Source organism: Pseudomonas sp. BN417 (assembly GCF_029871205.1).
Lineage (GTDB): Bacteria > Pseudomonadota > Gammaproteobacteria > Pseudomonadales > Pseudomonadaceae > Metapseudomonas.
Window position 1 is genome coordinate 46,384 of record NZ_SSOJ01000139.1, and the last position, 55,958, is coordinate 102,341.

The 55,958-nt window shown below is 66.0% G+C and carries 53 protein-coding genes and 1 riboswitch (1 of these 54 running past the window's edge); of the genes, 29 read left to right on the plus strand and 24 right to left on the minus strand.

Translation table 11 applies throughout. From position 1 onward, the window contains the following. Nucleotides 1-116: 116 nt before the first annotated feature. The gene (locus E8F11_RS18370) at nt 117-2,255 is read right to left on the minus strand and encodes a methyl-accepting chemotaxis protein (protein WP_280290272.1); all 2,139 of its coding nucleotides are present in this window, start codon (nt 2,253-2,255) and stop codon (nt 117-119) included. Nucleotides 2,256-2,426: 171 nt separating this feature from the next. Between E8F11_RS18370 and E8F11_RS18375 the strand changes: the two genes are divergently transcribed. Continuing rightward, on the plus strand, nt 2,427-3,245 hold the full coding sequence (locus E8F11_RS18375; RefSeq protein WP_280290273.1) for a M48 family metallopeptidase: 819 nt from the start codon (nt 2,427-2,429) through the stop codon (nt 3,243-3,245). Nucleotides 3,246-3,353: 108 nt separating this feature from the next. Then, entirely contained in the window at nt 3,354-4,337 is a 984-nt protein-coding gene (locus E8F11_RS18380; RefSeq protein WP_280290275.1) for an NAD-dependent epimerase/dehydratase family protein, read from the plus strand. Here E8F11_RS18380 and E8F11_RS18385 read toward each other — a convergent pair whose 3' ends face one another. The 5 genes from E8F11_RS18385 to E8F11_RS18405 all read right to left on the minus strand — a co-directional run bounded on the left by E8F11_RS18385 (nt 4,338) and on the right by E8F11_RS18405 (nt 9,359). Next, nucleotides 4,338-4,781: a ketosteroid isomerase-related protein gene (locus E8F11_RS18385; RefSeq protein WP_280290276.1), complete on the minus strand. Its 444-nt coding sequence runs from the start codon at nt 4,779-4,781 to the stop codon at nt 4,338-4,340. A 159-nt stretch (nt 4,782-4,940) separates the two neighbouring features. After that, a complete protein-coding gene (locus tag E8F11_RS18390; protein ID WP_280290447.1) occupies nt 4,941-5,522 on the minus strand; it encodes a TMEM165/GDT1 family protein in 582 nt (193 codons plus the stop codon). Between the two features lie 94 nt (nt 5,523-5,616). After that, nucleotides 5,617-5,736: riboswitch (yybP-ykoY riboswitch) on the minus strand. Nucleotides 5,737-5,780: 44 nt separating this feature from the next. Beyond that, nucleotides 5,781-7,256, minus strand: a complete 1,476-nt coding sequence (locus E8F11_RS18395; protein ID WP_280290277.1) for an amino acid permease — start codon at nt 7,254-7,256, stop codon at nt 5,781-5,783. Between the two features lie 89 nt (nt 7,257-7,345). After that, complete coding sequence (locus E8F11_RS18400; protein ID WP_280290278.1) at nt 7,346-8,344, minus strand: class I SAM-dependent methyltransferase; 999 nt, start codon at nt 8,342-8,344, stop codon at nt 7,346-7,348. A 49-nt stretch (nt 8,345-8,393) separates the two neighbouring features. Continuing rightward, nucleotides 8,394-9,359, minus strand: coding sequence for a 2-hydroxyacid dehydrogenase (locus E8F11_RS18405; protein WP_280290279.1), 966 nt, complete (start codon nt 9,357-9,359; stop codon nt 8,394-8,396). A gap of 80 nt (nt 9,360-9,439) precedes the next feature. Here E8F11_RS18405 and E8F11_RS18410 point away from each other — a divergent pair, with 80 nt between their 5' ends. After that, on the plus strand, nt 9,440-10,069 hold the full coding sequence (locus tag E8F11_RS18410; RefSeq protein ID WP_280290280.1) for a LysE family transporter: 630 nt from the start codon (nt 9,440-9,442) through the stop codon (nt 10,067-10,069). Nucleotides 10,070-10,205: 136 nt separating this feature from the next. On the opposite strand, the gene E8F11_RS18415 is transcribed toward E8F11_RS18410, so the two are convergent. Next, nucleotides 10,206-11,381 carry an acetyl-CoA C-acyltransferase gene (locus E8F11_RS18415; RefSeq protein WP_280290281.1) on the minus strand — a complete coding sequence of 392 codons (1,176 nt, stop codon included), beginning with the start codon at nt 11,379-11,381 and terminating at the stop codon, nt 10,206-10,208. 179 nt (nt 11,382-11,560) lie between these two features. Here E8F11_RS18415 and E8F11_RS18420 point away from each other — a divergent pair, with 179 nt between their 5' ends. The 4 genes from E8F11_RS18420 (at nt 11,561) to E8F11_RS18435 (ending at nt 19,707) form a co-directional block, all read left to right on the plus strand. Continuing rightward, entirely contained in the window at nt 11,561-13,243 is a 1,683-nt protein-coding gene (locus E8F11_RS18420) for a fatty acid--CoA ligase (protein WP_280290282.1), read from the plus strand. 241 nt (nt 13,244-13,484) lie between these two features. Next, entirely contained in the window at nt 13,485-15,437 is a 1,953-nt protein-coding gene (locus tag E8F11_RS18425) for a DUF1302 domain-containing protein (RefSeq protein ID WP_280290283.1), read from the plus strand. A gap of 31 nt (nt 15,438-15,468) precedes the next feature. Next, a complete protein-coding gene (locus E8F11_RS18430; protein ID WP_280290284.1) occupies nt 15,469-16,836 on the plus strand; it encodes a DUF1329 domain-containing protein in 1,368 nt (455 codons plus the stop codon). Nucleotides 16,837-16,983: 147 nt separating this feature from the next. Then, a complete protein-coding gene (locus tag E8F11_RS18435) occupies nt 16,984-19,707 on the plus strand; it encodes a LuxR C-terminal-related transcriptional regulator (protein WP_280290285.1) in 2,724 nt (907 codons plus the stop codon). Here the strand turns inward: E8F11_RS18435 and E8F11_RS18440 are convergent. Further along, nucleotides 19,696-20,553, minus strand: a complete 858-nt coding sequence (locus E8F11_RS18440) for a hypothetical protein (RefSeq protein ID WP_280290286.1) — start codon at nt 20,551-20,553, stop codon at nt 19,696-19,698. The genes E8F11_RS18435 and E8F11_RS18440 overlap by 12 nt on opposite strands. Before the next feature lie 236 nt (nt 20,554-20,789). On the opposite strand from E8F11_RS18440, the gene E8F11_RS18445 reads away from it, so the two are divergent. Beyond that, nucleotides 20,790-21,731 (plus strand): alpha/beta hydrolase, encoded by a 942-nt coding sequence (locus tag E8F11_RS18445; protein WP_280290287.1) that lies wholly within the window; start codon nt 20,790-20,792, stop codon nt 21,729-21,731. A 131-nt stretch (nt 21,732-21,862) separates the two neighbouring features. Here E8F11_RS18445 and E8F11_RS18450 read toward each other — a convergent pair whose 3' ends face one another. Next, complete coding sequence (locus E8F11_RS18450) at nt 21,863-22,699, minus strand: metal-dependent hydrolase (RefSeq protein WP_280290288.1); 837 nt, start codon at nt 22,697-22,699, stop codon at nt 21,863-21,865. Between the two features lie 123 nt (nt 22,700-22,822). Here E8F11_RS18450 and E8F11_RS18455 point away from each other — a divergent pair, with 123 nt between their 5' ends. From E8F11_RS18455 to E8F11_RS18480, 6 genes are all read left to right on the plus strand, one after another. Then, nucleotides 22,823-23,842, plus strand: a complete 1,020-nt coding sequence (locus tag E8F11_RS18455) for an AraC family transcriptional regulator (protein ID WP_280290289.1) — start codon at nt 22,823-22,825, stop codon at nt 23,840-23,842. Between the two features lie 48 nt (nt 23,843-23,890). After that, nucleotides 23,891-24,532 carry an MBL fold metallo-hydrolase gene (locus tag E8F11_RS18460; protein WP_280290290.1) on the plus strand — a complete coding sequence of 214 codons (642 nt, stop codon included), beginning with the start codon at nt 23,891-23,893 and terminating at the stop codon, nt 24,530-24,532. An 80-nt stretch (nt 24,533-24,612) separates the two neighbouring features. Further along, a complete protein-coding gene (locus tag E8F11_RS18465; protein WP_280290291.1) occupies nt 24,613-25,311 on the plus strand; it encodes an OmpA family protein in 699 nt (232 codons plus the stop codon). 197 nt (nt 25,312-25,508) lie between these two features. After that, nucleotides 25,509-29,249: a CHASE domain-containing protein gene (locus E8F11_RS18470; protein ID WP_280290292.1), complete on the plus strand. Its 3,741-nt coding sequence runs from the start codon at nt 25,509-25,511 to the stop codon at nt 29,247-29,249. Next, a complete protein-coding gene (locus tag E8F11_RS18475) occupies nt 29,230-31,395 on the plus strand; it encodes an EAL domain-containing protein (RefSeq protein WP_280290293.1) in 2,166 nt (721 codons plus the stop codon). Before E8F11_RS18470 ends, E8F11_RS18475 begins: the two co-directional genes overlap by 20 nt. Before the next feature lie 291 nt (nt 31,396-31,686). Next, nucleotides 31,687-32,001, plus strand: a complete 315-nt coding sequence (locus E8F11_RS18480; protein WP_280290294.1) for an EthD family reductase — start codon at nt 31,687-31,689, stop codon at nt 31,999-32,001. 52 nt (nt 32,002-32,053) lie between these two features. Here the strand turns inward: E8F11_RS18480 and E8F11_RS18485 are convergent, their stop codons facing one another. From E8F11_RS18485 to E8F11_RS18500, 4 genes are all read right to left on the minus strand, one after another. Further along, the gene (locus tag E8F11_RS18485) at nt 32,054-32,959 is read right to left on the minus strand and encodes an acyltransferase (protein WP_280290295.1); all 906 of its coding nucleotides are present in this window, start codon (nt 32,957-32,959) and stop codon (nt 32,054-32,056) included. A gap of 385 nt (nt 32,960-33,344) precedes the next feature. Then, nucleotides 33,345-35,378: a phosphate acetyltransferase gene (gene pta / locus E8F11_RS18490; RefSeq protein ID WP_280290296.1), complete on the minus strand. Its 2,034-nt coding sequence runs from the start codon at nt 35,376-35,378 to the stop codon at nt 33,345-33,347. A 22-nt stretch (nt 35,379-35,400) separates the two neighbouring features. Further along, entirely contained in the window at nt 35,401-36,567 is a 1,167-nt protein-coding gene (locus tag E8F11_RS18495) for an acetate/propionate family kinase (protein WP_280290297.1), read from the minus strand. Then, nucleotides 36,567-36,893 carry a DUF3565 domain-containing protein gene (locus E8F11_RS18500; RefSeq protein ID WP_280290298.1) on the minus strand — a complete coding sequence of 109 codons (327 nt, stop codon included), beginning with the start codon at nt 36,891-36,893 and terminating at the stop codon, nt 36,567-36,569. Before E8F11_RS18500 ends, E8F11_RS18495 begins: the two co-directional genes overlap by 1 nt. On the opposite strand from E8F11_RS18500, the gene E8F11_RS18505 reads away from it, so the two are divergent. The 5 genes from E8F11_RS18505 to E8F11_RS18525 all read left to right on the plus strand — a co-directional run bounded on the left by E8F11_RS18505 (nt 36,862) and on the right by E8F11_RS18525 (nt 41,045). Further along, on the plus strand, nt 36,862-37,347 hold the full coding sequence (locus tag E8F11_RS18505) for a peptidylprolyl isomerase (RefSeq protein WP_280290299.1): 486 nt from the start codon (nt 36,862-36,864) through the stop codon (nt 37,345-37,347). The two genes, E8F11_RS18500 and E8F11_RS18505, sit on opposite strands and share 32 nt — an antisense overlap. A 126-nt stretch (nt 37,348-37,473) precedes the next feature. Continuing rightward, entirely contained in the window at nt 37,474-37,956 is a 483-nt protein-coding gene (locus E8F11_RS18510; protein WP_280290300.1) for a glutathione peroxidase, read from the plus strand. 188 nt (nt 37,957-38,144) lie between these two features. Further along, a complete protein-coding gene (locus E8F11_RS18515; protein ID WP_280290301.1) occupies nt 38,145-38,735 on the plus strand; it encodes a TetR/AcrR family transcriptional regulator in 591 nt (196 codons plus the stop codon). A 57-nt stretch (nt 38,736-38,792) separates the two neighbouring features. After that, complete coding sequence (locus E8F11_RS18520) at nt 38,793-39,902, plus strand: NADH:flavin oxidoreductase (RefSeq protein WP_280290302.1); 1,110 nt, start codon at nt 38,793-38,795, stop codon at nt 39,900-39,902. A 183-nt stretch (nt 39,903-40,085) separates the two neighbouring features. Next, on the plus strand, nt 40,086-41,045 hold the full coding sequence (locus E8F11_RS18525; protein WP_280290303.1) for a DegV family protein: 960 nt from the start codon (nt 40,086-40,088) through the stop codon (nt 41,043-41,045). Here the strand turns inward: E8F11_RS18525 and E8F11_RS18530 are convergent. Then, the gene (locus tag E8F11_RS18530; RefSeq protein WP_280290304.1) at nt 41,042-42,229 is read right to left on the minus strand and encodes a glycosyltransferase family 1 protein; all 1,188 of its coding nucleotides are present in this window, start codon (nt 42,227-42,229) and stop codon (nt 41,042-41,044) included. The two genes, E8F11_RS18525 and E8F11_RS18530, sit on opposite strands and share 4 nt — an antisense overlap. A 78-nt stretch (nt 42,230-42,307) precedes the next feature. Continuing rightward, complete coding sequence (gene cysZ / locus E8F11_RS18535) at nt 42,308-43,060, minus strand: sulfate transporter CysZ (protein ID WP_280290305.1); 753 nt, start codon at nt 43,058-43,060, stop codon at nt 42,308-42,310. A 287-nt stretch (nt 43,061-43,347) separates the two neighbouring features. Between cysZ and trxB the strand changes: the two genes are divergently transcribed. After that, complete coding sequence (gene trxB / locus E8F11_RS18540; protein WP_280290306.1) at nt 43,348-44,295, plus strand: thioredoxin-disulfide reductase; 948 nt, start codon at nt 43,348-43,350, stop codon at nt 44,293-44,295. A gap of 114 nt (nt 44,296-44,409) precedes the next feature. Here trxB and E8F11_RS18545 read toward each other — a convergent pair whose 3' ends face one another. The 7 genes from E8F11_RS18545 to E8F11_RS18575 form a co-directional block, all read right to left on the minus strand. Beyond that, nucleotides 44,410-44,997 (minus strand): putative glycolipid-binding domain-containing protein, encoded by a 588-nt coding sequence (locus tag E8F11_RS18545; protein WP_280290307.1) that lies wholly within the window; start codon nt 44,995-44,997, stop codon nt 44,410-44,412. A gap of 190 nt (nt 44,998-45,187) precedes the next feature. Next, complete coding sequence (locus E8F11_RS18550; RefSeq protein ID WP_280290308.1) at nt 45,188-45,529, minus strand: HopJ type III effector protein; 342 nt, start codon at nt 45,527-45,529, stop codon at nt 45,188-45,190. Next, nucleotides 45,526-45,819, minus strand: coding sequence for a DUF1244 domain-containing protein (locus E8F11_RS18555; protein ID WP_280290309.1), 294 nt, complete (start codon nt 45,817-45,819; stop codon nt 45,526-45,528). The genes E8F11_RS18550 and E8F11_RS18555 overlap by 4 nt, the downstream gene beginning before the upstream one ends. Before the next feature lie 74 nt (nt 45,820-45,893). Continuing rightward, entirely contained in the window at nt 45,894-46,265 is a 372-nt protein-coding gene (gene folX, locus E8F11_RS18560) for a dihydroneopterin triphosphate 2'-epimerase (protein ID WP_280290310.1), read from the minus strand. A gap of 3 nt (nt 46,266-46,268) precedes the next feature. Beyond that, nucleotides 46,269-46,829 carry a GTP cyclohydrolase I FolE gene (folE, locus tag E8F11_RS18565; RefSeq protein WP_280290311.1) on the minus strand — a complete coding sequence of 187 codons (561 nt, stop codon included), beginning with the start codon at nt 46,827-46,829 and terminating at the stop codon, nt 46,269-46,271. 22 nt (nt 46,830-46,851) lie between these two features. Then, nucleotides 46,852-47,562 carry a dihydromonapterin reductase gene (folM, locus tag E8F11_RS18570; RefSeq protein WP_280290312.1) on the minus strand — a complete coding sequence of 237 codons (711 nt, stop codon included), beginning with the start codon at nt 47,560-47,562 and terminating at the stop codon, nt 46,852-46,854. Between the two features lie 122 nt (nt 47,563-47,684). Then, complete coding sequence (locus tag E8F11_RS18575; RefSeq protein WP_280290313.1) at nt 47,685-48,254, minus strand: antibiotic biosynthesis monooxygenase; 570 nt, start codon at nt 48,252-48,254, stop codon at nt 47,685-47,687. Between the two features lie 224 nt (nt 48,255-48,478). Here E8F11_RS18575 and E8F11_RS18580 point away from each other — a divergent pair, with 224 nt between their 5' ends. Continuing rightward, nucleotides 48,479-49,426, plus strand: a complete 948-nt coding sequence (locus E8F11_RS18580; protein ID WP_280290314.1) for a MerR family transcriptional regulator — start codon at nt 48,479-48,481, stop codon at nt 49,424-49,426. 109 nt (nt 49,427-49,535) lie between these two features. On the opposite strand, the gene E8F11_RS18585 is transcribed toward E8F11_RS18580, so the two are convergent. After that, entirely contained in the window at nt 49,536-49,982 is a 447-nt protein-coding gene (locus E8F11_RS18585; protein ID WP_280290315.1) for a PAS domain-containing protein, read from the minus strand. 101 nt (nt 49,983-50,083) lie between these two features. Here E8F11_RS18585 and E8F11_RS18590 point away from each other — a divergent pair, with 101 nt between their 5' ends. Next, the gene (locus tag E8F11_RS18590) at nt 50,084-50,533 is read left to right on the plus strand and encodes a flavodoxin (protein WP_280290316.1); all 450 of its coding nucleotides are present in this window, start codon (nt 50,084-50,086) and stop codon (nt 50,531-50,533) included. Continuing rightward, nucleotides 50,533-50,991 carry a cupin domain-containing protein gene (locus tag E8F11_RS18595; RefSeq protein ID WP_280290317.1) on the plus strand — a complete coding sequence of 153 codons (459 nt, stop codon included), beginning with the start codon at nt 50,533-50,535 and terminating at the stop codon, nt 50,989-50,991. The genes E8F11_RS18590 and E8F11_RS18595 overlap by 1 nt, the downstream gene beginning before the upstream one ends. On the opposite strand, the gene E8F11_RS18600 is transcribed toward E8F11_RS18595, so the two are convergent. Further along, a complete protein-coding gene (locus E8F11_RS18600; RefSeq protein WP_280290318.1) occupies nt 50,976-51,917 on the minus strand; it encodes a LysR family transcriptional regulator in 942 nt (313 codons plus the stop codon). The two genes, E8F11_RS18595 and E8F11_RS18600, sit on opposite strands and share 16 nt — an antisense overlap. Nucleotides 51,918-52,013: 96 nt before the next feature. Here E8F11_RS18600 and E8F11_RS18605 point away from each other — a divergent pair, with 96 nt between their 5' ends. From E8F11_RS18605 to E8F11_RS18630, 6 genes are all read left to right on the plus strand, one after another. Beyond that, nucleotides 52,014-52,400 carry a CidA/LrgA family protein gene (locus E8F11_RS18605; protein ID WP_280290319.1) on the plus strand — a complete coding sequence of 129 codons (387 nt, stop codon included), beginning with the start codon at nt 52,014-52,016 and terminating at the stop codon, nt 52,398-52,400. Further along, nucleotides 52,390-53,076: an LrgB family protein gene (locus E8F11_RS18610; RefSeq protein ID WP_280290320.1), complete on the plus strand. Its 687-nt coding sequence runs from the start codon at nt 52,390-52,392 to the stop codon at nt 53,074-53,076. Before E8F11_RS18605 ends, E8F11_RS18610 begins: the two co-directional genes overlap by 11 nt. A gap of 94 nt (nt 53,077-53,170) precedes the next feature. Next, on the plus strand, nt 53,171-53,953 hold the full coding sequence (locus tag E8F11_RS18615; RefSeq protein ID WP_280290321.1) for a class II aldolase/adducin family protein: 783 nt from the start codon (nt 53,171-53,173) through the stop codon (nt 53,951-53,953). Then, nucleotides 53,953-54,828, plus strand: a complete 876-nt coding sequence (locus E8F11_RS18620) for an alpha/beta hydrolase (RefSeq protein ID WP_280290449.1) — start codon at nt 53,953-53,955, stop codon at nt 54,826-54,828. The genes E8F11_RS18615 and E8F11_RS18620 overlap by 1 nt, the downstream gene beginning before the upstream one ends. A gap of 120 nt (nt 54,829-54,948) precedes the next feature. Beyond that, the gene (locus E8F11_RS18625) at nt 54,949-55,200 is read left to right on the plus strand and encodes a hypothetical protein (protein ID WP_280290322.1); all 252 of its coding nucleotides are present in this window, start codon (nt 54,949-54,951) and stop codon (nt 55,198-55,200) included. A gap of 104 nt (nt 55,201-55,304) precedes the next feature. Continuing rightward, nucleotides 55,305-55,958: the 5' portion of an SDR family oxidoreductase gene (locus E8F11_RS18630; RefSeq protein ID WP_280290323.1), read on the plus strand. The gene runs 258 nt beyond the window's last position; only the first 654 of its 912 coding nucleotides appear in the window; its start codon is at nt 55,305-55,307; its stop codon lies beyond the right edge, outside the window.

Consider the following 55,958-nt stretch of genomic DNA (forward strand, 5'->3'; position numbering starts at 1 on the left):
GCAGCCCACTCGATAAGCAACTCGGCTCAGGACGTTCTAGCAACACTTAATGCAGACATAGCCATTGAAATCGCCCCTACAAGCAAGAAGGCCCTCTCCACAGAGGGGCTTTCGCTTTACACCTTGAACTGATTGATCAGCCGCCGCTGCTGCTCGGCCAGTTTGGTCAGCTCGGCGCTGGCCTGGGAGGCTTCGTCGGCGCCGCCGGCGACTTCGCTGGCCACCTGGCCGATGTTGATCACGTTGCGGTTGATGTCCTCTGCCACCGCGCTCTGCTCCTCGGCGGCGCTGGCGATCTGGGTGTTCATGTCGTTGATCACCGACACCGCCTGGGTGATGGATTCCAGCGCGTGGGCGGCCTCGTTGGCGTGCTGCACGCTGGTGTCGGTCTTCTCCTGGCTGTCCTGCATCACCTTGACCACTTCACGGGTGCCGTGCTGCAGCTGCTGGATCATGGTCTGGATTTCTTCGGTGGCCTGCTGGGTCTTCTGCGCCAGGTTGCGCACCTCGTCCGCCACCACGGCGAATCCGCGGCCCTGTTCGCCGGCCCGCGCGGCCTCGATGGCGGCGTTCAGCGCCAGCAGGTTGGTCTGCTCGGCGATGCCGCGGATGGCGACCAGGATGGCATTGATGTTCTCGCTGTCCTTGGCCAGGGCCTGCACCACACCCACGGCGTGACCGATTTCGCTGGCCAGGGCGCTGATGGCCTCGACCGTGCTGTGGACGATGCGTTTGCCGTGATTGGCCGCCTGGTCGGCGTGGCTGGCGGCTTCCGCCGCGTGGGTGGCGTTGCGCGCCACGTCCTGGGCGGTGGCGGTCATCTCGTTTACCGCGGTGGCCACCAGTTCGATCTCCGCGAGCTGCTTCTGCACGCCCTGGTTGGTGCGGATGGCGATGTCGGCGGTGTGCTCGGAGGAGTCGCTGACCTTCTGCACCGAGGTCACCACCTGGCTGATCATCGACTGCAGCTTGCCGAGGAAAGTATTGAATCCACCGGCGATGGCGCCCATCTCGTCGGCGCGGTTGTTGTGCAGGCGCTGGGTCAGGTCGCCGTCACCCTTGGCGATGTCGTCGAGCATGCCGACCATATGGCGCAGCGGACGGGCGATGCCGTAGCCGACGAACCAGATCACCAGCAGGCCGAGGCCGGCGATCAGCAGGCCCACCAGGGTCATGCCGAAGATATCGGCGTCGCGTTGGGCGTGCAGGTCGCTTTGCAGCTGGGTCAACTCCTTCATCACCGCCTGCATCGGCAGCTGGATCAGCAGCGTCCAGCGAGCGTCCGTGTCGCCGATGCCGAAGGGCACCATCAGCTCGATGCGCTGGCTGACCGGGTCGATGCGGTAGGTCGGCTGGTCGTCGCGCAGATCGCGCAGACGGTTCAGGGTGCTGGTGTCGAACACCTTGGCGGCTTCTTCGCCGAGCTTGGAGCTGTCCCGGGAATAGGCCACCAGGCGATTGTTGGTGGCGATCAGGGCCAGGTCGCCGGCGCCCTCATAGAGCTGCTGGTCAGCCTTGGTGAGCAGGTCCTGGATGAAGTTCAGGGAGAAGTCGGCGCCGCTGATGCCGCGGAACTCGCCCTTGACCAGGATCGGTGCGGTGAAGGAGGAGAGGATCATGATCTTGCCGCCCACGTCATAGGGCGCGGGGTCGATGGCGCAGGGTTTCTTGCGTTCCTTCGGGCAGAGGTAGTACTCGCCTTCGCGAACGCCAGTGTTGAGCATCTTCTCGCTTTCCATGAAGCCGATAGCGTCCTGGCCCAGGCTGCCGTCGGCGTTGCGGAACCACCAGGGCAGGAAGCGGCCGCTGCCGTCGTAGCCATTGCCCTTCTGACCGGCATGGCTGGCATCCAGGCCGTCGATGGCGTTGGGCTCCCAGCCGATGTAGCTGCCGTTGAGCTTGGGGTTGCGCTCGGTGGTCTGGCGCACCAGGTTGTTCAGTTGCTCGCGGCTGATGGTCAGCCTGGGGCTGCCGCTCTCATCCGTTTCGCCCAGCAGCCCGTTGAGGTTGGCCATGTTCCTGGCGATGCCCAGCGGCAGCTCCAGCTCGCGCTGGATCTGGCTGACCTGGGAACCTGCCAGGGCCACCAGGCGCTGGTTGATCACCTGCTCGAGCAGCGCCTGGGTGCGTTGCTGCACCAGTTCCTGGGTGCGCGCACCGGAAAATAGTGCATAGAGCACCAGGGCTGCGACCACCGCCAGCACGCTGGCTCCTGCCAAGGCTGCGATGGAGAATTGGATGGACCTGAACTGCATGTGGGCTCCGGAACAAGAGGAATACGCCTGGCCCCTGTATCGGCAGCGATGTGAAATTTCCTGAGTCGAGAGTGCAGACAAAGGCGTCACGCACTGGTCTACATGCGACGTGGTTGCCCGGGTTTCGGGCCAGCCGTAGCATTACCGACCTTGCAAAGATGGAGAGCCAACATGGCCAAGCTGTTTTACCTGTCCGGGCTGACTGCGGCCCTGCTCCTGGCAGGCTGCCAGGCCGTCAATACCACCAGCGGCGGGGCAGTGGGCGTCGAGCGCAAACAGTACATGTTCAGCATGCTGTCGACCTCCGAACTCAACCAGATGTACGCCCAGTCCTACCAGCAGACGCTGAGCGAGGCGTCGCAGAAGGGCGTGCTGGACAAGAACAGCGCCGATGCGCGTCGCGTCGACGCCATCGCCAAGCGCCTGATCGCCCAGACTTCGGCATTCCGTCCGGATGCCGCGCAGTGGGCCTGGGAAGCCAACGTGATTGACAGCGACGAGCTCAACGCCAACTGCGGCCCGGGCGGCAAGATCATCGTCTACAGCGGCCTGATCGATAAGCTCAAGCTCACCGACGACGAACTGGCGGCGGTCATGGGTCACGAGATCGCCCACGCCCTGCGCGAGCACAGCCGCGAGGCCATGTCCAAGGCCTATGGGGTGCAGATGGCCAGCCAGATCGGCTCGGCGCTGGGCGTCGGCCAGTTGGGCCTGGGTGTGGCCAACACCGGTGTCGAATATCTGATGACCCTGCCCAACAGCCGCTCCAACGAGAACGAGGCGGACCTGATCGGCCTGGAGCTGTCCGCACGCGCCGGCTACAACCCGAATGCCGCCATCACCCTCTGGCAGAAGATGGAAAGGGCGGGTGGCGGCGCACCGCCGGAGTTCATGAGCACCCACCCCTCGTCCAGCACGCGCATGTCTGCGCTGCAGGCGGCCATTCCGAAGGTGATGCCGCTGTACCAGCAGGCCAAAGGGCAGCGATAGGCCCTCCGTGGTTGTCATTCCTGGCATCCCGGCAACCCGCGTTCTAGACTGCTCGCCGCCGCCCCGTGCTTTCCGGGGTGGCGTTTCTCCAGCGGATGAGGAGTTGCAGTGAAAATCGCCGTACTAGGAGCAACCGGCCTGCTCGGCCATCACACGGCTCGAGCGGTGAAGGCCGCGGGGCACCAGCTGGTGCTGATCCACCGGCCGTCGTCACGGATCGAACGACTGGCTTACCTGGAGGCCGAGAGCCGGCCCGTCGAGCTGCTCGACCATGCTGGTCTCACCCGCGCCCTCGGCGGCCTGGATGGCGTGATCTTCTGCGCCGCCGGCTACCCGAAGCGGCCGCGCCGCTGGCAGGAGGAAGTGTCCAGCGCCCTCGACCAGACCAACCATTTCTACGCCGCCTGCCTGGCCGCCCATGTGCCGCGCATCCTCTACGTCGGTGCCGCCATCGCCCTGCCGCGCCATCCCGAAGGCCTGCCCGGCCACGAGGGGCTGTTCTACGAAGGCATGCCGCGCTGGAAGAATGCCTACCTGCTGAGCAAGTGGGCACTGGATGAGCAGGCCCGCGAGCAGGCCCGCAGTGGTCTGCCGGTGGTCATCGGGATTCCCGGCATGTGCCTGGGCGAGTTCGATGCCGGGCCCAGCACCGGGCGCCTGGTCACCGCCATCGCCGACGGCTGGATGACCCACTACGTGCCCGGGCAGCGCAATCTGCTGGACGCGGCCGATGCCGGGCGCGGGCTGCTGCTGGCGCTGGAGAAGGGGCGGGTGGGGGAGCGCTACCTGCTGACCGGGCATAACATCGAGATGGCCGAACTGACCGAGCGTATCGCCGGGCTGCTCGGCATGCCGCCGCCGCAGCCCATTCCGTTGGCAATGGCCAAGGGCATGGCGGCCCTGGGGCGGCTGCGTTACCGCCTGTCTGGCGAGATGCCGAAGCTGGACGATACGGCCATCGCGGTGATGGCGGGTGGTCAGTTCCTCGACGGCAGCAAGGCGCGCCGTGAACTGGGTTTCGTTGTGGAGACGCCGCTGGAGGTCACCCTGGCGCGCACCATCGGCTGGTTCAGGGCCAACGGGTATCTCTGATCAGGGCAGGGCCTTCTCGGCCAGGTGCTGGGTCGAAAGGCCCAACTGGGCGCGGAAGGTCTCCATGTCGAACATGGTGCAGATCTCCTGCACCTCGCCCAGGCTGTTGAAGGTCCAGAAGGCCATGGCCGAGATGCTGAGGATCTTGTCGCTGGGCGGATAGCCCAGGGCGGGCTTCTGGATGCTGCCGATGAGGGTGCTCCAGGTGACCACCTTGTTGCCTTCGGCGATGCATTCCTCCACCACCACTTCCAGGTCGGGCATGGCTTCGCGGATGTTCTGCACCATCTGGCAGTAGGTCGCGCTGTTGAAGGGGCGGCTGATGAACGAACTCTTGTAGAGGAAATCCTTGCTCTGCAGTTGTTCCGCCAGGGCCAGCCGGCCCTTGTTCCAAGACAGGTCTATGTGCTGGCGAACCAGCCGTTTCATATCGTCCAGTGACATGATGCGCTCCCGTGCGCCTTGATCCAGCGTGCCACTTTAGCAGTACGAGCGTTCCAGCCATTGGCCGAAGCGCCGCTGGCCGGGGAATTGCTGCCAGACAGAGCCTGTGGATGGGGCGGGCGGCGCTCCAGCGGAACGCCGCCCGCCCCATCCTACGGTTCAGAGCAGGCCGCTGAGTTGCAGCGCCTGGTACACGGCATAGGCGGCCAGGGCGGCGAAGGCGGCAGCGGCCAGGCGACGGATGAGCGTCAGCGGCAGGCGGTCGGCGGCGAAGTTGCCGGCCAGCACCACGGGCACGTTGGCGATCAGTATGCCGAGGGTGGTGCCCATCACCACCAGCACGAAGTGCGGGTACTGGGCGGCCAGCATCACGGTGGCGACCTGGGTCTTGTCGCCCATCTCGGCGAGGAAGAACGCGATCAGGGTGGTGACGAAGGGGCCGTATTTCTTCAGCCCGGATTCTTCGTCGTCGTCCAGCTTGTCCGGCACCAGGGTCCAGAGGGCCACGGCGGCGAAGGAGGCGGCGAGGATCCAGCTCAGGGTGGCGGCGGAGAAGAAACTGGCGACCCAGGAGCCCACGGCGCCGGCGGCGAAATGATTGGCCAGGGTGGCGGCGACTATGCCCCAGATGATCGGCCAGGGCTTACGGAAGCGGGCCGCCAGCAGCAGGGCGAGCAGCTGCGTCTTGTCGCCAATTTCGGCGAGGGCGACGATCAGGGTCGGGACGAAGAGGGATTCCAGCATCAGGGTTCCTACGGGGGCGGGTCGACTAAGCACCATGACACGTACAGCCTGCCCGCCCCGGGTCAGGTTGTTCGTGTCATAGGTCTTGTCAAACCGCTGGCCTGTCTGTACAGGCTCGGGGTCGCATGCGCCATGGTCTGCGGACCAAGTGTGTTGACGCATGCCGGGCGAGCAGGGCGCTCGCGGGAGACTACTCCCCTAGGACGGGGCGCATTGTGCACAAGCCGGGTTGCCCCGGCAAGCCCGAATTGGCGGTCAGCTGTCGACGGCGCGCACGTCCATTTCCGAATAGCGCACCAGACGGCTGCCTTTCTTGAATCGATAACCAAGCCAGATGGCAAGGAACAGCGGCAGGCTGATGTAGGTGGCGGCCAGCCCGGCCCAGTCGATGCGCTCGCCGAAGAAGGCCTGGTAGTTCTGCCCCAGGGTGATCAGCAGGCAGAGGCAGAAGGCGAACAGCGGGCCGAAGGGGAACAGCTTGGCGCGGTAGGGCAGGTCCTCGAGGCGTCCGCCCTGGGCCAGATAGCCCTTGCGGAAGCGGTAGTGGGAGATGGCGATGCCCAGCCAGGCGATGAAGCCGCACATGCCCGACGTGTTCAGCAGCCAGGTGTAGAGGGTCGAATCACCGACGATCGAGGTGAAGAAGCACAGCGCACCTACCAGGGTGGTGGCGTACAGGGCGTTGCGCGGCACGCCGCTGGCGGACAGGCGTGCGAAGAGTTTCGGCGCCTTGCCCGCAAGCGCCAGGTTGTAAAGCATGCGGGTGGAGGCGTACATGCCCGAGTTGCCGGCGGAGAGGATGGCAGTGAGGATCACCGCGTTCATCACGCCGGCCGCGGCGGCAAAGCCAGCGCGTTCGAAGAGCAGGGTAAAGGGCGAGACGCTGATGTCACTGGCGTCGTTCTTCATCAGGTTCGGATCGGTGTAGGGAATCAGCATGCCGATCACGAAGATGGCCAGGACGTAGAACATCAGGATGCGCCAGAACACCTGGCGGATGGCGATGGGGATGTTCTTCTTCGGATTCTCCGACTCGCCGGCGGCGATGCCGATCAGCTCGGTGCCCTGGAAGGAGAAACCGGCGATCATCGCCACCCCGACCATGGTCTGCAGGCCGCCGACGAAGGGGGCGTCACCCTGGGTGAAGTTGCTGAAGCCGGGGGCTTCGATGCCACCCATGATGCCGAAGATGGTGGCCAGGCCGATGGCGATGAACACTACTACGGCTATCACCTTGATCAGGGCGAACCAGAACTCGCTCTCGCCAAAGCCCTTCACCGAAATCACGTTGAGCAGGAACATCAGGCCGAGGAACAGACCGCTCCAGTAGATGCCCGGTACCTCCGGCAGCCAGAAGCTCATGATCAGCTGGGCCGCCACCAGCTCGGCGGCGATGGTCACCGCCCAGTTGTACCAGTAGTTCCAGCCCAGGGCGAAGCCGAAGCCATCGTCGACGAAGCGGCTGCCATAGGTGCTGAATGAGCCGGAAACCGGAATGTGCGCGGCCATTTCGCCGAGGCTGGTCATGAGGAAGTAGACCATCAGCCCGATCAGCGCGTAGGCCAGCAGGGCGCCACCCGGGCCGGCGGTGGCCACTGTGGCGCCGGAGGCGACGAAGAGGCCGGTGCCGATGGAGCCGCCGATGGCGATCATGTTCAGGTGGCGGGGCTTCAGCGAGCGGTGCAGGCCGTCGCTGGCGGCCCGGGTGTTGGCAGTGTTGAGGTCAGTCAAGAAAAACTCCAGGTTGCCCGGCCTCTACCGGGCATGCTGCGGCTTCTGGTGTGCCGCTTGAGTATGGATGGGGCGCGGGCGCCCGCCGGTCATTTGCGGCGGGCGCTGTAGATGCGGAAGCCGTCGCCTTCGGCGAGGGTACGGCAACCGCCCAGGTGCTGTTCGATCAGGGGCTGGTATTTGAGGAAGCTGTTGGCCACCAGGCGCAGCTCGCCGCCCACCAGCAGGTGCCGGCCGGCTTCGCGCAGCAGCGTCTCGCTGGCCTGGTAGTCAGTGTGCACACCCTGGTGGAACGGCGGGTTGCTGACGATGGCCGAGAGCAGTTTCGGCGCGGCGTGGATGCCATCGCCAGCGATCACCGTTGCCTCCAGGCCATTGGCGGCCAGGGTCAGGCGGCTGCTGGCGACGGCGAAGGCGTCGACGTCAAGCAGGGTCAGCCGGCTCTGCGGATAGCGGCGCTTGAGGGCGGCGCCGAGCACGCCGGCGCCGCAGCCGAAGTCCAGCACTTCGCCGGTTGGCAGCTTCGCCAGGTTGTCCAGCAGCAGGGCGCTGCCGCGATCCAGGCGGCCATGGCTGAACACGCCGGGCAGGCTGATCACCTGCAGCGGGCCGTCTTCGAGGTCAAGGCTGTAGCGCTGGGCGAGTCGTTCGAGGTCGGGCACCGCAGGCGTCTGCTCGACATCGATCTTCCACAGCTGGCAATGGCGGGCGCTGTCGAGCTTGCGCGGCGTGCCGAAGGGGACGAGTTGCTTGGCGGCTCGTTCGATACCGGCGCGTTTCTCGCCGACCAGGTACAGCGCCTTGCCGGGCAGGCGCGCGGCGAGGGCGGCCAGCAGGTAGTCGGTCAGTTCGCGGGATTTCGGCAGGAACACCACTGCGCTGTCGAAGGGCGTTTCGGGCGGCGTCACGTCGAACCGGGTACGTCCGGAGAAGCGGGCTTCCAGGGCCGCATGCTCGCCGGCATGCCAGCTCCAGCCGCTGGCCAGGGGCAGTTGGCCCAGCAGGTCGTCAGCGGGGAGGCCGGCCAGAAGCAGCGCGCCCTGGAACAGTTCGGCCTGTCGAAGCACTACTTCGCTGCGCGGGTCCATGGGGTAGATCCTGATAAAAGCCGCGAATTTTATCAGAATCTTGTAGGACCTAACTGACCATGCGGCGAGGCATTTCCTTCAACCAGGCTTCGGCGTTCTCGGTCATCTGCAACACGATGCGCTGCCGCGCCTCGCGGCTGCCCCAGGCGTTGTGCGGGGTGACGATCAGTCGGGGGATGTCGGAGGCCAGCAGCGGGTTGCCGTCCTTCGGCGGCTCCTGGGTCAGCACGTCGGTGGCGGCACCGCCGAGGTGGCCACGGCGCAGGGCATCGGCCAGGGCGCGCTCATTGACCAGGCCGCCACGGGCGGTGTTGATCAGGAAGGCGCCGGGCTTCATCAGCGCCAGCTCCTCGGCGTCGATCAGGTTGCGGGTGTGCTCGTTGAGCGGGCAGTGCAGGGACAGGGCATCGACCCGCGGCAGCAATTCGGCCAGGGGCAGGCGGTCATCCCGCTGCGGCCGGCCGGGCAGGGCGCCGAGCAGCACCTGCATGCCGAAGGCTTCGGCCAGGCGGCCCACCGCGCTGCCCAGTTCGCCGTGGCCGAGCAGGCCGAGGGTCTTGCCCTGCAGTTCGACTATGGGGAAGTCCAGCAGGCAGAACTGGCTCGCCTTCTGCCAGCGGTCATGGCGTACGGCATCGCGGTAGTCGGCGAAGCGGGTGGCCAGGTTGAGCAGCAGCATCAGGGTGTGCTGGGCCACGGCCGGGGTACCGTAGCCCTGGCAGTTGCACACGGTCACGCCATGGGCGCGGGCGGCTGCGAGGTCGACGTTGTTGGTGCCGGTGGCGCTGACCAGGATCAGCTTCAGCTCCGGCAGGGCTTTGAGGGCAGCGGCGTCGATCAGCACCTTGTTGGTGATGGCCACCTGCGCGCCCCGGAGGCGCTCCACCACATCCCGGTGGCTGGTCTGGTCGTGCAGTTCAAGTTCGCCGAAGACCTGGCGCAGTGGATCCAGGTCGAGGTCCCCGAGGTCGAGGGAGGCATGGTCGAGGAAGACGGCGCGGATGCAGTTCGTCATCAGCTGTACCTTTTTTCCGAATCGATTGAAGGCGTAAGGTTGTCAGCCTAACAGAGCCCGTCACATCCATCGGAGGTCCAATGTACTGGACGGAATTCCTCACCGTTGCCCTGATCCACCTGCTGGCCGTGGCCAGCCCCGGGCCGGACTTCGCCATCGTGGTGCGCGAGAGTGTGGCCCACGGCCGACACGCCGGCACCTGGACAGCCTTGGGCGTGGGCGCCGGAATCTTCGTGCATGTGGCCTACTCGCTGCTGGGCATCGGCCTGATCGTTTCCCAGTCGATCATGCTGTTCAACGCGCTGAAATGGGCGGCGGCCGCCTACCTGCTGTACATCGGCATCAAGGCCTTGCGCGCCAAGCCGGCCGATCCGGTGGCCGCCGAAGCGGCGCTGATGGCCGGCGAACGCAGCCCACGCGGGGCCTTCGTCACCGGCTTCGTCACCAATGGCCTGAACCCCAAGGCAACGCTGTTCTTCCTGTCGCTGTTCACCGTGGTCATCGATCCGCACACGCCGCTGACGGTGCAGGCCGGTTATGGCGTCTACCTGGCCTGCGCCACCGCCGCCTGGTTCAGCCTGGTGGCCCTGCTGTTCAGCCAGCGACGCGTGCGCGCCGGCTTTGCCCGCATGGGCCACTGGTTCGACCGGTTGATGGGCACCGTGCTGGTGGGCTTGGGGATCAAGCTGGCTTTCACCGAGCTCAAGTAGGCACCTGGCAGCGATCTGTAGGGTTGTTAGCGCTCTTCTATCCACCACCCTACAGGTTGTGATTGGTGTTCGGCGTTGAAACCCACCAATGAAAAAGGCGCGGTATCGACCGCGCCTTTGGCATTGCCGTGAAGCCTTACAGCAGCTCGATCGCCACCGCAGTCGCTTCACCGCCACCAATGCATAGCGAAGCCACGCCGCGCTTGCCGCCCTTGTTACGCAGGGCGTTGATCAGGGTGATGATGATCCGCGAACCGGTGGAGCCCACCGGGTGGCCCTGGGCGCAGGCGCCGCCGTAGACGTTGACCTTGGCGTGGTCCAGGCCGTGTTCGCGCATGGCCAGCATGGTCACCATGGCGAAGGCTTCGTTGATCTCGAACAGGTCCACGTCGTCCTTGTTCCAGCCGGTCTTCTTGAACAGGTTGGTCATGGCGCCGATGGGGGCCAGGGTGAACTCGCTCGGGTCCTGGCTCTGGGTGGCGTGGCCGACGATCTTCGCCAGGGGCTTGAGGCCGCGGCGGGCGGCTTCTTCGGCGGTCATCAGGACCAGCGCGCTGGCGCCGTCGGAGATGGAGCTGGCGTTGGCGGCGGTGATGGTGCCGTCCTTGCGGAACGCCGGCTTGAGGCCGGGGATCTTGTCCAGGTTGGCGGTCAGGGGCTGCTCGTCGTCCTTGACCAGGACTTCACCCTTACGGGTGACCACGTTGACCGGGACGATCTCGGCGGCCAGGGAGCCATCGGCGATGGCGGCCTGGGCGCGTTTCAGGGATTCGATGGCGTAGGCATCCATCGCTTCGCGAGTGACGCCGTACTTGTCAGCGGTTTCCTGGGCGAAGGAGCCCATCAGGCGGCCGGTGCGGGCATCTTCCAGGCCGTCGAGGAACATGTGGTCCTTGATCTCGCCGTGGCCCATGCGCAGGCCGGTGCGGGCCTTTTCCAGCACGTAGGGCGCGTTGGACATGCTTTCCATGCCGCCCGCCACCATCACCGAATTGCTGCCGGCCTTGAGCAGGTCGTGGGCCAGCATCACGGCCTTCATGCCGGAGCCGCAGAGCTTGTTGATGGTGGTGCAGCCGGTGGCGGCGGGCAGGCCGGCGTTCAGCGCCGCCTGGCGGGCCGGGCCCTGCTTGAGGCCGGCGGGCAGCACGTTGCCCATGATCACTTCCTGCACGTCGGCCGGAGCAATGCCGGCGCGGCTGACGGCTTCGCGTATGGCCAGTGCGCCCAGGTCCACGGCGGACACGCCGGACAGGCTGCCCTGGAAGCCGCCCATGGGAGTACGGGCGCCACTGACGATAACGATTTCGGACATCTCGAACCTACCTTTGTGGATGACGGGCCGCGACCGGCCGGAGCCGGCGATTCTATCTCGTGACCGAAAAGAGCCAAAGGGTCACCGGTCAAATCACTCTTTTGACTGATTTGCCCCGGGGCGAAGCGTCCTAAAGTCTGGAGCAACAATAAAGTTCCCTACCTCACCAGGTGTGCCCCATGCTCCAGACCCGCATCATCAAGCCCGCCGACAACGCCTACGTCTATCCCTTGCTGGTAAAGCGCCTGCTGATGTCCGGCAGCCGCTACGAGAAGACCCGCGAGATCGTCTACCGCGACCGTATCCGCTACAGCTACGCCACCTTCAACGAACGCGTGGCGCGCCTGGCCAACGTCCTTACCCAGGCCGGGGTCAAGGCCGGCGACACCGTGGCGGTGATGGATTGGGACAGCCACCGCTACCTGGAGTGCATGTTCGCCATCCCGATGATCGGCGCGGTGCTGCACACCATCAACATCCGTCTTTCGCCGGACCAGATCCTCTACACCATGAACCACGCCGAGGACCGCTTCGTGCTGGTCAACAGCGAGTTCCTGCCGATCTACCAGGCCATCGGCAACCAGCTGACCACCGTGGAGAAGACCCTGCTGCTCACCGACGGCACGGACCACAGCGTCGACCTGCCGAACCTGGTGGGCGAGTACGAGACCCTGCTGGCGGCGGCCAGCCCGACCTACGACTTCCCCGATTTCGACGAGAACTCGGTGGCCACCACCTTCTATACGACCGGCACCACCGGCAATCCCAAGGGCGTCTACTTCACCCACCGCCAGCTGGTGCTGCACACCCTGTCCATGGCCTCCACCATCGGCGCCCTGGACAGCATCCGCCTGATGGGCACCGACGACGTCTACATGCCCATCACCCCCATGTTCCACGTGCATGCCTGGGGTGTGCCCTACGTGGCCACCATGCTCGGGGTCAAGCAGGTCTACCCGGGCCGCTATGAGCCGGACATGCTCTGCCGGCTGATACGTGAAGAGAAGGTCACCTTCTCCCACTGCGTACCCACTATCTTGCAGATGGTGATGAACGCGCCCACCGCCCAGGGCCACGATTTCGGCGGCCTGAAGATGATCATCGGCGGCAGCGCCCTGAACCGCGCCCTCTATGAAACGGCCAAGGCCCGTGGCATCCAGCTCACGGCCGCCTACGGCATGTCCGAGACCTGCCCGCTGATCTCGGTGGCGCACCTCAACGAGGAGCTGCTGGCCGGCAGCGAGGACGAGCGCACCACCTACCGCATCAAGGCCGGCGTTCCGGTGCCGCTGGTAGAGGCGGCCATCATGGATGCCGCCGGCCAGTTCCAGCCGGTGGACGGGGAATCCCAGGGCGAGCTGGTGCTGCGCGCGCCCTGGCTGACCCTCGGCTACTTCAACGAAGCGCAGAAGAGCGAGGAACTCTGGGAACACGGCTGGCTGCATACCGGCGATGTGGCCACCCTGGATGGCATGGGCTTCATCGATATCCGCGACCGCATCAAGGACGTGATCAAGACCGGCGGCGAGTGGATTTCCTCCCTGGAGCTGGAAGACCTGATCAGCCGTCACCCGGCCGTGAAGGAAGTGGCGGTGGTGGGGGTGCCCGATCCGCAGTGGGGCGAGCGTCCCTTCGCCCTGGTGGTGGTTCGTGACAATCAGGCCCTGGATGCCAAGGCCCTGAAGGAACACCTCAAGCCCTTCGTCGAGCAAGGTCACATCAATAAGTGGGCCATTCCCAGCCAGATCGCGCTTGTTACTGAAATTCCCAAGACCAGTGTCGGCAAGCTGGACAAGAAACGCATTCGTGTCGACATCGCCCAATGGCAAGCCGCCGGCAGCACTTTCCTCTCCGCGCTCTGAGCAATACGGGCCGCGCCTTTGGGGGGCGCGGCCCGGCAACCAAGCAAACGCTTGGCTTGTTATTTGCTGCTTTCTGCCAATAACTGGCTATCTTTCCTACCGAAGGATCGGACTAGTCCGTCGGAAGGTGCGAGCCAGAGTGCCTGGGGGTTCCAAATCACACTTTCGAGGGATCAAGCGCTAATACCTGCTGGCTATAGTCCGCAAGCATCAATAACAAAAAACACATGGAGTAGCGTCGATGACAACAACCACAACGTTCTGGCGCCTGGCAAAACTGCCACTGGCCGTCAGCCTCGCTTCCACGCTCGCCGCTCCGGCATTCGGCGTGAACTTCAACATCGGTGAGATCGAGGGGCAGTTCGATTCCTCGCTGTCCGTGGGGGCCAGCTGGTCCATGCGCGGGGCCGACAAGGACCTGATCGGTTTCAACAACGGTGGTGACGGGTTGTCCCAGACCTCCGACGACTCCCACCTGAACTTCAAGAAGGGCGAAACCTTCTCGAAGATCTTCAAGGGCATCCATGACCTCGAACTCAAGTACGGCGACACCGGCGTCTTCGTCCGTGGCAAGTACTGGTACGACTTCGAGCTGAAGGACGAGAGCCGCCTGTTCAAGGACATCGACGACAGCGGTCGCAAGGAAGGCGCCAAGTCCTCCGGCGCCGAGCTGCTCGACGCCTTCGTCTATCACAACTACAACATCGCCGACCTGCCGGGCAGCGTGCGCCTGGGCAAGCAGGTGGTGAGCTGGGGTGAAAGCACTTTCATCGGCAACAGCATCAACTCGATCAACCCGATCGACGTGTCCGCCTTCCGCCGCCCTGGCGCCGAGATCAAGGAAGGCCTGATCCCGGTCAACATGTTCTATGTGTCGCAGAGCCTGACCGACAACCTCTCCGCCGAAGCCTTCTACCAGCTGGAGTGGGACCAGACCGTCGTCGACAACTGCGGCACCTTCTTCGCCCAGCCCGACGTGATCGCCGATGGCTGCGACCAGAACCTGGCCGTCCTGCGCACCCAGTCCCAACTGGCCAATTCGCTGGGGCGTGTCTCGCCCGTCGTGCAGGGCGTGCTGCGCAATAACGGCGTCACCTGGGGCAATCCGGACGAGGGCGTGATCGTCCGTCGCGGTGCCGACCGTGACGCCGATGACGATGGCCAGTACGGCATGGCGTTCCGCTATTTCGCCGAGGAACTGGACACGGAGTTCGGCGCCTATTACCTGAACTACCACAGCCGTACTCCGATCTTCAGCGGAGCGGCTGCGCCCGCCAGCACCTTCGGCCTCTTCGCTCCGGGCAATCCGCGTGGCTTCGGCCCGCAACTGGCCCAGGCCCTGGCCCAGGCCGGAGTACCCGGCGCGGCCGCGATTGCCGGGCAGCTGACCCCACAGCTGGCGCCCCTGGTCGTAGCGGGCAATTCCCAGTACTTCGTCGAGTACCCGGAAGACATCCACCTCTTTGGCCTGAGCTTCTCCACCACCCTGCCCACCGGCACGGCCTGGAGCGGTGAGGTCAGCTACCGGCCCAATGCGCCGGTGCAGCTCAATACCACCGATATCCTGTTCGCTGGCCTGACCCCGCTGAACCCCAGCGTGTCGGTGCTGCGCGGCGCCCCGGGCACTGATCTGCACGGCTACCGCCGCAAGGAGATCAGCCAGTTCCAGACCACCTTCACCCACTTCTTCGATCAGGTCATGGGCGCCAGCCGCCTGACCCTGGTGGGCGAGATCGGTGTGGTCCACACCGGCGGCCTGGAAAGCACCAGCGAGGCGCGTTACGGCCGTGACCCGGTCTTCGGCCCCGGCCCGCTGCCGAACAACCAGTGCGTGGTGCTCAACACCGGCACCCTGGGCGGCAATGCCAATGCCGAGAACGTCAGCAAGTACTGCGAAGACGACGGCTTCGTCACCAGCACCGCCTGGGGCTATCGCATGCGCGCGGTGTGGGACTACAACGACGTGTTCGCCGGCATCAACCTGAAGCCGAGCGTGGCCTGGTCTCATGACGTCGACGGCTACGGCCCGAACGGCCTCTTCACCGAAGACGCCAAGGCCGTGAGCCTGGGTCTGGATGCCGAGTACCAGAACACCTACACCGCGAACGTGTCCTACACCGATTTCTTCGGCGGCAAGTACAACACCCTGATCGATCGCGATTTCCTCGCCCTCAGCTTCGGCGTGAACTTCTAAGCGGACTGCAATCTTGAGGAAGACAATGCAAATGAAAACAACAAAGAGTCTGCTGCAAACCGGCGTCCTGGCGCTGTCCCTGCTGGCCACTGGCGTGATGGCCGCGGTTTCCGCCGATGAAGCCGCCAAGCTCGGCGCAAGCCTGACCCCGCTGGGTGCCGAGAAGGGCGCCAATGCCGATGGCAGCATCCCCGAGTGGACCGGCGGCCTGCCGCAGAACGCCGGCACCGCCGATTCCAAGGGTTTCCTGTCGGACCCCTTCGCCAGCGAGCAGCCGCTGTTCACCATCACCGCGCAGAACGTCGACCAGTACAAGGACAAGCTGACCCCCGGCCAGCTGGCGATGTTCAAGCGTTACCCCGACACCTACAAGATGCCGGTGTACAAGACCCACCGCTCGGCCTCCGTTCCGGCCAAGGTGATCGAAGCAACCAAGAACAACGCCACCAATACCAAGCTGGTGGAGGGCGGCAACGGCCTGGAGAACTTCCGCACCGCCAACCCCTTCCCGATTCCGCAGAACGGTCTGGAAGCCATCTGGAACCACATCACCCGCTATCGCGGCGGCAGCGTGCGTCGCCTGGTGACCCAGGCAACCCCGCAGCCGAACGGCTCCTACAGCCTGGTGTACTTCCAGGACGAGTTCACCTTCCGCGACCAGTTGAAGGACTACGACCCGAACAAGCCGAGCAACATACTGTTCTACTTCAAGCAGCGAGTGACCGCGCCTTCGCGTCTGGCCGGTAACGTGCTGTTGGTGCACGAAACCCTCAACCAGGTGAAGGAACCGCGCCTGGCGTGGCTCTACAACGCCGGCCAGCGCCGCGTGCGCCGCGCCCCGCAGGTGTCCTACGACGGTCCGGGCACCGCCGCCGACGGCCTGCGTACTTCCGACAACTTCGACATGTACAACGGTGCGCCGGACCGTTACGACTGGAAGCTGGAAGGCAAGAAAGAGATCTACATCCCCTACAACAGCTACAAGCTGGATGATCCGAAGCTGAAATACAGCGACATCATCAAGGCCGGCCACATCAACCAGGACCTGACCCGCTACGAGTTGCACCGCGTATGGCACGTGGTGGCAACCCTGAAGCCGGGCGAGCGCCACATCTACGCCAAGCGTGACTTCTACATCGACGAAGACACCTGGCAGGCCGCAGCCATCGACCACTACGACGGTCGCGGCACCCTGTGGCGCGTGGCCGAGGCCCATGCCCAGTACTACTACAACCACCAGGTGCCCTGGTACACCCTGGAAAGCCTCTACGACCTGCTGTCCGGACGCTACCTGGCCCTGGGCATGAAGAACGAGGAGAAGCAGTCCTACGACTACAACTACACCGCTGGCGAGAGCGACTACACCCCGGCGGCCCTGCGCCAGGCGGGCGTTCGCTAAGGTCTTGCAACACCTTGTATGGAAGCCGGCCTTCGGGCCGGCTTTTTTCTTGCCGGTACTTTTCGCTTGGGGCTTCTATTGGGTCACCTGAACGGCTAGGCTCGTCCAGGTTCGCGCCCCTGCAAGCACATTCCTAGAAGCTGGGTAATGACCGTCCTGACCAGTTCGCGATCCATGACAACGGCCGCCGCGCAGATGGCGGACGCGCGCTTTTTCCGCCCACCGCAGCCCGCCGGGCATGTCCCGCGTCCGCGCCTGTGCGAACGGCTCGCCGCCGGCCTCGACGGCCGCCTGCTGATGCTCAGTGCGCCGGCCGGCTTCGGCAAGAGCTCGCTGGCCATCGAGTTCTGCGAAAGCCTGCCGCCCGGCTGGCAGAGCCTCTGGCTCAGCCTCAGCGTGCGCGACAGCGACCCCGGGCGCTTCCTCGAGCGGCTGCTGGATGGCCTTCGGCAGTTCTACCCGGGTCTTGGCGATGAGGCCATGGGCCACCTGAAGATGCGCCAGCGCCACCAGCCCTTCGCCTTCGAGCAGTGGCTGGACGGCCTGCTCGATGAAGTCGCCGAACGCCACGAATCCGGCCAGCCCCTGCTGCTGGTGCTGGACGACTATCACCTGGCGCAGAACGCAGTGCTCGACCGCTGCCTGCAATTCCTCCTCAACCACCTGCCCGATGGCTGGGTGCTGCTGGTCACAAGCCGCCAGCGCCCGGACTGGCACCTGGCACGACTGCGCCTGTCGCGGCACCTGCTGGAGCTGAACGAGCAGGACCTGCGCCTCACCGAAGAAGAATGCGTGGCGCTGCTGCAGAGCCAGGGTGCCAGGCTCGACGGCGAAAACCTGGAAGGCCTGCTGCAGCGCAGCGAAGGCTGGGTGGCTGGGCTGCGCCTGTGGCTGCTGGCCGGCCAGGACACGCCGGCCAGCGGTGAGCCCGAGCAGGCCGCCCATGGCGACGAGAGCCTGATCCGTGAATACCTGCTGGAGGAAGTGATCGAGCGCCAGGGGCCCGACGTCCAGGCCTTCCTCTATGAAACCGCCCGGTTCGAGCGCTTCTGCGCCGAGCTCTGCGACGCTGTCCGCGAGAGCCACGACAGCGCCGCCATCCTCCGTCATCTGCAAGCCCACCAGGTGTTCCTGGTGCCCCTGGACGAGCAAGGCCGCTGGTTCCGCTATCACCACCTGTTTTCCGACCTGCTGCGCGCCCGCGCAACCACCAGCCTGGCGCCGTCCGGCATGCACCTGCGTGCCTGCCGCTGGTTCAGCGCCCAGGGATTGCTGGACGAGGCCGTGGAGCAGGCCTTGCGCGCCGGCCAGCCGGATATGGCGGCCTCGCTGGTGCAGAACCTGTCCGAAGAACAGCTGTTGGCCAATCAGAACATCGCCATGCTGCTGCGCTGGAAGATGGACCTGCCCGACAGCCTGCTGTCCAGCACGCCACGGCTGATCGTGCTCTACAGCCTGGCCCTGGGTCTGGCCTGCCAGCTGGACGCAGCGGAAGAGCTGGCCGCCAACCTCGCGCGCTTCCTGCCGGCACCGGATGCCCCGCAGCAGCGCAACCTGCTGGTGCAGTGGCAGGCCATAAGCGCCCTGATCGCCCGGGGCCGTGGCGATATCCAGCGCGCCGAGCATTTCTGCAGCGAAGCCCTGGCCACCCTGCCGGTGGAGAACTATGGCCTCCGTCATCTCTGCCTGTCCCTGCTGGGCAACATCGCCCTGGTACGCGGCGACCTCTGGCGCGCCCGCGGCTTCAATCGCGAAGCCCTGGAAATGGCCCAGCGCGGCGCCAACCCGCTGTTCGAATCGCTGGTCCACTACGACCGCGCCCGGGTATTGCAGGCGCGTGGCGAGATCCTGCGTTCCCAGTGCGAAGTGCAACAAGGCCTGGAGCGCCTGCGTGGCGCTGCAACGCCGCGGGCCTTCGTCGCCCGGGCGCGATTGATGCTCTACCAGGGCTACCTGCTCTGCGTGCGCATGCAGCCCCAGGCGGCGCGGGTCAGCCTGCAGGCGGGCATCGCCGAAGCCCGCGCCTGCCGCGATATCAGCCTGCTGATCGGCCACTGCGCCCTGGCCGGGCTGGAAGGGCGCGAAGGGCGCTTCGCCGCTGCCTTCGCGCAGCTGGCCGAGGCCGAGCGCCTGATGCATATCTGGGACGTGCCGCCTATCTATTACCTGGCGATGATCACCCTGTCCAAGTGCGAGCTCTGGCTGGCCCAGGGACAGGTGGAGCTGGCCGAGGCCTGGTTGCCGCGCCTGGCGGAAACCTACGCCGGCGAAACCGCCGCAGCCGCCCCCGAGTTCCATCCCCAGTTGCCGCTCTACATCGAACTGCAACTGGCCGCCCTGGACCGTGCCCAGGACAAGCCGGCGGAGGCCGAAAGCCGCCTGCGCGGGCTGCTGCAGAAAGCCGAAGGCCAGGGCGCCCACCATGTGGCGCTGATGGCCCGGCTGCAACTGGTGCAGCTGCTGCGCAGCGGCCGCGAGCGTGATGCGGTGGCCATGCTCGATCACGCCCTGGAATCCCTGCCAGGCGGTGCCCTGCTGCCTTATCGACAACTGCTGGAGCAGCATCCCCAGTGGTTGCGCGAGCAGCTGTCGCCCCGCCCGCCGGAAGCCGTGCGGGAACTCTTCGACTTGCTGCCAGGGGCGGAGGCCGTGTTGCCGGCGGACGCTGGGCCCGCGGAGGCGCTCAGTTCGCGGGAGCTGGCGGTGCTGCAGTTGATCGCCCAGGGCTGCTCCAACCAGGAAATCAGCGAGCGCCTGTTCATCTCCCTGCACACGGTGAAAAGCCACGCCCGCCACATCAACAGCAAGCTGGGCGTGGAGCGTCGCACCCAGGCGGTGGCCCGGGCCAAGGCGCTCGGCCTACTGCGCTGAAGCCGGCGGCACCGAGAGATCCAGCTTCGCGGCGGCCGGCCTGGTCGGTGCGGGCCTGGCCAGCTGGGCATCCACATCCTGCTGGATGCCGGCCAGCACCGGCAGCAGGTCGGCCATGTTGCCGCGCACTTCGCCGTAGGGATGCTTCTCCGCCAGGTCGGCGACTCGCGCCAGCAACTGCCCGCGCACATCGCCTTGCAGGTGCACGAAAAGCTCGGGCAATTGCTTGGCCAGTTCGGCGCTGTAGAGCACCAGGTCCTCGCGATTGAACTGGCGGGTCAGTCCCAGGTAGTCCAGGGCGCTGGAGGTCAGCATGGCCGCGGCCGCCTTGGTTTCCTGCAGGCCCTGCAGGCGGATCGGGCTGCCCTGTTCCTTTGCCGAGAGGGTCATCCAGAACTCCACCGTCAGGGTGAAGAGGATGGCCTGCTCGTGCAGGGAATAGGTCATCAGGCCCAGGGCTTCGGCACCATAGGGCTGCTGCGCGGCCTTGAAATCGAAGTACAGGCGCATCAGTTCCTTGAGCTGGAAGAGCACCTCGCGCGCCTCGTTCTGGCGCAGCTCCAGGGGCGCATAGATGTTCAGCTGCGGCTTGAAGTTCTCCTCGCTGACCATACGCGTGTAGATGGGGCCGGTGAACTCGCCGCTGCGCCGTGGCAGGGCATTCACCTGGGTGGTGTCGATCTTCTCCAGGGCCTGGATCAGCTGGTGGTAGTCGACGCTGTTCCAAGGGCGCTGGATGTCGGGGATCTTCTGCCCCAGGTAAAAGAGTTCGGCGGCCGGTGCGCGCAGGGCGAAAACCAGCAAAAGGATGGCCAGCGGCCAGAGCAGGGGGCGTGTTAGCGTCATCGACCAGGACAATCCTGCGGGGGAGGGCCGGCCAAGAGTAGCGAGGCCGGGATGCGCCGTCACCCGCGCCTTGGTTGGGAGCGCGAGCCTCTGAACTACCGTGCGCCGCTCTCGGCCATGGCAGCGGCGTCCCTCGACTCTCGGCGCTCTGTCGACGCTCAACCTAGGTTGGGCGCGGCTGCCCTGGCCGCGTGCTCTGATAGGCCCTCGACAACAACAATCACGAGGTGCCCCGCATGTCCGCATCCAGCTTGCCGCTGTCGCCGCCGCTCGCCGCCGGCTTCGCCCGTCTGGGCTTCGGCTCCCTGCCGCTCGACCGCCTCAAGGCGCGCTACGCCAGCGCCGACAGCGGTTCGCGCTTCATCGAGCTGGATGGCTTCAATGTCCACTACCGCGACGAGGGCAGCCGTGACAAGCCGGCGCTGGTGATGATCCATGGCGTGGTCGCCTCCTTGCACACCTGGGACGACTGGGTCGAGGCCTTCGCCCCGCATTACCGGATCATCCGTTTCGACGTGCCCGGATTCGGACTCACAGGGCCCAAGCGCAGCGGCGATTACTCCGCCGAACGGATGATCGGCATCCTCGGCCTGCTGCTGGATTACCTGGGCGTGACCCGTGCATCCATCGCCGGCAACTCCCTGGGCGGCTATATCGCCTGGAACTTCGCCCTGATCCAGCCGCATCGTGTGGACAAGCTGGTGCTGATCGACCCGGCCGGCTACCCGATGCGCAAGGTGCCCTGGATGATCGCCTCCGCCGCGTTGCCGGGTGCCACCCTGGCCATGCCCCTGTGGATGCCGCGGGCACTGCTCGCCCAGGGCATCAAGGAAGTCTATGGCGAGCCGGGGCGGATCAAGCCCGGCGTGGTGGACCGTTATTACGACTTGAGTCGTCGGCCGGGCAACCGCCGGGCGATGATGGATATCTTCCGCGTGTTGCTGAAGGTCAACAGCACGGAGCTGGAGACCAGCGGCCAGCGGGTGGCACAGATCAAGGCGCCGACCCTGCTGCTGTGGGGTGAGAAGGACCGCTGGATATCACCCAAGCACGTGCCGCTGTGGCAGCGCGACCTGCCGGGGATTCAGGTGAAAACTTACCCGGGGGTGGGGCATATCCCGATGGAGGAGATTCCGCAGCAGAGCGCGGCGGATGCGATGCGGTTCTTATTGGGCTGACTGCTCGGACTTCACTGTAGGGTGCGCTGCGCGCACCGAAACGCCTGTGCGCAACATCCGGTGCGCACAGCGCACCCTACGAAAGTGAAAGAAAACGGCCCCGAAGGGCCGTTTTCTCATCCGGGAAACCCTCAAGCCGCACTCGCCTGCGGCACATCGAACTCTTCCCGCGTCTTGTACAGCAGGTCGAGGTTGTCGTGCTGCCAGGGGTGGAAGCCCTTCCTGAAGAAGTCCAGGTAGGTCCGGATCAGCGGCCGGAAGATGCCGTTGCGGCCCCACATCCAGCTCAGGCCGTCGCGCCAGACGCGCCAGTTCCACAAGAGGCCGTCGCGCTTGAGCATGTGCGCCAGGCCACGGGTGGTGTCGAGGACGAAGAAGAAGGTGCCCATCAGCATCGCTCGGCGCAGCAGGCGGTGGCTGCCGCAGACCTGGTTGTAGACGTCGAAGGCCACCGCCTTGTGCTCGGTCTCCTCCAGCGCATGCCAGCGCCAGAGGCGCGCCATGGTGGGGTGGGCGCCGGCCATGTACTCGGGGTTCTTCAGCAGGCCGTCGGCCATGATCGCGGTGATGTGCTCAAGGGCAGCGGTGGCGGCCAACTGGCGGTAGGCGGAGAACTTCTTCTGGGTGAAGCGGATCCGCGCCTGGGCGCGGCGCTCGATGGTGCCGATGTCATAGCCCAGTTCGCGCAGGCGGTTGCTGTACTCCAGATGCTCGCGGCTGTGGTGGCCTTCCTGGCCGATGAAGCCGCGTATCTGCTCCTTCAGCAGCGGGTCATCGATCCGGTCGCGGAAGTGGCGCACCGAATCGATGAAGAAGCGTTCGCCATCGGGGAACAGCACCGACATCGCATCGAACAGGTGGCTCTTGAAGGCGTCTCCGCTGTGCCAGTGGCGCGGCAGCGGAGTGGGCAGATCGAAATCCATGTGGCGCGGACGGATAACCAATCCTTCGGGGGTGGTGCTGGCCATGGGGGCTCCTTGAGTCTATATGGACCATGGTCCCAATATCCGCTTGCCGGGTCTTGTCGGACAAGGTTATCTACTGCCAACCTTCGAGTCATATCCGGCCACAACCCAGCACAAGACGCCAATATGAAACAACCGCTGACCTTCTCCGCCGAACTGGTACCCGTCGCCTATGCCGAAGCCCTGCTGTCCCTGGTCGAGGAGTTGGGCGTTGCGCGCGCGGCGCTGCTGGCCAATGCCAGGGTCAAGCCGGAAATCCTCGGCAATCCCAATGGCCGGCTGTCATTCCTGGACTTCAACCAGCTCGCCAGCGTGGCCCTGCAGCTGTGCCGCGAGCCGGCCCTGGGACTGGTGCTGGGGCAGCGGCTGAACGTCTCCACCCACGGCATCCTCGGCTACGCGGTGCTGTCCAGCGCCAACCTCGGGTACGCGCTGCAGTTCGCCATGAAGTATTACCGGGTGCTCGGCCTGGCCTATGAGCTGGAGCTGGTGGAGCAGGGCGATTGCCTGCAACTGCGCGCCACCGAATCCTTTCCCATGGGGTCGCTGGGTCGCTTCGCCGGCGAAGGGCTGCTAGCCAGCTTCTTCAGCATCGCCCGCTTCCTGGTGGGCGAGGAATTGCGCGGTCAGCAGGTGGGTTTCGCCCATCCGGCGCCCACCTATGCGGCGCGCTATGCGACGGTATTCGGCATGACGCCGCAGTTCGAGCAGCCCTGCCACTGGCTGAGCCTGCCCAAGGCCTATCTGCAGCGGCCCATGGCCCTGGCGAACCCGGCCACGGTGCAGATGTGCGAGCAGCAGTGCGAGGCCCTGCTGGCCAGCCTGGACGTGCAGGACGCCCTGCTCACCCGTGTGCGCCGACTGTTGCTGGCACGCCCCGGCGACTTCCCCGACCTCGACAGCGCAGCCCGCACCCTGCACACCAGCGGCCGCAGCCTGCGCCGGCACCTGTCGGCCATGGGCACCAGTTATCAACAGGTGCTGGACGAGGTGCGCAAGGGTCTGGCCCTGCAATACCTCAGCACCACCCATCTGCCGTTGTTCGAGATCGCCAGCCTGCTGGGCTTCAGCGACCCGTCCAACTTTCGCCGCGCCTTCCGCAAATGGACGGGGAGGCTGCCGAGCGATTATCGTGCCGGGCCGTGAAGTCCATTTGCCAAGCGCCGCAGAGCGCTGCCGTACCGGAGATGCCCGATGACCCAGTCCACCGCCCTGATCCGAGAAACCTTCCCCGTCGGCCCCTTGCAGTGCAACTGCACCCTGATCGGCGACCCGGTCAGCAAGAAGGCCATAGTGGTGGACCCGGGTGGTAATCCGGAGCTGATCCTCGCGCGCCTGGAGGCCCATGGCCTGAAGCTGGTCAGCATCATCCACACCCATGCCCACCTGGATCACTTCCTCGCCTCCGGCGAGCTGAAGAAGGCCACCGGCGCCACCTTGCACCTGCACAAGGAAGACCAGTTCCTCTGGGACAACCTGGAAATGCAGTGCCGTATGTTCGGCGTACCCTACAAACCGGTGCCGGCGCCCGACCAGTGGCTGGCGGACGACGAGGAGCTCGCCTGCGGCTGCGGCGTGGCCCTGCACACGCCGGGACACACCCCCGGTTCCATGAGCTTCTGGTTCCCCCAGGCCAAGCTGCTGATCGCTGGCGACACCCTGTTCCGCCGCGGCATCGGCCGTACCGACCTCTGGGGCGGCGACTACGGCACCATCGAGCGCTCCATCAAGCAGCGTCTGTACAGCCTGGACGAGGAGGCGACCGTGGTCACCGGCCACGGCCCAGATACCCGGCTGGGCGACGAGATGCGGGAAAATCCCTTCGTGCGGGCCTGAACCACGGAATTTCTGCGGAGTTTGATGTCTAATTGCCCGCAGCCACACCGGCTAAACGATTTCTCAGGAGTAATGAGTCCATGTTCACCCCGCGTCGCCTGATCATCGCCGCCACCGCTTTCGCCATGCTGTCGGGCTGTGCCGCACAGGGCCCCTACGACACTCAGAGCCAGGCCCCAAGCCAGGGCGGCATGAGCAAGACTGCCAAGTACGGCGCCCTGGGTGCCCTCGCCGGCGCCGTGGCAGGTGCCGCGATCAACCATGACAACCGTGGCAAGGGCGCGCTGATCGGTGCTGCCGTGGCTGGCGCGGCCAGCGCGGGCTATGGCTACTACGTCGACAAGCAGGAAGCCGAACTGCGCCGCAGCATGGAAGGCACCGGCGTGCAGGTGGAGCGTCAGGGCGACAACCTCAACCTGATCATGCCCGGCAACATCACCTTCGCTACCAACTCTGCGAATATCGCCAGCAACTTCTACTCCCCGCTGAACAACCTGGCGACCTCCTTCAAGCAGTACGACCAGAACAACATCGAGGTGGTCGGCCATACCGACAGCACCGGCGGCCACCAGTACAACGTCAACCTGTCGCAGCAGCGCGCCCAGAGCGTGGCCAACTACCTGATGGCCCAGGGCGTCAATGGTGCCCGCGTGACCTCCCGCGGCATGGGCCCGGACCTGCCGGTCGCCAGCAATGCCAACGAGACCGGCCGTTCGCAGAACCGCCGCGTGGAAATCAAGCTGACGCCCATCCCCGGCGCCCAGGTTTCGCAGCAGTAAGGAACCGCTCCACCCCGCACAAGGCCCGCATTCGCGGGCCTTGTCGCTTCTGCCGCTCGTCGTTCGATTGCTGGCGCAACGCCGGTTGCCGCATTCCTGTCTAGACTGCGCAGCAGGGCTCCGTTGAGGCCCGGCTGAACCGTCGGCCCAGTGCCCCAAGAGGCGCGGCCGCGGCCATGGAGTGGACAGGAGCCTGCATGGACGACCGACAGTTTTCCCTACCCAACAAGTACCTGTTGCCGCTGCTGGTGGCCCTCGCCCTGATGCTCGTCCTCGGCGGCCTGGTGCTCTGGCAGTGGCTGGCTCTGGAAGCGCGCAACAGCAGCGAACACGAGCTGCGCTTCAAGATCGAGGCCGAGGAGATCGCCCAACGCGTCAACGCCCGCATGCACGCCTATGAAATGGTCCTGCGCGGCATGTCCGGCCTGATGGTCGGCAGCACCCTCGTTTCCGCCGAGGAGTGGGCGCGGGCCAGCGACCAGCTGCAGCTGCAGGATCGCTATCCGGGCATTCAGGCCCTGGCCTGGGCGCCCTACCTGAAGAAGGACGAACTCAACGAGTTCGTCGGCGAGATCTGGGACCAGGGCCGCCGCGACTTCCGCGTCTCCCCCCAGGGCCCGCGGGACGAATACATCCTGGTGCAGTACAGCAGCCCCCTGGACTGGCGCAACCGCCGCACCCTGGGCTTCGACATGCTCACCGAAGAGGTGCGCAGGCAGGCCCTGGATATGGCGCGGGATACGGGCGAGGCCAGCCTCACCGGGCCGATCAGGCTGCGGCAGGAAACCGAACAGGAAGTCCAGAGTGGCCTGCTGCTTTATATGCCGGTGTACCGCCCGGAGGCGCCCGTCACCACGACCGAGGAGCGCCGTGCTGCCCTGCTCGGCATGGTTTGCGGCGCCTTCCGTGTGCACGACCTGATGGACGGCATCCTCGGCACGCAGAACACGCTCTACAGCATCGACCTCAAGGACCTCGGCAACCCCGGCGCCCCCCTGCTGGAGCCGACCGGCAGCACCCGCCAGCCACGTTTCCACCAGGTCGAGGAGATCAAGCTGTTCGGCCGCACCTGGGCCCTGGGCGTGGGCAGCACGGCGGAGTATGAAGCGATGCTGGGCAGCAGCCGGATCGCCTTCAGTCTCTGGACCGGCCTGGCTGCCGCGCTGCTGCTCTCGCTGCTGGTGGGCGGTTATCTCTATCACCGCGAGCGGCAATTGCAGCTCAGCCAGTTCGCCACCGCCGAACTCGCCGAGCGGGAAGAACGCTTCCGTCTGCTCTTGCAGCACCTGCCGGTGGCAACCCTGATCTGCGACGCCCAGGGGCGGATCGAAATGGCCAATGCCAGCGCGGGCGATCTGCTGGCCTGCGACGCCAATCACCTCCCGGGGCAGCGTCTGCAGCGTTTCGTGCCTAAAGTCGCCGGCCTCCATCCGGGCGAAGGTGACCAGGCCCCCACTCAGCTGACGGAGGTCGAGGCATTGCAGGAGGGCGGCGAGCGCATCCCGGTGGCGCTGACCCTGAGCAGCCTGAGGCATGGCGTGGGCCGGCGCTTCCTGATCAACCTGGTGGACCTGCAGGCGCGCAAGAGCGCAGAGGAGCGGTTCCGCCTGGTGGTCGAGGCTTCGCCCAACGCCGTCGTCCTGGTGGACACCAGTGGGCGGATCGCCATGGTCAACCGCCAGACCGAACTCCTGTTCGGCTACGGCCGCGAGGAATTGCTCGAGTCTCCGGTGGAACTGCTCCTGCCCGACGCCCTGCGCGACGCTCATGTGGCGCTGCGCGAAGCTTTCCAGCGCAAGCCCGAGCAGCGGCGCATGGGCAGCAACCGCGAGCTTTTTGGCCAGCACCGCGACGGCCGCATGATTCCGCTGGAGGTGGGGCTGTCGCCGATCCGCGCCGGTCGCGAAATGCTGGTGCAGGCGGTGATCATCGACATCAGCGAGCGCAAGGCGGCCGAGCAGCGCCTGCGTGACCAGGCCGAGCAGTTGATGTTGGCCAACCGCTACAAATCCGAGTTCCTCGCCAACATGTCCCATGAGCTGCGCACGCCGCTGAACAGCATCCTCATCCTCAGCGACCAGCTGCGGCAGAACATGGTCGGCAACCTCACCGAGAAGCAGACCCGCCACGCCGATATCATCCACCGCGCCGGCAGCGACCTCTTGCAGCTGATCAACGATGTGCTCGACCTGGCCAAGGTCGAGGCCGGGCGCATGCAGCTCAAGCTGGAACCGCTGAATGTCCAGGACATGCTCGCCGAGCTGGACGGCAGCCTGCGACCCATGGCCGAGATCAAGGGCCTGCGCCTGATCACTCAGGTCCAGGCCGGCGTGCCCCGGGTTATCCACAGTGACCGGGTGCGCCTGCACCAGATACTGCGCAACCTGCTGTCCAACGCACTGAAGTTCACCGAGCAGGGCGAGGTGGAGATCTCGGTCGAACTGGACCCGACGGCAGCCACCGATGAGCGCGAGGCGCTGCGCTTCGCCGTCCGCGATACCGGCATCGGCATCCCCGAAGACCAGCACGAGCGCATTTTCCAGGCCTTCCAGCAGATAGACGGCTCCACCAGCCGGCGCTTCGGTGGCACCGGACTGGGGCTGGCCATCACCCGCCAACTGGTACTCGCCCTGGATGGTGACATCAGCCTGGAGAGCGTGCCTGGGCGTGGTTCGCGCTTCATAGTCCGGTTGCCGGTGGCGGTGGCCGCCACCCAGCCGAAGGACGAAGAGGAACCGGCACAACCGCTGCGCAGCGGCCAGGGGCCTGCGGTGCTGATAGTCGAGGACGACGTCAACTTCGCCTCGGTGATAGCGGAGGAGGCCCAGGCCCATGGCTTTTCCAGCGTCCACTGCCGCAGTGGCAAGCAGGCGATCGGCCTGCTTCAGCACGAGCGTTTCGCCGCGGTCATCCTCGACATCCTGCTGCCCGATGCCAGCGGCTGGCAGATCTACCGCCGCCTGCGCAGCCAGGCGAACCACCGCGCCACCCCGGTAAACATCATTTCTTGCGTGCCGCAGCCCCAGGACTGGAACGAGAGCGACACCCGCTACCTGGTCAAGCCGATCGCCCGCGAGGACCTGGAGCAGGTGTTCCAGGACCTGGAAGGCGGCAGCCTGCAAGTGGAGCGCAGCCTGCTGCTGGTGGAGGACGTCGACGTGGAGCGCGAGCATTATCGCGAGCATCTGGAGCAGCTCGGCTTCAAGGTGGTGGCCAGCGCCAGCGGCGAGGGCGCCCGCAAGGCTTACGCTGAGAAGGATTTCTCCGCACTGGTGATCGACCTCGATCTCCCCGACCAGGACGGTTTCGAGCTGCTCGACAACCTCGACCGCGAACGCTCCCTGGATGGTTCGCGGGTGGTGATCAACACCGGCGTCGACGTCAATCAGCAGAACCTGCAGCGCCTGCGCCGCTACTCGGCGGTGGTGGTGCGCAAGGAGGGCGAGGACCTGGGCAACCTCAGCTCGGCGGTCCAGGGATTCCTCGCCAGCGTGCGCCAGCCGCAGACCCTGCCGGACAACGCCAGGGTGATGGACCCGCTGGAAGGCAGCCGAGTGCTGCTGGTGGACGACGATGTGCGCAATATCTACGCCCTCAGCGCCCTGCTCGACGAGGTGGGCCTGAAGGTCACTGCCGCCGGCGACGGCCTGGAAGCCATAGCCTGCTTCCAGCGCGAGCCATTCGACCTGATCCTGATGGACATAGCGATGCCCAATATGGACGGCTACACCGCCACCCGCGTACTCAAGCAGGAACACGGCTGCGGCATCCCGGTGATCGCCCTGACCGCCCACGCCATGAAAGGTGACCGCGAAAAATGCATCACCGCCGGCGCCGACGACTACCTGGCCAAGCCGGTGAGTCGCCAGGAGCTGCTGGACATGCTCTACCGCTGGCTGGAAAAACCTGGAGGTCGCCATGGCGCGCCTGCAGCCTAAGGAGGCCCCTGCGGCCAACATCCTGCTGGTGGTGGACGACCGCCAGGAAAACCTTGCCGCGATGGAGGCGTTGCTGGACGACGGCGAATGGCAGGTACGCACCGTGGATTCCGGTGAGGCCGCGCTGAAATGCCTGCTGGAGGAAGAAGTCGGTCTGGTCCTGCTGGACGTGCAGATGCCGCGCATGGACGGCTTCGAAGTCGCCCGACTGATGCGCAGCAGCCCGCTGACCCGCTACACGCCGATCATCTTCATCTCCGCCATCGCCCACACCCAGGACGCCGTGCTGCAGGGCTACTCCTCCGGCGCAGTGGACTTCATCCTCAAGCCCTTCGATCCCCAGGTGCTGCGGCACAAGATCCAGGCGCTGCTGGCCCACGAACGCAATCGCCGCGACCTTCTGCTGCTCAGCCAGCAGCTGGACAGCGCCCGCGCCTTCAATGCGTCGGTTCTTGAGAACGCTGCTGAAGGAATACTGGTCGTCGGCGAGGACGGCATCATCAGCTTCGCCAATCCGGCCATGGCGCAGATGCTCCAAGGCACGGTGGAAGACCTGGAAGGCCAGCCGTTGCTGAAGCTGATAGGCCACCCGGAGATGGAAGGTGACTGGCGCGATTCGGATTTCTTCCGCCACTGGAAGCGCAACGAGACCTACCGCCTGCACGATGCCAGCCTCAAGACCCTGGTCGGCGAATGCCTGCCGGTGGCGCTCTCGTCCTCGCCGCTGCCGCGCCTGCAGCGCTCGATGGTGGTGATCGCCCTGGACATGTCGGTGGTGCGCCAGCTGCATGCCCAGCTGGAGTCCCAGGCCATTACCGACGCCTTGACCGGACTGCTCAACCGCCGCGGTTTCCACAAGGCGCTGGAGTCTTCCCTGGCGCGCGTCGAGCGCAACGGCAAGCGCATGGCGGTGCTCTACCTGGACCTGGACGGTTTCAAGCTGATCAACGACTCCCTCGGCCACGATGCCGGCGACCGCATCCTGCGGCGGGTGGCCGAGCAATTGAAGAGCTGCCTGCGCCCGTACGACATCCTCGCGCGCATGGGCGGCGACGAGTTCACCGCGTTGCTCGATACCCTGGACCACCCCGAGGACGCCGCGCGAGTGGCGGAGAAGCTGATCGAACTGATCTCGGTGCGCCACCGCATCGAAGGCATAGACGTCACCCTCGGCGCCAGCGTCGGTATCGCCTGCTTCCCGGAATGCGGGCAGAGCGTCGACGGCCTGTTGCGCGCCGCGGATATCGCCATGTACGAGGCCAAGCGCGCCGGCCGCCAGCAGTACCGCTTCTACTCGCCGGAGATGAACGGGCGGGCCCGCTCCCGGCTGATGCTGGAGGAAAGCCTGCGCAACGCCATCGAGCAGAAGGACTTCCACCTGGTCTACCAGCCGCAGATCCACATCGAGACCGGTCGCCTTCGCGGTTTCGAGGCCCTCCTGCGCTGGGAACACCGGGTCGCCGGCACGGTGGCGCCCAATGTGTTCATCCCGCTGCTGGAGGAAACCCGGCTGATCAACCGACTGGGCGGCTGGGTCCTGCGCGAGGGGGCGAACCAGTGCAGCGCCTGGGGACCGGGCTTCGGCGATGGCCTGATCGTCAGCCTCAACGTCAGCCCGGTGCAGTTCGGCATGCCGCAGCTGGTGGACGACCTGCGGCGCGTGCTGGGCGAGTTCAGCCTGCGACCCGCGCAGCTGGAGGTGGAGGTCACGGAAAGCGCGCTGATGCAGGACCTCGAGCTGACCCGCGAACAGTTGCGGCAGTTACGCGCCCTGGGGGTGCGGATCGCCATCGACGATTTCGGCACCGGTTACTCGTCCCTGGCCTACCTGCGACATTTCGAGCTGGACACCCTGAAGATCGACCGCCTGTTCATCTCCAACATGCTGGAGTCGCGGCGCGACGCCGCGGTGGTCAGCACCATCATCGACCTCAGCCGTCACCTTGGCCTGGAAGTCATCGCCGAAGGGGTGGAGACCATGGCCCAGCGCGACTGGCTGCGGGAACATGGCTGCACCTTCATGCAGGGTTTCCTGGTGGCACCGGGCCTGCCGGTGGCCAAGGCCGAGGCGCTGCCGCGGGTGGTGGACTGGAATGCCTTGCGGGAGGCTGCTGCCGATACCCTCTCCACCAGCCCCGCTCCCTGAAGAGGAAGCGGCACGCCCGGATACGGGGCTGCCGCCTGTGGGGGCGATTTCAATGGCTCTGCTCCCTCTTGTGGGAGCCAGCTTGCTGGCGAAGAGGGGGTATTTCGCGAGCAAGCTCGCTCCTACGGGGCTCCAGGCTCGTCGATTGATACCTGGCCAACGCAGACACCGCCATTTCAATTACCAGGCAGACGCACTTCAGCACCACGCATACCCCAGCCACCAGGCCTACACTTCACCTGTCGGGGCATTCAGGATCGCGCCCCCGGCATACCGCGATAAGGAGGCTCCATGTACTGCTTCGTTGTGGCGTACCCCAATGCACCGGGCGCCAAGTTCGATTTCACCTACTACTGCGAGGAACACATCCCACTCCTGACTCGCCTGATCGGCGAAAACCTGGTGAAGGTCGAAGTGCGCAAGGGTCTGGCCTCAGTCGATGGCGCCGTAGCGCCGTTCATCTGCATGGCCAACATCTGGGTACTGTCTGTGGAGGAACTGCGCAGCACGCTGGACCTGAACGGCGACGAGATAAGCGCCGATATCCCCAACTACACCAACCTGGCGCCCCTGCTCCAGGTGGACGAGGTGTTACAGACGGCATAGAGAACCCAATGAAAAGCCCGCCGATTGGCGGGCTTTTTCGTTTCCTGGCGATTCAGGCCGGCGGGAACCGCTGGTGCAGGTGCTCCAGGCTGGCGTCCTTGGCTTCCCACAGGCGGTTCACCCACTGCTGAAAGGCCAGCCGGTACTGTTCGTCCTGGTCGTAGCTCTTGCCGATGAATTCCTGGGGAATTTCCAGCGTTTCGATACGCACCACCACCTGGCGCAGCTTGCCGGTCAACAGGGTCCAGAAGTTCGGGCTGCCGTCCGGGTAGTGGATGGTGACGTTGATCAGGGCATGCAGTTGCTCGCCCATGGCGTCCAGTACAAAGGCGATGCCGCCAGCCTTGGCCTTGAGCAAGTACTTGAAGGGCGAGCCCTGCTGGTCGTGCTTGGCGCGGGTGAAGCGGGTGCCTTCGAGGAAGTTGAAGACGCCCACCGGGTTTTCGCGGAATTTGGCACAGGTGCGGCGCGTGGTTTCCAGGTCCTTGCCCTGCTTCTCCGGGTGCTTGGCCAGGTAGGCCTTGGAGTAGCGCTTCATGAAGGGGAAATCCAGCGCCCACCAGCACAGGCCGATCACCGGAACCCAGATCAGCTCCTGCTTGAGGAAGAAGCGCAGCAGGCGGATACGGCGATTGAACAGGTGCTGCAGCACCAGGATGTCGACCCAGCTCTGGTGGTTGCTGGTGACCAGGTAGCTGCGCTGGTAATCCAGCCCGGCCAGGCCGTCCACGTCCCAGTGGGTGTCGCGCACCAGGCGCATCCATAGTTTGTTGCAGCTGATCCAGGCCTCGGCGATGAAGCTGGCGGCCCAGTTCAGTGCGCGCCTGGTGGCGCGGAAGGGCAGCAGCAACTTCAAGAGGGTGACGGCGAACAGCGGAATGCAGCACAACAGGGTGTTGAGGGTCAGCAGCAGCGCCGCCAGCACGCCCCGCAGGGGGGAGGGGATAAAACTCAGCATGAAGGGATGCAGCCTCACCGTGGGGTGGTCATGGCCACCTCGTTATGGTCGGGCCCGCAGCATTCCGTGGCTGCGGGCAGAATGGTGGCCAAGGTTAACGGTTGTTCACTGGACTGCAAGCGCGAAGGGTGACCGGGTGGTCGAGGCGGCTCCGGGAGCAGGGACTGGGGCTCTGTTGTGAGGGCGAATTCATTCGCTAAGCAGGCCGCAGGCCTGCCCTTGGGATTCACAGGGGCTGCTGCGCAGCCCTTAGTGGATTCGTAGGTTGGGCCGGGCGGCGTTCCGCTGAGCGCAGCGAAGCCCAACGATGTCCGGCTCAACTCCGCTGTTGGGCTTCGCGTAGCTCAGCCGCAACCTACGGGGGCGGTGCCAGGCCTGGTTTCCCTCACCCCTCGTTGCCGCACGCCGCCTGGATCGCCGTCAGGGCTATGGTGTGGATGATGTCGTCCACCAGCACGTTGCGCGGCAGGTCATTCACCGGCTTGCGCAACCCCTGCAGCATCAGCCCGCCGCTGGCCACGTAGTTGCCCTGTTGCGCTTCCTTGTAGGCCGCGTCGCCGCTGGCGAGGTCGGGGAATACGAACACCGTGGTGCGGCCATCGCGGGTGGCGGTGGAATAGGGCAGTGGACCGTCGATGGGCAGGTCGGGGCGGGCCGTGCGGGCCTGCTTGATGGCCTCGCGGACCTTGGCCTCTTCCGCCGCGTCGCCGGAATCGCTGATCAGCGCCACCCGCGGGATGATGCCCAGGGCTTCGGCCGAGTCGGCGCTCTGCAGGGCGATTTCCGCCAGGTCGCCGGCATCCGGCTCGGGGTTCACCGCGCAGTCGCCATAGACCACCACCTGCTCCGGCAACAGCATCAGGTAGACCGACGACGCCAGGCGGTAGCCGGGGGCCGACTTGATCAGCTGCAGGGCCGGCCGGATGGTGTTGGCGGTGGGGTGGATGGCGCCCGAGACCAGGCCGTCCACCTCGTCCAGGGCCAGCATCATGGTGCCCAGCACCACGTTGTCCTCCAGCTGGGCGGTGGCCATGGGCGCGTTCAGGCTCTTGTTCTGGCGCAGCTCCACCATGGGCTGCACATAGCGCTCGCGGACCAGGTCCGGGTCGAGGATTTCCAGACCCTCCGGCAAGGTGATGCCCTGGGCGCTGGCCACGGCGCGCACGTCCTCCGGCTTGGCCAGCAGCACGCAGTGGGCGATGCCGCGGACCTGGCAAGCCGCGGCCGCCTGGACGGTGCGCGGCTCGCTGCCTTCGGGCAGGACGATGCGCTTGCCGGCCAACTGGGCCTGCTGGATCAGGCGGTGACGGAATGCCGGCGGCGACAGGCGCTGCGCGCTCGGCGCGCCGCAGCGTGCGCGCAGCCAGTCGAGGTCGAGGTTGCGGGCGACGAACTCGGTGACTTTCTCTGCGCGCTCGCGGTCGTCCACCGGGATTTCCCGGTTCATCTTGTTCAGGTTGGTGGCGGTGTCGTAGGTGCCGGTGGCCACGCCCAGCACCGGCAGGCCACCCTGCAGGGCGCCGCGGCAGAGTTCCAGGGTGCGCGGGTCGGGCTGGATGTCGCTGGAGAGCAGCAGGCCGGCCAGGGGCACGCCGTTCATGGAGGCCAGGCTGGCGGCGAGGATGATGTCGTCGCGATCCCCGGGAGTCACTACCAGCACGCCGGGCTTGAGCTGCTGCACCGTGTTGGGCACGGTGCGCGCGCATACCACGATCTTCTGCACCCGGCGCTGATCGTAGTCGCCGGCGTTGATCACCTGCGCGCCCAGCAGGTCAGCGACGTCGCGGGTACGCGGGGCGTTCAGCTCATCCAGCCAGGGCACGCTGCCGAGCAGGCGGAAGTCGTTGCCGCGCAGCAGTGGCGACTGTTCCTTGAGGCGTTTGGTGAAGTTCTCCTCGCGCACCTTGTTGAGGATCACGCCAAGCACCTTGGGGTCGCGCGGGCCGCCGAACTGTTGGGCCTGGATCTCGAGGCGGTCGGACAGCTCGGACAGGCTCTCGTCTTCCGGCGCCGACACCAGGATGACATCGGCATCCAGGCTCTTGGCGAGGTGGAAGTTGATTCGCGCGGCGTAGCTGGCGTGGCGGGTCGGCACCATGCCCTCGACTATCACCACGTCCTTGCCCTGGGCGGCCTGCTGGTAGAGGCCGGTTATCTCATCCAGCAGCTCGTCGAGCTGGCCGTCGGCGAGCATCCGCTCCACCTGGGACTGGCCCAGTGGCATGGGCGGCTTGAGGCCGTGGGTGCGGGCCACCAGTTCGGTGGAACGCTCCGGGCCGAGGTCGCCGGGGTGTGGCTGGGCCACGGGCTTGAGGAAGCCGACCTGCAGGCCGGCCAGCTCGAGGGCACGCACCAGGCCGAGGCTGGTGGAGGTGAGGCCGACGCCGAAGCCGGTCGGGGCGATGAAAAAGCAGTGCATGGGGCTCCTTGGCGAAAGCGGTTCAGGCCAGCAGGGCCAGGGTGTCGAAGGCGATCTGGCGTTCTTCGTTGGTCGGCACTACCAGCACGCGCGGATGGCCGCGCTTGTGGATCGGGCCGGCGACGCCGCGCACGCAGCGGGCATTCGCTTCGCGGTCGATGACCAGGTTGAGCAGCTTCAGGTGGTCCACCGTCTTGCTGCGCACGAGGGGCGAATTCTCGCCGATCTCGCCGGTGAAAATCAGCCCGTCCAGCTGCGGCAGGGCGCAGCCCACGGCGGCCAGGGTCTTGGCCAGGCGGTAGCAGTAGACCTCGACGGCCAGGGTGGCGCCGGCATGGCCCTGGTCGCGGGCCTTCTCCAGGCTGCGCATGTCGCTGGCCAGCTCCGAGAGGCCGAGCAGGCCGCTTTCCTGGCGCAGCACCTGGTCGATCTTCTCCAGGCTCCAGCCCAGGCTGCGGTGCAACTGGGTGTAGAGGTGCGGATCGATGTCGCCGCTGCGGGTGGCCATCACCAGGTTCATGCTGGCGTCGCGGCTCTGGCCATTGACGATGGCGCAGGCGGAACCATGGGCCCCCAGGTGGGCGGAGAGCCAGCAGCTGTCGCCGATGGACAGCCCGGCCAGTTCGGCGGCGCGATGGCTGACGTAGCGGTGGCTGCTGCCGTGGAAGGCATAGCGGCGCAGGCCGTGGTCGCGGTAGACCGCATCCGGCAGGGCCAGGCGGTAGACGTGCTCGGGCATGGTCTGGTGGAAGGCGGTGTCGAACACCGCCACATGGGGCAGGTTCGGCAGGAGGTGCATTGCCGCCTCGATGCCCACGAGGCTGGCCGGCATCTGTTGCGGCGCCAGCGGGGCGAGGGCCTGCAGGCGCCGGATCACCAGCGGTTCCAGGCGGCAGGCCGAGCTGAAGAATTCGCCACCGTGCAGCACATGGTGGCCGACGCCGTGCAGCTTGCCGCCGGCGGCGCCCTGGACCAGGGGCATGAGCTGGGACAGGGCGGCGCGATGGTCGGCATTGGGGATCATCAGGCTGTCCTTGTCGCCGCCGCGCTGCCAGCGCAGTTCGGCATCGCGGCTGCCCAGGCCCTCGGCCATGCCGTGCAGGGTGAACTGGCTGTGGGCTTCGTTGACCAGGGCGAAGCGCAGAGAGGTCTTGCGGGCGTGGATCACCAGGATATTGCGTGCGGGCATCAGGTTTTCTCGATGGAGTCGGGTGCCAGGCCCTGGGCGCACCAGCCGCAGGGGAAGAAGCGGCCCAGCTGGTCTGCGCGCTGAGCAGGGTCGAGTACCCAGGCGCGCGACTGCCAGGGCGGCTGGTGCCGCAGGTGTTGAGTATGGCCGCAGGAGAGCAGGGCTACCCAGTGACCGTCCTCGTCCTGTCTATAGCCGACCAGCCGGGGCCGCCCGTCAGCGATCGGGTCGCAATCGTCCAAATGGGCGGTTAAACTTGCGCTTTCATCATTCATTTGCAGAAGGTCTCGCACCATGCTGATCGCCGCCAACAAGGCTGTGTCCATCGACTATACCCTTACCAACGACGCCGGTGAGGTGATCGACAGCTCCGCTGGCGGCGCGCCGCTGGTGTACCTGCACGGCGCCGGCAACATCATCATCGGCCTGGAGCGGGCCCTGGAAGGCAAGCAGGCCGGTGACGAGCTGAGCGTCGCCGTCGAGCCTGAAGACGGTTACGGCGAGTACAGCGCCGAGCTGGTCGCCACCCTTGATCGCGCCATGTTCGAAGGCGTGGATCAACTGGAAGTCGGCATGCAGTTCCACGCCTCCGGCCCGGACGGCAGCATGCAGATCGTCACCATCCGCGACATCGACGGCGACGACGTGACCGTCGACGGCAACCACCCGCTGGCTGGCCAGCGCCTGAACTTCCAGGTCAAGGTGGTCAACGTGCGTGATGCCAACGCCGAAGAGATCGCGCACGGCCACGTTCACGGCGAAGGCGGTCACCACCACTGACCGTTCGCCGGCGACTGCCGACCCGGCAAATGGCCATGCGGCTGCTAAGCTGAAAAAACCGAAAAGGCGCCCCGGGGCGCCTTTTTTGTCCGCTGTGAAATCCCTGTGATTTTCGAGGAGTCAGTCATGAGTGCCTTTCACGACCTCAATCTGCGTGCGCTCGACGGTCAGGACTTGCCGTTGGCGCCGCTCAAGGGCCAGGTGGTGCTGGTGGTGAATGTCGCCTCCAAGTGCGGCCTGACCCCGCAGTACGCCGGGCTGGAAAAGCTCTACCAGCAATACCGCGACAAGGGCTTTACCGTGCTGGGTCTGCCGTGCAACCAGTTCGCCGCCCAGGAGCCGGGCAGCGAGGAGGAAATCCGCGAGTTCTGCAGCCTCAACTACGGGGTGACCTTCCCCCTGGGCAGCAAGCTCGAGGTCAACGGCTCGGCCCGCCATCCGCTGTACCGTCTGCTGGCGGGCGAGGGCGCCGAGTTTCCCGGCGACATTACCTGGAACTTCGAGAAGTTCCTGGTGGGCAAGGACGGCCGCGTGCTGGCGCGCTTCTCGCCGCGTACCGCACCGGAAGACCCCGCGCTGATCCAGGCAGTCGAGAAGGCGCTCGCCTGACCTGCCTTCGCACTCACGCCTTTCCCCTGTAGGAGCCAGCTTGCTGGCGAATGCCTGGTTTCGGGTCGTTCGCCAGCAAGCTGGCTCCTACGTTTTTCCGCGTCGCAATCTCCCTTGGCTTGTGAAGCCCGATCAGCCTCATCAATAGTGCTGGGCAGGGCGAGACGACCGGTCATATGCTCGCCGCCATGACCAGTATCCGACTCGACAAACGCGACCTCATTCTCGCCAAGGGCTCCCAGGTGATGACCCGCCGTGGCTACCACGGTACCGGCGTGCAGGAGATCGTCCAGGCCGCGGGTATTCCCAAGGGCTCCTTCTATCACTACTTCGCCAGCAAGGAAGACTTCGCCCTGCAGGCCCTGGAGTACCTCTACCTGCCGCGCCTGGAGCGTTATGCACAGGCCCTGGCCAATCCGGCGCTGAGCCCGTGTCAGCGTATCCTCGGCTACTACCGCGACCTGCTGGCGCGCTTCGCCAGCCGCGAGAAACCGGAATACCACTGCTTCATCGGCAGCCTCAGCTTCGAGATGGCCGAGCTGTCGCCCGCCATCGGCGAGCAGGTGGAGAGCATCCTGCAAGGCTCGGTGGATATCCTCCAGGCCTGCCTGGAAGAGGCCGTGGCCGCCGGCGAACTGTCCGCCGATGAAGACTGCGCCAACCTCGCCGCCTTCATCGCCAATGCCTGGCAGGGCGTGCTCACGCGCCTGAAGGTGGGCGGCGGCACCGCCCCCATGAACGCTTTCGTCGACCGCCTGGAGCTGCTGCTCCGGGCCTGATCTTTCAAAGCCTTGAAACCGAGACGACCGGTCATATGGCCGGCCACAGGAGACCCCATGACCGCTCTGGTAAACGCCCTCTTCGAACCCTTCCGCCTCGGCGGACTGGAACTGCCCACCCGCGTGGTGATGGCGCCGATGACCCGCTCCTTCTCCCCCGGTGGCGTGCCCAACGCCAAGGTGGTGGAGTACTACCGCCGCCGTGCAGCTGCCGGTGTCGGCCTGATCATCACCGAGGGCACCACGGTCGGCCACAAGGCCTCCAACGGTTATCCCCATGTGCCGCGCTTCTACGGCGAGGACGCCCTGGCCGGCTGGAAAGAAGTGGTGGACGCCGTGCATGCCGAAGGCGGGCGCATCGTGCCGCAGCTCTGGCATGTGGGCAGCGTGCGTCGCCTGGGCACCGAGCCGGACGCCAGCGTCCCCGGCTACGGCCCCAGCGAGAAGGTGAAGGACGGCCAGGTGGTGGTCCACGGCATGACTCGGGAAGACATCCAGGACGTCATCGCCGCCTTCGCCCAGGCCGCCCGCGACGCCAAGGCCATCGGCATGGACGGCGTGGAAATCCACGGCGCCCACGGCTACCTGATCGACCAGTTCTTCTGGGAAGGCAGCAACCAGCGCACCGACGAGTACGGCGGCAGCCTGGCCAACCGTTCGCGCTTCGCCATCGAGTTGGTCCAGGCCGTACGTGCCGCTGTCGGGCCGGACTTCCCGATCATCTTCCGCTTCTCCCAGTGGAAGCAGCAGGACTACACCGCGCGCCTGGTGCAGACCGCCGAAGCACTGGGCGAATTCCTCAAGCCCCTGGCCGACGCCGGTGTGGATATCTTCCACTGCTCCACCCGCCGCTTCTGGGAGCCGGAGTTCGAGGGTTCCGACCTCAACCTCGCCGGCTGGACCCGCCAGCTCACCGGCAAGCCGACCATCACCGTCGGCAGCGTCGGCCTGGACGGCGAGTTCCTGCAGTTCATGGTCAAGACCGACAAGGTGGCCCAGCCGGCCAACATCGAAGGCCTGCTGGAGCGCCTGAACAAGGAAGAGTTCGACCTGGTGGCCGTGGGCCGTGCCCTGCTGGTGGATCCGGATTGGGCGGTGAAAGTGCGCGAAGGGCGGATGCAGGACATCCTGCCGTTCAGCCGGGATGCCCTGGGCAGCCTGGTGTAAGACGTGAAGGAAGCCCCGCTCAGGCGGGGCTTCTGCTTTCTGGAGGTACCAGGTTGCTTTTCCTGTGAAGCCATTGACCACCATCCGCCGAACCCTCAATCAGTTGGGCTGACACCACTCCATCTACCGGTCACTGTGCGCGCACCACAACAAGCGCCGGCACACCGGCCGAAGGAGTACCCCATGCGCATTGGCCTGGTAGTGGACGCCAGCTGTGACCTGCCCCAGGACTTTCTCCTCAAGCACCGCATCCCGGTGCTGCCCATCCGCATCCGGCTCGGCGAGCAGTCACTGGTCGACCGCCGGGTGCCGCAGGCCACCCAGGCTTTCTACAGCGAGCTGTTGCCCAAGGTCGGGCCGGGGGACGGCAGCGAGCCCCTGCAGGTCGCGGAAATACAGGAATGGTTCCTCGAGGAGTTGGTGACCCGCTACGACCAGGTCATTTGCCTGACCATCTCCGCCCAGCGCAGCGCGATCTTCGAGCACGCCACCCAGGCCTCCTTCGGCCTGCTCCAGCGTTACCGTGAGCGGCGTGCGGCGGCCGGGGTGGCTGGGCATTTCGCCATGCGGGTGGTCGATGGGCGTAGCCTCTTCGCCGGCAGCGCCGTGCTGGCTGCCGAGGCGGTGCGGCTGATCGGCGATGGCGCCCATCCCAATGCGGTGCGCACGCGGCTGGAGCAGCTGGCCGGGCAGGTCTGCACCTTTCTCGTCGCCGATGACCTCGGCCACCTGCGCCGGCGCGGCTTCCGGAAAGGTGAGCGCGGTGGCCTGCTCGACCGCTTGCGCGGGGCCGCCCTGGGGCTGGGTTCGTTGCTCGACGTGAAGCCGGTGATCAGCGTGCAGCAGGGTGTGGACAAACCCGTGGCGCTGGCGCCCAGCTTCGACAACGCGGCGGAAAAACTGCTGGCCCATGCCAGGGTGCGGGTGCTGGCCGGCGAGTTGCTGGCGCCGCAGCTCTGTATCAGCTTTGCCGGAGAACTGTCCCTGGTGCGCGACCTGCCGGGCTTCGTCGAACTCGATGCGGCCTGCACGGAACGTGGCGTGACCCTGCACCTGGCCATGCTCAGTCCCACCGGGGCGATCAACCTCGGCCGCGGCGCTCTCAGCCTGGCATTCGCCGCACCAACTGCCACCTTCGCCTAGACGCGCGGCGGCAGGCCGCCGCTGATGGGATTATCGAGCTCGGGACGGCGGGCATGCAGGAGGTACTGCTCGAACTGCTGGACTATGGCCTCCCAGCCCTGGCGGCCGGCATGCATGCGCGCATTGAGGCGTACGCGGCGCAGGTTCTCCGGGTCCTCCAGCAGCCAGGCGGCAGCCTCGAGGAAGCTGGCCGGCTCGTCCGGCAGCGCCAGGGCGCCGTTATGGCCATGGCGGATGTGCTGTGCCGCGGCGGCCTGGTCGAAGGCCACTACCGCCAGGCCCGCGGCCAGGGCTTCCAGAACCACGTTGCCGAAGGTTTCCGAGAGGCTGGGGAAGAGAAAGAGGTCGCCCGACGCGTAATGCCGGGCCAGCTCCTCGCCTCGCTGCACGCCGCAGAAGAGAGCATCCGGCAGCGCGCGCTGGAGCGAGGTTCGTTGCGGGCCGTCGCCCACCACCACCAGCTTCAGGCTCAGCTGTGGATAACGTCGCTGCAGGTGATGGAAGGTGTCGCCGAGCAGGCCGAGGTTCTTTTCCACGGCCAGGCGGCCGACGTGAATCACCGCGATGTCCTGCTCGCCGAGGCCCCATTGCGCGCGCAGCTCCGGGCAGCGGCGGGCGGGGTTGAAGAGCTGGCCGTCGACGCCCCGGGAGAGCAGCTGCAGGCGCTCGAAGCCGCGTCTGGTCAGGTCTTGCAGCTGGCTGACGCTGGGCACCAGAGTCAGCCGAGTGGCGTTGTGGAACCAGCGCAAGTAGTTGGTCAGCAGGCGCGTCAGCAGGCCCGCGCCGTAGTGCCCGGTGTATTGCTGGAAGTTGGTGTGGAAGCCGCTCACCACCGGAATCCCCAGGCGCCGCGCGGCGCGCAGGGCGGAGAAGCCCAGCGGGCCCTCGGTGGCGATATAGAGCACATCCGGTTTGCGCTGACGCCAGCGACGCAGCAGCTTGTGCAGGCACGACTGGCCCCATTGCAGACCTGGATAGCCCGGCAGCGGCCAACCGCGGATCAGCAGCAGTTCATCGTCGCTCCTGCGGCCCTGGTCGCAGGCCTGACGCGGGCGCACCAGCTGCAGCCGGTGCCCGGCGCCGCGCAGGCCGTCGCAGAGGCGGCCGAGGGTGTTGGCCACGCCATTGACTTCGGGCAGGTAGGTTTCGCTGATCAGCGAGATGTACAGGGGCGCTATGGTCATGACGCCAGTGTCGACACGGGCCATGTAGCCCGTGTGACGGTGGGATGACGTCTGTGTGACCGGGCTCCGGAGCGTGACTCAGGCCCTGGGGGCGAGCTGGCGGTCACCGCCCTCGCGGACCCAGAACAGCGTGGCGCCGGCCACCGCGGCGGGCATCATCAGGACGTTGACGAAGGGAATCATCAACGCCAGGTAGGTGATGCCGCCGAAGCCCAGGCTCTGCCAGCGCTTCTCGCGCAGCCAGGCGAGCATCTCGTTCCAGCCCAGCTTGTGGTTGTCCGCCGGGTAGTCGATGTACTGCACCGCCATCATCCAGATGCCGAAAAGTATCCACAGGGGCGCGGCCACCAGGTTGACCACCGGGATGAAGGAGAGGATCAGCAGAGCCCCGGCGCGTGGCAGGAAGTAGGCCAGCTTGCGCAGCTCGCGGCCCACCGTGCGCGGGATCATGGCCATCAGCTCGGCCCAGCTGAAGGCCGGGAAGTCGTCCTGGCCACGTACCACCACTTCCACCTTCTCGGCGAGGAAGCCGTTGAAGGGGGCGGCGATGATATTGGCCAGCATGGTGAAGCTGAAGAACACCAGTACCACCACCAGCAGCACGAACAGCGGCCAGAGGATGTACTCGAGGAAGCTCAGCCAGTCGGGGAGGCTGGGCATGAAGGCGTCGACCCAGCCGCTGAATTCCTGCACCGCGAAGCCGATCAGGGCGCCGAACAGCAGCAGGTTGACGGTCAGCGGCAGCAGGACGAACAGGCGCAGTCCGGGGCTCAGGACCAGTTTCAGTCCTTCGCCGAGGTATTGCGGCCCGGTAAGAGCGGGTGCAGGCATGGTGGTCCCTCGAAATTGCAAACGCGCCGACCTTAACGGCTTTGCCGGCTTCGTGGAAAGCCTGGAAAAGGCTCGGAACAAATTTGATGGCGGTTGCGCCAATAGGTGCCGACTATGGCCGGGATTGAGAGCGGGTATTTCCGCTATCGAAGGCCCCCCAGTAACCTTGCGCTTATTCCTGGCCAGCTGGAAACGGCCAGACCCGGTTCAACGGGGCCACTGCATCCAAAGCCTTCCCCAAGTGCAGCAGTGGCCCCTTTTTATGCCCCAAGGGGCGGGAGTCAGTCATGTCCGAAGCACGCCATTCGCGGGTCATCATCCTCGGTTCCGGCCCCGCGGGTTACTCCGCGGCCGTCTACGCCGCCCGCGCCAACCTCAAGCCGCTGCTGATCACTGGCATGCAGGCTGGCGGCCAGCTGACCACCACCACCGAAGTCGACAACTGGCCGGGCGACCCCCATGGCCTGACGGGGCCGGCCCTGATGCAACGCATGCAGGAGCATGCCGAGCGCTTCGAGACCGAAATCGTCTTCGACCACATCAATGCCGTCGACCTGGCCGGCAAGCCCTTCACCCTGGTGGGTGACAGTGGCACCTACACCTGCGATGCGCTGATCATCGCCACCGGCGCCAGCGCCCGCTACCTGGGACTGCCGTCGGAGCAGGCCTTCATGGGCAAGGGTGTGTCCGCCTGCGCCACCTGCGACGGTTTCTTCTACCGCAACCGCGAAGTGGCGGTGGTGGGGGGCGGCAACACGGCCGTGGAAGAGGCGCTCTACCTGGCCAATATCGCCAGCAAGGTGGCCCTGGTGCATCGCCGTGAAACCTTCCGCGCCGAGAAGATCCTGCAGGACAAGCTGATGGCGCGGGTCGCCGAAGGCAAGATCGAGCTCAAGCTGAACTTCGAGGTGGACGAGGTGCTGGGCGACGACATGGGCGTCACCGGCGTGCGCCTGAAGCGTCAGGATGGCAGCAGCGAGGAGCTGAAGGTGGACGGCCTGTTCGTCGCCATCGGCCATACCCCGAACACCTCGCTATTCGAAGGCCAACTGCCCCTCAAGGACGGCTACCTGGTGGTCAGCGGCAGCCGTGATGGCAATGCCACCGCCACCAGCGTGCCGGGCGTGTTCGCCGCCGGCGACGTGGCCGACCATGTCTATCGCCAGGCCATCACCTCGGCCGGCGCCGGTTGCATGGCGGCCCTGGACGTCGAGCGTTACCTCGACGCGCAGTGAGCAGAGTCTGACGAAGAAGCCCCGCGGTCGCGGGGCTTTTTCTTTCCTGTAGGTTGGGCTGAGCTACGCGAAGCCCAACGCATCGCAGCCCGCACCGGGCACCGACGCCGGGCCTCAGACCCAGGTATTCAGCGACAGGGTCCGCGCGCTCATGCGCTGGTACAGGCCCTGGGCTTCCACCAGCAGGGATTGGCGGTCCACGGTCAGCTCGATCGGCTTGCGACCTTCCGCCTTGCAGCGATAGAGGGTGTGCTGCTGGTGCTGGCGCAGGCACTGATAGCGCAACTGGCGGGCGTCCACCCGCAGGCTCGGCAGATCGACGTAGGCGACCCGCAGTTGCTCGCTCTGGCCTATCTCCAGGGCGCAGCGTTGCAGTGCCGGCGTATGGGTGAAGGGGGTGGCCGAGAGCATCACCAGCTGGCAGTCGTCGAGGTCCCGGCGGTGCTGGCCGTCGAGGAACCAGCGTCCGCGGACATCGCGGTCCAGGCGCAGGCTCCGCTGGCCGTGGTTCTCGACCTTCAGCCAGAGGTGGCGGAAGCGCCAGCGCGGATCGCTGTCCAGCACATAGGTGGCGGCGATGCTCTGGCCGTTGCGATTCTGGATCAGGTGGCTGCTGGCGTGAATGCCCTGTTCGTCCATGGAGAGCCGCAGGCTCTCGACTCCGGGCGTGGTCAGCGGTTTCCACACGAGGGTTTGCTGCATCCGTGCGCTCCGGGGGCGGGGAAGGTATCGGGGGATGGTCTTGTGGAGGCAACGCGCAGCTCGGTGCCGCCCCATAGCTAGCAGCTGCGAAGAATACGTGTTTAGGTGGCAAAAGGCTGTCAGATATTGCTGACAGAAAACGGAAGCCAAAGCGCAAGGAAACCGCCCCGGCGGGGCGGTTTGGGCAGCATCAGGCCTTGCGTTGCAGCGGCTGGTGCTCGAAGCGCACGCCGGCGAGGCCGGTGCTCATCAGGGCGCGAATATTGCCGTGGTCATTGCCGTCCGGGGTGGCCAGCACGGCACGGTAGTGCTCGCCGAAGGCCAGCAGGGTCTCCTCCAGGCTGAATCCTTCCAGCAGGGCCAGGCCGAGGGTCTTGCAGGAGCCTTCGTTCTGCCCGGCGGCGTTCTCGACGTTGCCGTTGCTGAAGGCGCTCGGCTGGTAGTCGTAACCCCGATTGATGAAATCGAGGGTTTCGGCAAAGACGTGCTGGTCGCTGTGCAGGCGGGCGCGGAAGTCGTTCAGGTCGCTCATTCTTTGTTCGCTTTGTTGAAGGCCGCTTGTTGGCTGGCGCTGGCTTCTTTCTGGTATTTGGCCTTCCAGTCGGCGTAGGGCATGCCGTAGATCTCTTCGCGCGCCTGGTCGGGGGTGACGTCCAGGCCGAGGTCGTCGGCGGCGGCCTTGTACCACTTGGACAGGCAGTTGCGGCAGAAGCCGGCAAGGTTCATCAGGTCGATGTTCTGCACATCGGGGCGGCTACGCAGGTGTTGCACCAGACTGCGGAAAGCGGCGGCTTCGAGTTCGAGGCGTTCTTGCTCGGTCATGGCAGGATTCTCCTGGGGCTTGCGGGAGGGATTGGCCGGGATGATAAGGGCCCTTCCTGGCTCCGACAAATAACTCAGCGATGGCTGGCAAGGGTGATGGACACGGACTCGGCGAAGCGCAGCGCGTGGGGTTTGTCCACTTCCACTTCGGCGTAGCGCACGCTGGGGTTGGCCATGACCAGGTCGAGGATTTCCTGGGTCAGGCGCTCCAGCAGGGCGAAGCGGTTCTCTTCGACGTGCTGGATGATCGCCTTGGTGATGGTGCGGTAGTTCAGCGCGTGTTCGATGTCGTTGCCCTGCACCGCTTCCTCGGCCGGGTAGAGGATGATGAGGTTGATCAGCACATCCTGCTTGTTGAGGATCTCTTCCTCCTTGATGCCGATGAAGGTGCGCAGGCGCAGGTCCTTGACGCGTATACGCGCCATTCCGGGTTCCAGTCGCGGCATTGTCTATTGGCTCCGCTTGATCAGTTTCAGGAATTCGTGGCGGGTGCTCTGGGACTCCCTGAAGGCTCCGAGCATCACCGAGGTGCTCATCACCGAGTTCTGCTTCTCCACGCCGCGCATCATCATGCACATGTGCTGGGCCTCGATCACCACCGCCACACCGGCGGCGCCGGTCACCCGCTGCACCGCTTCGGCGATCTCGCGGGTGAGGTTCTCCTGGATCTGCAGCCGCCGCGCGAACATGTCGACGATGCGCGCGATCTTCGACAGCCCCAGCACCTTGCCGGTGGGAATGTACGCTACATGGGCCTTGCCTATGAAGGGCAACAGGTGGTGTTCGCAGAGGGAGTAGAGCTCGATGTCCTTGACCATCACCATTTCGTCATTGTCCGAGTCGAACAGGGCGCCATTGACGATCTCCTCCAGGCTCTGTGCGTAGCCGTGGCAGAGGTAGCGCATGGCCTTGGCGGCGCGCTTGGGCGTGTCGCGCAGACCCTCGCGGTCCGGGTCCTCGCCCAGGCCCAGGAGAATCGCCCGATAATTCCGGCTCAGCTCGTCGTTCATGGTGGCTGTCCTTGCGGCCGCTTCACTTGAGGTGGCGGCCGCCGTTCAGGGTGAGCGTCGTTCCGGTGACATAGGGGTTGTCCAGCAGGTAGCGCAGTCCCTGGTAGACCACCTGCGGGCCGGGCTCGATGCCCAGCGCCGACTTGGCCAGGGTCTTCTTGCGATAAGCCTCATCATCGCCCTCGTTGAACATCACCAGCGCCGGGGCGATGCAGTTGACCTTGATGCGCGGGGCGAAGCGCGCAGCAAACGACAGGGTCAGGTTGTCCAGCCCGGCCTTGCTGGCGCAGTAGGCGATGCGCTTCTCGCTGCCCTTGCGCGCCACGTCGTCGCTGAGGTGGACGATATCCGCCGGGCTGCTGCGGCGCAGCAGTTCCTCGCAGTGCAGGTTGATCAGGTAGGGCGCCAGCATGTGCACGCTGAACATGCGTTTGAAGGCCTCGGCTTCGTGTCCAGGGGTTTCGGTCAGCCAGTCCGAGGCGTTGTGGACTATCGCCCGCAGGCTGTCGGTGCAGCCCTTGAGTTCATCGATGAAGGCGAGGATACCGGCTTCGCTGGAGAAGTCCGCCTGCAGCGCCAGGGCGCCTCGTTCGCGCAGGTGCTGCACGCTGTCGCGTTCGTTGCGGTAGCTGATGATCACCGGCTGGCCATCGTCCAGCAGGCGTTCGGCGCAGTGCAGGCCGACGCGCTGGCTGGCGCCGGTGATCAGGATGGGGGCGGCGGGTCGGCTCATGTACGCCTCGATGTCTGAGGAGTGGGGCCGGCGAAAAAGGTGGTGCAGGCCGAATCTGCACCACGTTATACCAGGGGTGGGACATGTACAAATGCGCGGGACGCGCCTCGTACAGGGTGCCCTCAGTGCGGATGTGTCGCCGCTTCGCCGCGGTCGAGGGCAGGGCGGCCGCCTTGCAGCCAGGGAGCGAGCAGGCGAGTGGAGAGCGGGATGAACCAGTAGGTCATCAGCGGCGTCAGCGCCAGGGTGCTGAGGAAGATCCGCAGCGCGAGCGGCAGGTCGCCCAGCCAGCCACCGAACAGCAGGTTGAAGGCCAGCGACACCGGGAAGAAGGCCAGCCAGATGGCCACGCTCTGCTTCCAGCGCGGCGGCCGCAGCTCCGCCTTGCCGAACCAGGCGTCCAGGCCCAGGGCGCGCTGCACAAAGGGCTGTTCGAACAGCCCGCGGCCACGTTCGAGCCAGGCACGGCGCGAGGCGGAGTGCTCCCAGGCGGCCATGGTCGGCTCGTCGGCGAAGCGGAAGATCATCTGGAATTCGTCGTCATCCGGCGGTGGCGCCAGCACGCCGGAGCCGAGATAGCCGGGGAAGTCGGCGGCCAGTTGCTCGCCTTCGCGCAGCCAGGCCATGAAGTCGTGGTAGCGCTCCCGCGCCACGCGGCGGGCCACCATCAGGGTGACTGGATCGGCAGACATCGTGTATCTCCTGGCAACCGGGCGACCACCCGGGTAGGGCGGTGCGCATCACGCAGCGCCGGGGTGATGGGCTGCGGTGAAAAAAGAGGCAAGGATTATTCCGTTTTTTCCGCAAAGCGCCAGCGGTAAGGATGACCGCCGGGTCGCACCGCGCCTGCAGGCCAATTGGATTCCCCGGAATCGGGTTTAAACTGCCTGAATATTTCCCCTGACGATTTCCCACCATGACCGAACCCGGTGCATCCCTCGCTTCCGGCGCCCTGAAAAGGGAAGAGCTCTTCCCCATCCGCGAAGTCTCGCGCCTGACCGGCGTCAATCCGGTCACCCTGCGGGCCTGGGAGCGGCGTTACGGTCTGATCCAGCCGACCCGCACCGACAGCGGCCACCGGCTCTATTCCCTCGCCGATGTCGAGTCGGTGCGCAGCATCCTGGCCTGGATCGAGCGCGGTGTATCGGTGAGCAAGGTGGGCAAGCTCCTGGCACGCAGCAATGCGGCCAAGACGCCGTTGACGCCGGTCTACCAGGAGGTGGTGGCCGGGGAATGGAGCGAGTGGCGCACCCAGGTGCGTCATGCAGTGAGCGCCCTGGACGAAGCCGGGCTGGAGCGGGTCTACGGCCAGGTGTTCTCCAGTTACCCCTTGCATGTGGTGTTCGCCGATGTGCTGATGCCGGTGTGGCAGGAGCTGCTGCTGCGTCAGGACGAATTCGGTCGCGGCAGCGAATGGGTATTCTTCGACAGCTTCCTCCGCGCCCGCGTCCTGCAGCGCCTGCAACTGGCGCGTTGCGGCCAGCAGGAACGGGTGATCCTGGCGCCCTTGCCCGGGCAGGGCCGTGAACTCGAGTTGCTGGTGGCCGGCCTGTTGCTGGGCAGCAGCGAAGTGGCGGTCAGCGTGCTTGGCCTCGGTCAGCCCCTGGAAGAACTGACGCTGGTCTGCGGCAAGCTGCAGCCCCAGGCGCTGGTGCTGTTTTCCAATCACCCGCCGGCCGACGACCTCGGCCGCCAGCTCAGCCGCCTGGCCCTGGGCCTGGATTGCCCCCTGGCTCTGGCCGGCGAAACCGCCGACCTGATGGGCGAGGACCTCGACGGCACCCCGGTGGCCTGCCTGGGCAGCGAAGGGCGGTTGATGCAGCGGCGCCTGCGGCAGTTCCTCGCCGGTCACCTGGATACCTGAGCCATCGCGCGGGGCCGGCAGGATTCGGTAGCCCGGATGCAATCCGGGGAGTTCTGCACGGCCATTCCCGGATTTCATCCGGGCTACGGTCCCTGCACGGTGCACGCTCCTACGGTTTGAGCCCGGCCAACTCGGCCTTGAGGCTGGCCAGTTCAGCTTCCAGTTCGCGCACCCGCTGGCGGGCCTCCACCTGTTCGGTCACGTCCTTCTGGATGCCGATGAAGTACGTGAGCTGGTCGGACTCGTTGAACACCGGGGTAATCGACAGCTCGTTCCAGAAGGCGCTGCCGTCCTTGCGGTAGTTGCGCAGGATCTGCCGACACGGCTGGCGATTGCGGAGCGCCTGGCGGATCGCGGCGAGGCCCAGCTGGTTGCGGTCCGCGCCCTGGAGGAAGCGGCAATCCTGGTAGAGGATCTCGTCGCGGGAGAAACCTGTGAGTCGCTCGAAGGCGGCATTGGCATAGATGAGGATATTGTCCTCGCCCTCCTGTTCGGCGACCACGATGCCGTCGTTGGAGGCGTCTATCACCAGTTGCAGCAGCTTGGCATTGATCATGGCGGGGCTCTTGCGGTCCGACCGCTGCAGTCTAAGGCATCATGCCGGCCTTGCCAGTTGCGGCATAATGCGCGGCATTTCGCCCCTGATTCGGAGTCACCATGAAAGTCGCCATCCTGTCCGGCTCGGTCTACGGCACCGCCGAAGAAGTCGCCCGTCATGCGGAAAAGCTGCTCAAGGCCGCCGGCCTCGACGCCCGTTACCTGCAACGGGTGAGCCTGGACGAGCTCATCGCCTTCGACCCCGAGGCGCTGCTGACCGTCACCGCCACCACCGGCATGGGCGAGCTGCCCGACAACCTGCTGCCGCTCTACTCCGAGCTGCGCGACCGCCTGCCCAACTGGCGCGGCCGCCCTGGTGCCGTGCTGGCTCTGGGGGATTCCAGCTATGACGTGTTCTGCGGCGGCGGCGAGATGATGCGCGAACTGCATGCCGAACTCGGCCTGCGCGAGGCCGTGGAAATGCTGCGCCTGGACGCCAGCGAAACCGTCACCCCGGAACTCGATGCCGAGCCCTGGCTGGCCAGCTTCATCGCGGCGCTGAAAGCCTGATGCACCCCCGCGCCGAGTACCTGATCCGCGAATTGCAACTGGCGCCGCATCCGGAGGGTGGTTTCTACCGCCGGGTGTTCGAGTCGTCCATGGCTCTGCCGGGTGGCCGTGCGGCGTCCTCGGCCATCCTCTTCCTGTTGCCGGGGGGCGGGCTAAGCCGCTGGCACAGGGTGGATGCCGACGAGCTCTGGCACTTCTATGAAGGTAACCCGCTGGAACTGCTGATCGCCGAATCCCCCCGCGAGGTTCGCCGCGAAGTCCTGGGCCCGGTGGCCGAGGGCAGCCTGCCCCAGCGCGCCGTGCCGGCCCACGCCTGGCAGGCCGCCCGAGCCCTGGGCGCCTACAGCCTGGTGGGCTGCAGCGTGGCGCCCGGCTTCGAGTTCGCCGGCTTCCGCCTGCTGGCGGACGACCCGCAGGCGCAGAAGGACTGGCCGTTGTTGGATCAGGCGTTGCTCTGAGGCCGCTTTGCTTTTCCTGTGGGTTCTACCGTCCCATCCTGCCGATTCAACGGCGAATACTCCCGCAACAACTCCAGCCAGGCCTGCGCCGCCCTCGACAGATAGGCGCCGCGGCGCCAGACGAAAGCGATGTCCCAGCGCAGGTCCGGTTCGCGCAGGGGCACCAGGCGCAGTCCCGGGCGTTGCAGCGGGCGGGCGACTATCCGTGGCAGCAGCACCACGCCCTGGCCGGCGGCGACCAGGGCGGCGAGGAAGTCCGCCTGGCCGCTGCGTCCCACCTCACGCGGGGTGAAGCCGGCCTGGCGGCAGGCCAGCAGCAAGCGGTCGTTGAGGGTGAAGCTCTGCTGGTAGAGCAGGAAAGGCGAGTCGGCCAGTTGCGCCAGGGCCAGGCTGGGCTCACCGGCGAGGGGATGGTCCGCGGGCACAAGGACATCCAGCGGCTCGTTGCAGAAGGGCTGATAGTCCAGCGCCGAGTCGTTCGGGGTCAGGCTGCCGCCCAGTTCCAGCTCGCCCTGCAGCAGCGCCTCTTCCATCAATTTGCTGCCACCTTCGAACAGCCGCACCACGATGTTCGGGTAGCGCCGCCGATACTCGGCGAACAGCTCGGCGAACAGCACCTCGCCGCCCAGCAACGGCAATCCCAGGCGCAGCTCGCCACGGCGCAGGTGGCTGAGGTCGTCCAGTTCGCTGTGCAGGTCCTGGCGCTGGCGCAGCATGTCCTCGGCATGGCGCAGCACCACGGCGCCCGCGTCGGTCAAACGCAGGTTCGGGCCGCTGCGCTCCAGCAGTTGCACACCGAGGCGCTGCTCCAGTTGGGCCACCTGCTTGCTCACGGTGGACTGGGTGGCGTGCAGGGTCTTGCCGGCCTGGGTGAAGCCGCCCTGGCGGACCACTTCGACGAAGCTGCGGAGCTGGCGAAATTCCATGGGTATTCCAATCTCGAATGGCTGCAAGTCGAACAATTCGCTTTTGGGATGATAGGCGCGGACCTAAGCTGGCCACCAGTACCGAGGGTCACCGCCATGAACCGTTCCCGCCTGCTTCGCCTCAGCCGTCTCGCCGCCGAACTCGCCGTCCTGCTGGGCCTCTACGCCTTGGGCTGCAAGCTGGCGGTGCTGCTCGGCTGGCCGATTCCCGGCGGCGTGATCGGCCTTGGCCTGTTGCTGGCGGCCTTCGCCAGCGGTTGGGTGAAACCGGCAGCGCTGCAACTGGGCGCCGGCCTCCTGATGGCCGAGATGCTGCTGTTTTTCATCCCCGCCCTGATGAGCCTGCTGGACTATGGCGCGCTGTTGCGCCAGGACGGCTGGCGCATCCTGCTGGTGATTGGTTGCAGCACCCTGCTGGTGATGCTGGCCACGGCCCTGACCGTGGAATGGGTATGCCGCTGGAGGATGCGCCATGAACATTGAACCCATGTCCTGGTTCTGGCTGGCGCTGACCCTGGGCGGCTACCTGGCCAGCCGCTGGATGTACCGGCGCAGCGGGCGCTACTTGCTGTCGCCGCTGATCTTCGTGCCCGCGCTGCTGCTCGCCGTGGCTGTGCCGCTGCACACCGCCTATGCCGAGTACGCCGGCGCCACCCACTGGTTGATGCTGCTGCTCGGCCCGGCCACCGTGGCCTTCGCCGTGCCCATCTGGCAGCAGCGGGCACTGCTCGCCAGGCACTGGCCGGCGCTGCTGCTGGGCATGCTGGCCGGAAGCGGCGTGGCCATCGCCAGCTCCTGGGGCCTGGCCAACGCCCTGGCGCTGGAAAGCCAGGTGAGCCTGTCGCTGGTGCCGCGCTCCATCACCACGCCCTTCGCCATGCCGGTGGCCCAGGATCTGGGCGGCGTACCTGAACTGGCGGCGGTATTCGTCATGCTCACCGGGGTGTTCGGTGCCCTGGCCGGCAGCCTGCTGATCCGTTGGCTGCCCCTGCGCAGCGCCCTGGCCCGTGGCGCGCTGTTCGGCGTCGGCGCCCATGGCGCGGGCGTCAGCCGGGCCCAGGAAGTGGGCCGGGAAGAGGGCACCGTGGCAGGGCTGGTGATGGTGCTGATGGGCCTGCTCAACCTCTTCGCCGCGCCGCTGGTGGCCGCGCTGATCTGACCCGCAAAGCCATCAAGCTGGCTGCCAAGGCGACTATCGCCGAGGCAGCCCCTGGCTAGACTCCTCAGACTTACAACAACAACGAGGTTTCGCCATGACCGCCGCCCAAGCCCTCCCGCCGCTCGACCTCAAGGACAAGGTGTCCGCCGCCGAATGGCAGACCCGCGTCGACCTCGCCGCCTGCTACCGGCTGATCGCCCTGCACGGCTGGGACGACCTGATCTTCACCCACATCTCCGCCAAGGTCCCCGGCACCGAGGACTTCCTGATCAATCCCTTCGGCCTGATGTTCCACGAGATCACCGCCTCCAGCCTGGTGAAGATCGATCTGGCCGGGAACAAGCTGATGGACAGTCCCTACGACATCAACCCAGCCGGCTACACCATCCACAGCGCCGTGCACGAGGTGCGTCCGGACGTCGGCTGCGTACTGCATATCCACACCGCCGCCGGGGTGGCGGTCTCGGCGCAGAAGCAGGGCCTGCTGCCGATTTCCCAGCAATCGCTGTTCGTCCTCTCCAGCCTGGCCTACCACGGCTACGAGGGCGTGGCGCTGAACCACGAGGAGAAGGGCCGCCTGCAGGCCGACCTCGGCCAGGCGAATTTCATGATCCTGCCCAACCACGGCCTGCTCACCGCCTTCGGCAGCATCGCCGATGCCTTCCTCGGCATGTTCACCTTGCAACGCGCCTGCGAAATCCAGGTGATGGCCCAGGCCGGCGGCAGCGAACTCATCCAGATCCCGCAACAGATCCTCGACGGCGCCAAGGCGATGATCGCCGGCGTGATGAAGAGCTCCCAGGGCATGGGCGGCGCTCTGCCTTGGCCGGCCCTGCTGCGCAAGCTCGACCAGCAGAACCCCGGGTACGCCCAGTGATGGCCCTGGCCGGCATCCCCCTGGGTAACTGGCGCGCCCAGGGCCGGGACATGCAGTTTCGCGGCCAACGCATCCGTTACTGGACGGCGGGGGAGGGCGAGCCGCTGCTGCTGATCCACGGCTTCCCCACCGCCTCCTGGGACTGGCACTACCTCTGGGAGCCCCTGTCCCGGCGCTTCCGCGTCATCGCCTGCGACCTGCTCGGCTTCGGCTACTCCGACAAGCCACGCGGCCATGACTACCGGCTGCTGGAGCAGGCGGACCTGAATCAGGCGCTGCTGGCCCACCTGGGCATCGAGGGGCCGGTGCACGTGCTGGCCCACGATTACGGCGACAGCGTCGCCCAGGAACTGCTGGCGCGGCACCACGAAGGCCGTATCCAACTGGCCAGCTGCGTCTTCCTCAATGGCGGCCTGTTCCCGGAAACCCACAGGCCGGTGCTGGTGCAGAAGCTGCTGCTGAGCCCCATCGGCGGCCTGGTGGGGCGGCTGTTCTCGCGGCGCAAGCTGGCGGCTAGCTTCGCCCAGGTCTTCGGCCCGGATACCCAGCCCAGTGAAATGGAGCTGGACGACTTCTGGCGCCTGATCGCCGAGCAGAACGGCCCTGCCGTGATGCACCGGCTGATCCACTACATGCCCGAGCGCCGCCAGCAGCGCGACCGCTGGGTGACGGCCATGCAGCGCGGTGGCGTGCCGCTGCGGGTGATAGACGGCGCGGTGGACCCCATCTCCGGCGCGCACATGGTGGCCCGTTATCGGGAGCTGATCCCGGACGCCGACACCGTACTGCTCGAAGGCATCGGCCACTACCCGCAGACCGAAGCCCCGGAACAGGTGCTGGAGCACTACCTGGCCTTTCGCGAACTTCATGGATAACGGAAATTTCCGCAGTCGAATCGGACTTGCACGACTCCTGCAACCCGGTGCGCGGCACTAGCATTTTCGGCCCCACTCATTGGCCGGGCGATGTCAGCCCGGCGACTCCGAGGCCCGACCATGCTGTTCCGCATCCTGGTGTTTCTCTACCCCATCATCCGCACGCTGGGCCCGCCGCTGGCGGCCATGTTGCTCATCATCGGCCTCAGCCTCGCCGGCTATGCCTGGGTAAGAGAGCCCGGACTGTGGAGCTGGCTGGCCGCCGTCGGCTGCCTGCTGGCCGCGGCGTTGCTCGCCCTGCTCTGTCACAGCTATCACTGGTGGCTGTTCAAGCTGCGCCCGCGCGGCTGTCTGTTCCTTCCCTTGAAGTAGCGTCGGCGTTATCGGGCACCATTCATGGTGGCTCGCATTCTTGTGGGACAGGGGTGGGCTGCCGGAGACTCGGCGAATACCCAGGCCTTCAAAGGAGCCCAGCCATGAGCGATGCAATCCGCTTCGAAGACAAAGTCGTGATAGTCACGGGCGCCGGTGGCGGCCTCGGCCGCGCCCACGCCCTGCTGTTCGCCCGCCATGGCGCCAGGGTGGTGGTCAACGATCTCGGCGGCAGCACCCACGGCGAAGGCGCCAACGCCTCGGCAGCCGACCGGGTGGTGGCGGAAATTCGCGAAGCCGGCGGCACGGCAGTCGCCAGCCATGACTCGGTGACCGATGGCGAGAAGATCGTCCAGGCCGCGCTCGACAATTTCGGCCGCGTCGACGTGGTGGTGAACAACGCCGGCATCCTGCGCGACAAGACCTTCCACAAGATGGAAGACGCCGACTGGGACCTGGTCTACAAGGTCCACGTCGAAGGTGCCTACAAGGTCACCCGCGCCGCCTGGCCGCACCTGCGCGAGCAGAATTACGGCCGCGTCATCTTCACCTCGTCCACCTCGGGCATCTACGGCAACTTCGGCCAGTCCAACTACGGCATGGCCAAGCTCGGCCTCTACGGCCTGACCCGCAACCTGGCCATCGAGGGCCGCAAGAACAACATCCTGGTCAATGCCATCGCCCCCACCGGCGGCACCCGCATGACCGAAGGGCTGATCCCGCCCCAGGTGTTCGAACAGCTCAAGCCTGAACTGGTC

Coding starts and splice junctions, on each gene's coding strand:
- E8F11_RS18450 (WP_280290288.1), bottom strand. CDS start 22,699: ATGGCCAGCACCACCCCCGAAGGATTGGTTATCCGTCCGCGCCACATG.
- folM (WP_280290312.1), bottom strand. CDS start 47,562: ATGAGCCGACCCGCCGCCCCCATCCTGATCACCGGCGCCAGCCAGCGC.
- E8F11_RS18375 (WP_280290273.1), top strand. CDS start 2,427: ATGGCCAAGCTGTTTTACCTGTCCGGGCTGACTGCGGCCCTGCTCCTG.
- E8F11_RS18530 (WP_280290304.1), bottom strand. CDS start 42,229: ATGACCATAGCGCCCCTGTACATCTCGCTGATCAGCGAAACCTACCTG.
- E8F11_RS18520 (WP_280290302.1), top strand. CDS start 38,793: ATGACCGCTCTGGTAAACGCCCTCTTCGAACCCTTCCGCCTCGGCGGA.
- E8F11_RS18575 (WP_280290313.1), bottom strand. CDS start 48,254: ATGTCTGCCGATCCAGTCACCCTGATGGTGGCCCGCCGCGTGGCGCGG.
- E8F11_RS18425 (WP_280290283.1), top strand. CDS start 13,485: ATGACAACAACCACAACGTTCTGGCGCCTGGCAAAACTGCCACTGGCC.
- E8F11_RS18485 (WP_280290295.1), bottom strand. CDS start 32,959: ATGCTGAGTTTTATCCCCTCCCCCCTGCGGGGCGTGCTGGCGGCGCTG.
- E8F11_RS18400 (WP_280290278.1), bottom strand. CDS start 8,344: ATGGACCCGCGCAGCGAAGTAGTGCTTCGACAGGCCGAACTGTTCCAG.
- E8F11_RS18620 (WP_280290449.1), top strand. CDS start 53,953: ATGGCCCTGGCCGGCATCCCCCTGGGTAACTGGCGCGCCCAGGGCCGG.
- pta (WP_280290296.1), bottom strand. CDS start 35,378: ATGCACTGCTTTTTCATCGCCCCGACCGGCTTCGGCGTCGGCCTCACC.
- trxB (WP_280290306.1), top strand. CDS start 43,348: ATGTCCGAAGCACGCCATTCGCGGGTCATCATCCTCGGTTCCGGCCCC.
- E8F11_RS18615 (WP_280290321.1), top strand. CDS start 53,171: ATGACCGCCGCCCAAGCCCTCCCGCCGCTCGACCTCAAGGACAAGGTG.
- E8F11_RS18525 (WP_280290303.1), top strand. CDS start 40,086: ATGCGCATTGGCCTGGTAGTGGACGCCAGCTGTGACCTGCCCCAGGAC.
- E8F11_RS18550 (WP_280290308.1), bottom strand. CDS start 45,529: ATGAGCGACCTGAACGACTTCCGCGCCCGCCTGCACAGCGACCAGCAC.
- E8F11_RS18405 (WP_280290279.1), bottom strand. CDS start 9,359: ATGACGAACTGCATCCGCGCCGTCTTCCTCGACCATGCCTCCCTCGAC.
- E8F11_RS18445 (WP_280290287.1), top strand. CDS start 20,790: ATGTCCGCATCCAGCTTGCCGCTGTCGCCGCCGCTCGCCGCCGGCTTC.
- E8F11_RS18515 (WP_280290301.1), top strand. CDS start 38,145: ATGACCAGTATCCGACTCGACAAACGCGACCTCATTCTCGCCAAGGGC.
- E8F11_RS18555 (WP_280290309.1), bottom strand. CDS start 45,819: ATGACCGAGCAAGAACGCCTCGAACTCGAAGCCGCCGCTTTCCGCAGT.
- E8F11_RS18610 (WP_280290320.1), top strand. CDS start 52,390: ATGAACATTGAACCCATGTCCTGGTTCTGGCTGGCGCTGACCCTGGGC.
- E8F11_RS18625 (WP_280290322.1), top strand. CDS start 54,949: ATGCTGTTCCGCATCCTGGTGTTTCTCTACCCCATCATCCGCACGCTG.
- E8F11_RS18460 (WP_280290290.1), top strand. CDS start 23,891: ATGACCCAGTCCACCGCCCTGATCCGAGAAACCTTCCCCGTCGGCCCC.
- E8F11_RS18415 (WP_280290281.1), bottom strand. CDS start 11,381: ATGTCCGAAATCGTTATCGTCAGTGGCGCCCGTACTCCCATGGGCGGC.
- E8F11_RS18470 (WP_280290292.1), top strand. CDS start 25,509: ATGGACGACCGACAGTTTTCCCTACCCAACAAGTACCTGTTGCCGCTG.
- E8F11_RS18430 (WP_280290284.1), top strand. CDS start 15,469: ATGAAAACAACAAAGAGTCTGCTGCAAACCGGCGTCCTGGCGCTGTCC.
- E8F11_RS18455 (WP_280290289.1), top strand. CDS start 22,823: ATGAAACAACCGCTGACCTTCTCCGCCGAACTGGTACCCGTCGCCTAT.
- cysZ (WP_280290305.1), bottom strand. CDS start 43,060: ATGCCTGCACCCGCTCTTACCGGGCCGCAATACCTCGGCGAAGGACTG.
- E8F11_RS18600 (WP_280290318.1), bottom strand. CDS start 51,917: ATGGAATTTCGCCAGCTCCGCAGCTTCGTCGAAGTGGTCCGCCAGGGC.
- E8F11_RS18385 (WP_280290276.1), bottom strand. CDS start 4,781: ATGTCACTGGACGATATGAAACGGCTGGTTCGCCAGCACATAGACCTG.
- E8F11_RS18545 (WP_280290307.1), bottom strand. CDS start 44,997: ATGCAGCAAACCCTCGTGTGGAAACCGCTGACCACGCCCGGAGTCGAG.
- E8F11_RS18585 (WP_280290315.1), bottom strand. CDS start 49,982: ATGATCAATGCCAAGCTGCTGCAACTGGTGATAGACGCCTCCAACGAC.
- E8F11_RS18420 (WP_280290282.1), top strand. CDS start 11,561: ATGCTCCAGACCCGCATCATCAAGCCCGCCGACAACGCCTACGTCTAT.
- E8F11_RS18505 (WP_280290299.1), top strand. CDS start 36,862: ATGCTGATCGCCGCCAACAAGGCTGTGTCCATCGACTATACCCTTACC.
- E8F11_RS18465 (WP_280290291.1), top strand. CDS start 24,613: ATGTTCACCCCGCGTCGCCTGATCATCGCCGCCACCGCTTTCGCCATG.
- E8F11_RS18440 (WP_280290286.1), bottom strand. CDS start 20,553: ATGACGCTAACACGCCCCCTGCTCTGGCCGCTGGCCATCCTTTTGCTG.
- E8F11_RS18475 (WP_280290293.1), top strand. CDS start 29,230: ATGGCGCGCCTGCAGCCTAAGGAGGCCCCTGCGGCCAACATCCTGCTG.
- folX (WP_280290310.1), bottom strand. CDS start 46,265: ATGCCGCGACTGGAACCCGGAATGGCGCGTATACGCGTCAAGGACCTG.
- E8F11_RS18370 (WP_280290272.1), bottom strand. CDS start 2,255: ATGCAGTTCAGGTCCATCCAATTCTCCATCGCAGCCTTGGCAGGAGCC.
- E8F11_RS18495 (WP_280290297.1), bottom strand. CDS start 36,567: ATGCCCGCACGCAATATCCTGGTGATCCACGCCCGCAAGACCTCTCTG.
- E8F11_RS18500 (WP_280290298.1), bottom strand. CDS start 36,893: ATGGACACAGCCTTGTTGGCGGCGATCAGCATGGTGCGAGACCTTCTG.
- E8F11_RS18410 (WP_280290280.1), top strand. CDS start 9,440: ATGTACTGGACGGAATTCCTCACCGTTGCCCTGATCCACCTGCTGGCC.
- E8F11_RS18595 (WP_280290317.1), top strand. CDS start 50,533: ATGCACCCCCGCGCCGAGTACCTGATCCGCGAATTGCAACTGGCGCCG.
- folE (WP_280290311.1), bottom strand. CDS start 46,829: ATGAACGACGAGCTGAGCCGGAATTATCGGGCGATTCTCCTGGGCCTG.
- E8F11_RS18605 (WP_280290319.1), top strand. CDS start 52,014: ATGAACCGTTCCCGCCTGCTTCGCCTCAGCCGTCTCGCCGCCGAACTC.
- E8F11_RS18435 (WP_280290285.1), top strand. CDS start 16,984: ATGACCGTCCTGACCAGTTCGCGATCCATGACAACGGCCGCCGCGCAG.
- E8F11_RS18510 (WP_280290300.1), top strand. CDS start 37,474: ATGAGTGCCTTTCACGACCTCAATCTGCGTGCGCTCGACGGTCAGGAC.
- E8F11_RS18480 (WP_280290294.1), top strand. CDS start 31,687: ATGTACTGCTTCGTTGTGGCGTACCCCAATGCACCGGGCGCCAAGTTC.
- E8F11_RS18580 (WP_280290314.1), top strand. CDS start 48,479: ATGACCGAACCCGGTGCATCCCTCGCTTCCGGCGCCCTGAAAAGGGAA.
- E8F11_RS18590 (WP_280290316.1), top strand. CDS start 50,084: ATGAAAGTCGCCATCCTGTCCGGCTCGGTCTACGGCACCGCCGAAGAA.